The organism is Verrucosispora sioxanthis, from assembly GCF_010560025.1.
GTDB classification, from domain to species: Bacteria; Actinomycetota; Actinomycetes; order Mycobacteriales; family Micromonosporaceae; genus Micromonospora; species Micromonospora palythoicola.
On record NZ_SAIY01000002.1, the window covers coordinates 230,686 to 287,344 of the forward strand.

Sequence of the window (56,659 nt, forward strand, 5' to 3'; positions counted from 1 at the left end):
GCGCTGGTCCTCACCGACCGGTACGGCGTTGGCCTGGTAGAGCAGGATGTCGGCGGCCTGCAGGATCGGGTAGGTGAACAGGCCGACGCTGGACCGCTCGTTGCCCTGCTTCTGCGACTTGTCCTTGAACTGGGTCATCCGGCTGGCCTCGCCGAACCCGGTGAGGCAGCCGAGCACCCAGGCCAGCTGGGCGTGCTCGGGCACCTGGGACTGCACGAACAGGGTGCAGCGTTCCGGGTCCAGACCGACCGCGAGCAACTGCGCGGCGGCCACCCGGGAACGCTGGTGCAGCACCTTCGGGTCGTGCCCGGCCGTGATGGCGTGCAGGTCGACCACGCAGTAGAACGCGTCGTGCGACTCCTGCAACGCCACCCAGTGCCGCACCGCGCCGAGATAGTTGCCGAGATGGAACGAGTCGGCGGTCGGCTGGATGCCGGAGAAGACGCGGGGGCGGACGGGAACGTCGGACATGCCGGCAATTCTGTCAGCTAGCCCGGCGTACGTCATGACGGGCCGGCGGGTCGCGCCGGGTCGGCGGCCGAGAGCACCTCGCGCCGCTGCTCGGGCAGGCGCCCGGCGGTGACCGCCAGCCGGGCCACCCGCCTACCTTCCAGGGTCAGCACCCGCAGCAGCCAGCCACCGCCCGGCGTCCCCGTCGATTCGGCGGGGACCGGCACCTCGTCGCCCGGCGCCGGCAGCCGCCCCAGCGCGGCCATCACGAACCCGCCCACCGTCTCGTACGGCCCCGGCGGCAGGGACACCCCGGTGCGTTCGGCGAAGTCGGCGAGATTGAGTCGACCGTCCACCATCGCCGGCAGCCCGGTGTACCCGGGCTCGGGGGTGTCCGCGTACTCGTCGTGGATCTCACCGACCAGTTCCTCGATCAGGTCCTCGCAGGTGACGATGCCGGCGGTGCCCCCGTACTCGTCGACCACCACCGCCAGGTGATGCCCCTCCCGTCGCATCTCCGTCAACGCGGCGAGCACCCGTTTGCTGGCCGGCAGCCGCTTGACCTCCCGGGCCAGCTGACCGACCGTGGTCCCCGGTTCCCGGTCCGGGCCGAGCAGCAGGTCACGCAGGTGCACGACGCCGACCACGTCGTCATGGGTGCCGTCGACCACCGGATAGCGGGTGTGCGGACCGGCCCGTACCAGCGGCTCCGCCTCGACGACCGGCAGCGTCGCGGAGAGGAACACCACCTCGGTACGGGGCATCATCACCTCACGCACCAGGCTGGCACCGGCCACCAGCACGTCGTCGATGATGCGCCGCTCCACGGGATCGAGGACCGTGTTGACGGCGACCAGATCCCGCAGTTCCGCCTCACTTATCCGCTCCCGGCCGGCGGTCGGGCCGGCACCCAGCAGGTCGGTGACGAGCCGCAGGGCACCGTCGGCGGCCCGGACCACGACCCGGGCGACCGCTCGAGCCAACGGTCCCGGCTGGCGGCGGTGCAGGTCGTGGCCACGCCGTCGGGGTATGCGCCGACGCGAGGCCCGCATGGGAGTGATGGTAACCAGCCCAGGGCCGTAGGGTGACCACCACGAGGCCGCGACCGTGCCGGCCAGGCGGGAGGACCAGACGTGAAACTGCTCGTCACCGGCGGGGCCGGTTTCATCGGCAGCGTGGTGACCCGGATGCTGCTCGACGCCGGACACGAGGTGGTCGTGCTCGACGATCTGCGCACCGGCCATCGGGGCGCCCTGGCTCCCGACGCCACCCACATCGAGGCCGGCATCCACGACGCGGGCACGGTACTCACCCCGCGGGCCGGCTTCGACGGCGTACTGCACTTCGCCGCGTTGATCGCCGCCGGCGAGTCGATGGTCGCCCCCGAGCGGTACTGGCACAACAACACCGTCGGCACGCTGGCGCTCATCGACGCGGTGCGGGCCGCCGGCGTACCACGGCTGGTGTTCTCCTCGACCGCCGCCGTCTACGGCAACCCCACCGAGCTGCCGATCCCGGAGACCGCCGTCAAGGCACCCACCAACACGTACGGGGCGACGAAGCTCGCCGCCGACATGATGCTCACCGCCGAGGCGATCGGGCACGGCCTGGCCGCCGTGTCGCTGCGCTACTTCAACGTCGCCGGTGCCCACCTCGACGGTGACGTCGTCCTCGGCGAACGGCACGACCCCGAGACCCACCTCATCCCGATCGCCCTGGAGGTGGCCGCCGGCCGGCGGGACAAGCTGCAACTCTTCGGCGACGACTACCCCACCGTCGACGGCACCTGCGTCCGCGACTACATCCACGTATCCGACCTGGCCCGGGCCCACCTGCTCGCCCTGGACGCGGCCACCAGCGGCCAGCACCGCATCTACAACCTCGGCAACGGCAACGGCTTCACCAACCGGCAGGTGGTCGAGGTCGTCCGCGAGGTCACCGGGCACCCGGTGCCGGTCGAGGTGGCACCGCGCCGCGAGGGCGACCCGGCCGAGCTGGTCGCCTCCTCCGCCCTGGCTCGCGCCGAGCTGGGCTGGGAGCCGCGCAAGCCCACCCTGCGCGACATCGTGACCGACGCCTGGGCCTTCTACCAGGCACAGGTCCTGGACCGCCGGTGAACAGTCGCTCCGACACGGTGGCCGACCGCGCCACCGACTGCTTCCAGCACGCGTACGGCCAGGCGCCCGCCGGCCGCTGGGCGGCTCCCGGCCGGGTCAACCTGATCGGTGAGCACACCGACTACAACGACGGGTTCGTGCTGCCGTTCGCGCTGCCGCTGCGTACCGTCGTCGCGGCCACGCCGCAGCCGACCGGCAGCTGGACGGTCTGCTCCGAGCTGACCGGCGACGCGGTCAGCTTCGGCACCGACGAGGTGACCCACCCCGGTCGGGTGACCAGTTGGGCGGCGTACGTGGCCGGGGTGGTGTGGGCGCTGCGGGAGGCTGGCCACGCCGTGCCCGGTGCCCGGCTGGCCGTCGCCTCGACGTGCCGCTCGGCGCGGGACTCTCCTCCTCCGCCGCGCTGGAGGCCGCCGTGCTCGCCGCGCTCGTCGACCTGGGCGGGCTGGACCTGCCGGCCGCGCAGCAGCCCCGGCTGGCCCAGCGCGCCGAGAACCAGTACGTCGGCGCGCCCACCGGCATCATGGACCAGTCGGCGGTGATCCGCTGCCGCGCCGGACACGCCCTCTTCCTCGACTGCCGCACGGAACGGGTCGAACACATCCCGTTCGACCTCGACGGCGCGGGCCTCGCGGTCCTGGTGATCGACAGCCGCGCCCCGCACCGGCACGCCGACGGCGAGTACGCGGCCCGCCGCGCCAGCTGCGAGAAGGCGGCCGGCCTGCTCGGCGTACCCGCCCTGCGTGACGTGCCGTCCGCCGGTCTCGACGAGACGCTGGCCCGGCTGCCCGACGAGGAGACCCGCCGCCGGGTCCGCCACGTGGTCACCGAGGACCAGCGCGTGCTCGACACCGTCGCGCTGCTGCGCGCCGGGCAGGTCCGGCGGATCGGGCCGCTGCTCACCGCCTCGCACGCCTCCATGCGGGACGACTTCGCCATCACCGTCCCCGAGGTGGACCTCGCGGTCGAGGCCGCGCTGGCCGCCGGGGCGCTCGGTGCCCGGATGACCGGTGGTGGCTTCGGCGGCTGCGTGCTGGCCCTGGTCGAGGCGGACCAGTCCGATCGCGTCGGCGCCGCCGTCACCGCCGCCTACGCCGACCATGCCTTCACCGCACCGACCCTCACCACCGCCACCCCCGCCCCAGGCGCCACCCGCCTGGACTGACCCCACCGTCGACCAGGACGTTCTGGTCGGGACCGCGTTGGATCCCGACCAGAACTTCTTGGTCAACCAGGGAGTGCCGGGTGGGTCAGGGGGTTTCGACGATCATGCCGGCGCCGACCGTGCGGTTGGTGGCCTCGTCGATGATGATGAACCCGCCGGTGGTGCGGTTGCGGCGGTACTCGTCGGCCAGCAGCGGGATGGTGGTCCGCAGCCGGACCCGCCCGATCTCGTTGAGCCCCAGCTCGGTCGCCGACTCGTCGCGATGCAGGGAGTTGATGTCGAGGCGGTAGTGCAGGCCCCGGACGATGGCCCGCGCCGCACGGGTCGTGTGCTTGATCGAGTACTTGCCGCCGACCTGCAACGGACGGGTCTCATCCATCCAGCAGACCATCGCCTCGATGTCCTGGGCCACCGCCGGCGCGTTGTTCGGTCGGCAGATCATGTCACCACGCGAGATGTCGATCTCGTTCTCCAGGCGTACCGTCACCGACATCGGCGGGAACGCCTCCGCGACCGGCCCGTCGGCGGTCTCCACCGCGGCGATCCGGCTGGTGAAGCCCGAGGGCAGCACCATCACCTCGTCACCCGGCTTGAGCACCCCCGAGGCCACCTGACCGGCGTAGCCCCGGTAGTCGGTCACCGTGGTCGACTGAGGGCGGATCACGTACTGCACCGGGAAGCGGACGTCGACCAGGTTACGGTCGCTGGCGATGTGCACCCGCTCCAGGTGATGCAGCAATGCCGGGCCCTCGTACCAGGGCATGTTCTCCGAACGGCTGACGATGTTGTCGCCCCGCAACGCGGAGATCGGCACCACCGTCAGATCCGGCACGTCCAGCTTCGCGGCGAACGCGGTGAACTCGTCGGCGATCCGCTCGAAGACCTCCTGCGAGAAGTCGACCAGATCCATCTTGTTGACGCAGAGCACCAGGTGCGGCACCCGCAACAGCGAGCAGAGGAAGGCATGCCGGCGGGACTGCTCGACCAGACCCTTGCGGGCATCCACCAGGATCAACGCCAGGTCGGCGGTGGAGGCCCCGGTGACCATGTTCCGGGTGTACTGGATGTGCCCGGGGGTGTCAGCGATGATGAACTTGCGCCGGGGCGTGGCGAAGTAGCGGTACGCCACGTCGATCGTGATGCCCTGCTCTCGTTCCGCCCGCAACCCGTCGGTGAGCAGCGCCAGGTTGGTGTACTCGTCACCGCGGGCCGCGCTGACCGCCTCCACCGCCGCCAACTGGTCGGTGAACAGCGACTTCGTGTCGTAGAGCAGTCGACCGATCAGGGTCGACTTACCGTCGTCGACACTGCCCGCCGTGGCGAAACGCAGCAGGTCCATCGGCCGGCCCTCGGCGACCGCAGCGGTGGCCAGAGTCTCGGTGCTCATCAGAAGTAGCCCTCCCGCTTGCGGTCCTCCATCGCGGCCTCGCTGACCCGGTCGTCACCCCGGGTCGCGCCCCGCTCGGTGATCCGGGTCGCGGCGACCTCGTCGATGACCTTCTCGACCGTGTCCGCGTCGGAACGCACCGCCGCCGTGCAGGAGGCGTCGCCGACCGTGCGGTACCGCACCCGGGCCTTGAACCGATCCTCACCGGCCCGCGCCGGCAGGAACTCGTTCACCGCGTAGAGCATCCCGTCCCGCTCGACCACCTCGCGGTCGTGCGCGTAGTAGATCGACGGCAACTCGATCCGCTCCCGGGCGATGTAGTGCCACACGTCCAACTCGGTCCAGTTGGACAGCGGAAACACCCGGATCGACTCGCCCGGATGATGCCGACCGTTGTAGAGCGCCCACAGCTCCGGCCGCTGGTTCTTCGGATCCCACTGGCCGAACTCGTCCCGGAAGCTGAACATCCGTTCCTTCGCCCGAGCCTTCTCCTCGTCCCGCCGTGCCCCACCGAACAGGGCATTGAAACGGTGCTTCTCCACCGCCTCCAGCAGCACCGGCGTCTGGATCCGGTTACGCGTGCCGTCCGCCGGCTCCCGGACCAGACCGCTGGCCAGCGCCTCCGGCACACTGGCCACCACCAGCTGCAGGCCCAGCTCGGCGACCCGCCGGTCGCGGTAGTCGAGCACCTCCGGGAAGTTGTGACCCGTGTCGACGTGCATCACCGGGAACGGAATGTGACCCGGTGCGAACGCCTTCTGCGCCAGCCGGAGCATGACGATCGAGTCCTTGCCACCGGAGAAGAGCAGCACCGGCCGCTCCAACTCGGCGACCACCTCGCGCATCACGAAGATGCTCTCCGCCTCCAGCGCGTCGAGATGGGTGACCTGGTAGGCAGCACTGGTCATGACACCGGCTCGATTCGCTCGGTCATCCGCTTTCCAGACCTTTCCGGTCGGGGATGTCAGGAAGTAGCGACAGGCTACCCGCAATGCCGCTGCAACGCCGCAAGTAACCGGCTGGCGAGATCCTTGCGGCACACCAGCAGGTCCGGCAGGCGCGGATCCGCCTCGTTGTATTTCAGCGCAGAACCATCGATCCGGGAAGCGTGCAGTCCGGTGGCCGTCGCCACAGCCACCGGCGCCGCCGAATCCCACTCGTACTGCCCGCCGGCATGGATGTACGCGTCCACCTCACCGGTGACCACCGCGGCGATCTTCGCCCCGGCCGAACCCATCGGCACCAGCTGCGCCCCAACCTCCTCGGCGAGATCGGTCAGGAACACCGGCGGCCGGCTGCGACTCGCCGCCAACCGCAACCGGCCCGCGCCACCCGCCGTCGCCGCCTCCGGCGTCATCGGCGGATAGGCCGGCGGCAGATCCGTACCCAGCACCCGGTGCTGCGCCGGCAGCCCTACCGCACCGGCGACCAGACCGTGCGAGGTGGCCGCGTTGCGCGCCCAGAGCGCGACATGCACCGCCCAGTCCGCGCGCCCCTCCTCGCTGAACTCCCGGGTGCCGTCCAACGGGTCGATGATCCAGACCCGGTCGGCGGTCAACCGCGACACCGCACCGGCGTTCACCTCGGCCGCCCACGCCAGCCGGGAACCCTCGTCCTCCTCGGAGAGCACCGCGTCACCCGGGCGCCACCTCGCCAGCTCGGTACGGATCAGGTCGTGCGAGACCTTGTCCCCCGCCGACTTCAACGCACCGGCATCGGCGAACCCCATCTCCGCCCGCAGGCCCAGCAACGCCTGCCCGGCCCGATCCGCCAGCCACCGCGCGAACGCCCCGTCGATCATCGGTGGACCGCTCATGCTTCCGCTCCCGTCGCCACGATCCGCGTACGCCGAGCGGCCGGCCCCGCCCCGACCGCCGAACCCGCACACTACCGGGCCACCGGCGAACCCGACCGCCACAGTCCGCCCCCCGACGCGTGTGTCGAGGTCACCGGTCGAGCCGAGACGAAGGTCAAACGGGGCAGTTCGGAACCCGCACTAGACGCCGTGGTAGAGGTTCTGGGTCGGCTCCACACCCCGACTGACCACGGACTCCACCACGTCCGCGGCCCGATCCACCAGGAAGTCCAACTCCTTGCGCTCCATCGTGCCGAAATCCGACAGCACATAGTCCGCCGGATCCTGCCGTCCCGGCGGTCGACCGATCCCGAACCGCACCCGCACGTAGTCCTTCGTGCCCAACGACTTCGACATCGACCGCAGGCCGTTGTGCCCGCCCTCGCCGCCGCCGCACTTGACCCGCACCTGGCCGTAGCCGATGTCCAGTTCGTCGTGCACCGCGATCACCCGGCCCGGCGACACCTTGTAGAACTGCGCCAGGCCCACCACCGGCCCACCGGACAGATTCATGTAGGTCAGCGGCTTGGCCAGCACCAGCTTCGGCCCGCCCAACCCCAGCCGGCCCTCGGCGACCTCCGCCACCGCCCGCCGGTGCCGGCCGAACTTCGCACCCAACCGACCGGCCAGCAGGTCGGCGACCATGAACCCGACGTTGTGCCGGTTGCCCGCGTACTCCCGGCCCGGGTTACCCAGGCCCACCACGAGCCACGGCCCGGTCTCGTCCGTCACCGCCCGCCCCTCCCGCTCGTACCGGCGGTCAACCACCACCCGCGCCGCCGATCATCCGATACGGCGACAGGCGCCCCCGCAGAACCGGGGACGCCTGTCACAAAACTCTGCGCCTGTCAGGCCTCGGTACGACCCTCGGTGCCCGCCTCGCCCTCGGCGGCCGGCGCCTCGGCAGCACCCTCGGTGACCTCGCCGACCTCGGCCTCGGCCTCCTCGGTGGCCTCCTCGACCTCGGGCAGCGTCGACTCCAGCTGCTCGGCGGTCGGCGCGGCGGTGATCGAGGCGACCAGCATCTCGGGGTCGCCGGCCAGCTCCACACCCGCCGGCAACGACACGTCAGCGGCGGTGACCTGGGAACCCGCCTCGGCGCCCTCGATCGAAGCCTCCAGGTGATCCGGCACCTTCGTCGCGTCGGCGGTCACCGAGAGGGTGTCATGGTCGTGCACGATCAGCGTGTCGCGCGCGGCCTCACCCGTGAGCTGGACCGGCACGTCCACGGTGACCTTCTCACCGCGACGCACCAGCAACAGGTCGACGTGCTCGAAGGTGTCCTTGATCGGGTCCCGCTGGATCGCCTTCGGCAGCGCCAGCGCCTGCGTGCCGTCGCTGATGTCGAGCGCGAGGAGCTGGTTGGCCCCACCGTTACGGATGGCCGCCGCGAACTCGCGCGCCGGCAGCGCGATGTGCTTGGGCTTCTCGCCATGGCCGTACAGCACGGCGGGCACCTTGCCGGCCCGGCGGGTACGACGGGCACCACCCTTGCCGAACTCGGTGCGGGGCTCGGCGCTGATCTTTACCTCGGACACGGGGAAACTCCTGATGCTTCGCTGCGGCAGCTTGTCGTCTGGCGGTGCTGGGCGGGGGGCTCGCAGGGGCTCATGCGTCAGAAGACTGCCCGGAGCACCGCGTCGATCACGGTGCCTCCGTGCGGCGCTTCTCAGCGGCCCGCAGGGCACCCTCGCCGTGGCAACCGGACCAGTCTACCCGAGCGATTTCCCGGGTTGACGGCAGTCCCCGTACCCGCCCAGCCGGCTCAGTCGTGAACCGCGCTCAGCTCAGCCCGCCGAAGAGAGTGGTCACCGAGCCGTCGTCGAAGACCTCGCGGATGGCCCGGGCCAGCAGCGGCGCGATCGACAGCACGGTGAGCTTGTCGAGCTGCTTCTCCGGCGGCAACGGAAGCGTGTTGGTCACCACGACCTCGCTGATCGGGCTGTTCTTCAACCGCTCCGTCGCCGGATCGGACAGCAACGCGTGGGTGGACGCCACGATCACGTCCGCCGCCCCCGACTCCTTCAGGATGTCCGCCGCCCGGCAGATCGTGCCACCCGTGTCGATCATGTCATCGACGATCAGGCAGACCCGACCCTCGACCTCACCGACCACCCGGTTCGCCACCACCTGGTTCGGCTTCATCGGATCCCGGGTCTTGTGGATGAACGCCAGCGGGCAACCACCCAGCCGGTCCGTCCACCGCTCGGCCACCCGCACCCGGCCCGAGTCCGGCGCGACCACTGTCATCGGCCGGCCCGCGTACTTGCGCTCCACGTACTCGGCCAGGATGTCCATCGCGAAGAGGTGGTCCACCGGGCCGTCGAAGAAACCCTGGATCTGCGCCGTGTGCAGATCCACGGTGAGGATCCGGTTCGCCCCGGCGGTCTTCAGCAGGTCGGCGACCAACCGCGCGGAGATCGGCTCCCGGCCGCGGTGCTTCTTGTCCTGCCGGGAGTACGGATAGAACGGCAGGACGACCGTGATCCGCTTGGCCGAACCACGCTTCAGCGCGTCGACCATGATCAGGGTCTCCATGACCCAGGTGTTCACTCCGTGCGTGACCGACTGCACCACGAAGGCGTCCGAACCACGTACCGAGTCCTTGAAGCGTACGAAGATCTCGCCGTTGGCGAACTCGTACGCGTCGGCCGGCGTCGGCGCGACGCCGAGCACCTCGCCGATCTCCTTGGCCAACTCCGGAAAACCACGTCCGGAGAAGAGCATCAGGCTCTTGCGGTTTTCGGCGACGATGCTGCCCATGGGCCCGTCTGCTCCCGTATTCGGTCGGCGGGTACCCGGCCTGCGGTGGTGGTCGGCCGGGGACTATTCGGTTGCAGTATCTCCCGGCTCCGGCGTACCGCCCACCGACTCGGCACCGCCGTGGATTGGCTCACCTTCGCTTGCCGACGACGGGACGGCCGGAACACCCTGCGTACCGCCCAGGGCACGCTCGGCCGCCTCGGCGGCGGCGGTACCGGCCCGACGCTTGAGCACCCAGCCCTCGATGTTGCGCTGCCGCGCCCGAGCCACACCCATCGCACCCGCCGGCACGTTCTCGATGATCACCGAACCGGCCGCGGTGTACGCCCCGTCACCCACCTCGACCGGCGCGACGAACATGTTGTCCGCGCCCGTCCGGGCATGGCTGCCGATCACCGTGCGGTGCTTGCGCACCCCGTCGTAGTTCACGAACACCGACGCCGCACCGATGTTGCTCTGCTCGCCGATCGTGGCGTCACCCACGTACGTCAGGTGCGGCACCTTCGAGCCCGCGCCGATCTCCGAGTTCTTCACCTCGACGAACGTGCCGACCTTCGCCCGTTCCGCCAGCCGGGCGTCCGGCCGCAGGTACGCGTACGGCCCCACGCTGGCGCCCGGCCCCACCTCGGCGCCGACCGCGTGACTGCGCACCACCGTCGCGCCGGGCCCCACCACCGTGTCGATCAACGTCACGTCCGGCCCGATCACCGCGCCGGCGCCCACCACCGAGCCGCCCCGCAACTGGGTGTTCTGATCCACGACCGCGTCCCGGTCCAGGGCCACGGTCACGTCGATCCAGGTGGTCTCGGGGTCGAGCAGGCTGACGCCGGCCCGCATCCACCGCTCGTTGACCCGGTCACGCAGCAGCCGGCGCAACGCCGCCAGCTCCACCCGGTCGTTGCAGCCGAGCGTCTCGATGTGATCGACCGCCAGGTGCACCCCCACCGGCTCACCGGCGGAGACCAGCATCTTGAAGACGTCGGTGAGGTACTCCTCGCCCTGGTCGTTGTCGGTCGACAGCTTGCCGAGCACGTCCCGCAGTCGAGCCGCGTCGAACGCGTAGATGCCGGCGTTGATCTCCCGAAGCGCCAGCTGGGCAGCGGTCGCGTCACGCTGCTCGACGATCTGTTCCAGCCGGCCCGCAGCATCCCGCACGATGCGTCCGAGCCCGGTCGGATCCGGCACCTCCGCCGCGAGCACGGTCGCTGCGGCGCCCTCGCCCTCGTGCGCCGCCACCAGCTCACCGACCGTCTCCGGCCGCAGCAACGGCACGTCGCCGTTGAGCACCACCACCGTGCCGGTGACCTCCGGGGCGGCCTCCAGCGCGATCCGCACCGCGTGCCCGGTGCCGAGCTGTTCGGCCTGGTGAACCGCGGTGGCCTCGGGGGCGATCCCGGCGAGGCGGGCGCGAACCTGGTCGGCGCCGTGCCCCACCACCACCAGGGTGCGCGCCGCACCCAGCGGGTCGGCCGCGTTGAGGACGTGGCCCACAAGCGTCCGGCCGAGCAGCGGGTGCAGGACCTTGGGCAACGAGGACTTCATCCGCTTGCCCTCACCGGCGGCGAGCACGACGACGGTACGGGTTTGGGGCTCGGGCACGACGTGGCTCCCGTCGGAACGCGGACAGTCTCGCGGCCATGCTAACCAGACAATCCGACCTGTTCGGCACGGGTACGAGGATCGGCAGTTGAGGGCGATTGCTGGGGTGCCTGGATTCGAACCAGGAGCTCAAGGCTCCAAAGGCCTGCGGGTTGCCGTTACCCCACACCCCATTGACATGTCAAGCTGACAGGTCACATCAACCCACGCACGCGCGTTCAGCCGCGGACCGGAACAGCTCGGCGATCATACCCTCTATTCGCCAATAGAGTTCACGGCTACGCGGCACGTTGATCACTAGACAGCCTCGGTACTCGTCGCCAGTGTTCCGACGGACAGTGGCGGGTTTGTGCTTTTTCAGCGTCGCCCGGCGGAAGCGCTCGCGTGGTACGCCGAGCTTGACCGCCCACCACTCGGCCGCCGCGTCCGGATCGGCGGTCTCGTGAATGCTCACCCGGTAGGTCGGCACAGCGGGGTCGACTCCGCAGACTTCGAGGAAGCGTAGGAAGAGAGCGAGCAGGCCAGGATCGCTGTTGACGAACTGCACGTGGTCATCGCGGCGCCACGGCTTGGACTTGGTGCCCTCGCACCAGTAGACCGCCGCACCGACGATGAGCAGATCACGCTCATCGAGCTGACCGACCATCTTGGCGGCGACCGCGTGCGCCTCAGCCCGAGCCTCGTCCCGCGCCCGGCGGTGGTCCGCCCACCGCGCGTCGGCCATCGTCTTCGAGTGGGCGCGCCGGCGCTCGCGTTCCTCCTCGGGGTCTCGCTTCAGTGGAATGTGCCGCACCCAGAGGTACGCCGTCGACCGGCTCACGCCGAGCCGTCGCGCGATCTCCGGCACCGCATGTCCCGTCGAGCGCAGCGCCACCGCCTCGGTGCGCAGGTCGTCCTTTGCTCGGGGGCGCCTGGTCCGTTCCGGCGCGGGGACGCCCCGTAGCAGCTCGTGGATCCGGTTCCGGCCGAGGCCCGTACGAGCGCGGATCTCGCGCACCGAGAGCTGCTCCTCGGTACGCAGCCGGCGCACCTCGGTGGCGTCGAAAGCGGTCATGCGGTGCAGGTTAGGACACGCGTACGACAAGGCCGGCATCCATTCGCATCGCTGTCTGATGTGATCTACCGGGCCCTTAAGTTACGGTGACGTAGGCGTAGATTCGCGAACCGACCGTCCCCTGCGAGGTGCCATGTCCGCCACCGTGCTCGACCCGCAACCGGCCACTCCCAAGCCACTCACCCAGGGCACCCAGTCACGCGGCATCCTGATCGCGCTCTGGTCCTTCGTGGTGATCCCGTTCGCAGCGCTGATCGCCGCCGTGCCGGTGGCCTGGGGTGGCTGGCTCAGCTGGGTCGACGTGGGCATCGCGGCCTTCTGGTACGTACTGTCGGGCCTGGGCATCACGGTCGGCTACCACCGTTACTTCACCCACGGCTCGTTCAAGGCCAAGCGGTGGTTGCGCATCGCGATGGCCGCCTCGGGCTCACTCGCCGTGCAGGGCGAGATCATCCAGTGGGTGGCCGACCACCGGCGGCACCATGCCTTCTCCGACCTGGAGGGGGATCCGCACTCGCCTTGGCGGTTCGGCACCACGGTGCGAGGTCTGATCAAGGGACTGTTCCACGCGCACATGGGCTGGCTTTTCGGCCGCGAGCTGTCCAACCGGGAGCGCTTCGCGCCGGATCTGGTGGCCGACCGGGACATCCGGCGGATGGACCGGTTCTTCCCGGTGCTGGTGGTCGTCTCGGTGCTCGGACCGGCGGCGATGGGCTGGCTGTTGACGTGGTCCTGGCAGGGGGCGTTGACCGCGCTGTTCTGGGCGGGACTGGTCCGCATCTCGCTGTTGCACCACGTCACCTGGTCGATCAACTCGGTGTGCCACGTGTACGGGGAGCGGCCGTTCATGATGCGTCACGGCGACCGGGCGGCGAACTTCTGGCCCCTGGCGCTGCTGTCCTTCGGCGAGAGCTGGCACAACCTGCACCACGCCGATCCGACGAGTGCCCGGCACGGGGTGCTGCGGGGGCAGATCGACATCTCGGCCCGGGTGATCTGGCTGTTCGAAAAGGTCGGCGCGGCGTGGGACGTGCGCTGGCCGAAGCCGGAACGGATCGCGGCGAAGCTGGCCAAGCCGGCAGCTCCGCGGTAACCGGGCGGCCAACCCGCAAGTTACCTGGCAGTATGTTCGGGTGACCGGGCGGAAGACAGGCAGCATCCCACGACAGGGCGTCACCGAGCGCCAGCGAGGTGACGAGATGGCCGAGACTCCCCACGAGGAGGGCGGCAAGCGACGTCGCGTGGTGCCGGCGCCGGGCAAGCCACCGGCCCGGGTACGCATGTCCGCCGCCCAGCGTCGCGAGCAGTTGATCTCGATCGGCCGACAGATCTTCGCCGAGCGCGGTTTCGACGCCACCTCGATCGAGGAGGTCGCGTCGCGGGCGAAGGTTTCCAAGCCGGTGGTATACGAGCACTTCGGCGGCAAGGAGGGGCTCTACGCGGTGGTGGTGGACCGGGAGGTCCGGTCCCTGCTGGATCGGATCACCACGGCGCTGACCGCAGGCCATCCACGGGAGTTGCTGGAACAGGCCGCCCTGGCGCTGCTCGGCTACATCGAGGAGGAGACCAGTGGGTTCCGGGTGCTGGTGCGGGAGTCGCCGGTGCTCTCGGCGACCGGCAACTTCAGCAGCGTGATGAACGACGTGGCCCACCAGGTGGAGCACATTCTCGGCGCGGAGTTCTCCAGTCGAGGTTATGACCCGAAGTTGGCCGAGTTGTACGCGCAGGCGCTGGTGGGCATGGTCGCGTTGACCGGCCGCTGGTGGTTGGAGGTGCGTAAGCCGCGTAAGGAGACGGTCGCCGCGCACCTGGTGAATCTTTCCTGGAACGGGTTGTCGCATCTGGAGGCCAAGCCGGGGCTGATCACGGCGGGCGGTCGCTGACCGGCCGGTGTACCGGGTCAGCGCCGGTGGATCTCGGCGACGGGGTGGTTTCGACGGCTCCGCTCGGCCTCGGCGTCCTCGTGCGGACCGACTTTGTCGTAGAGGCCGGTGCCGAGCAGGATCAGCCCGAAGAGCATCGAGACGATCACCGTGGACATGGAGAAGTTCAGGAAGTTGGCCCCGGTCTGCAGCACCGACATCATCAGGATGCTGGTGACCAGGAAGACCGCTCCGGCGGTGAGGTTCATGTAGTGGCCGAGGTTGGTTCGCCGGGACGCGCCGATGATGAGCACGATCCCGAAGGCGATGGAGGCCAGCGAGAAGGCCAGGTTGGTGCGGAGGCCTAGAGCCCAGTTGCCGTTCCGACCGAACAGCGGGTCACCCCAGGTGAGGGCGGTTCCCCAGACGCCGAAGATCAGGATGTAGAGCCCGACCAGACCGGACAGCGCCCGGTAGAACGGCCGCGCCGGATGGTTGACCGGAAAGTGCGGCATCGCTTCCTCCACGCAAAACGGGACAACAAGAACATTGTCCCCCAGTCGCGCAGCCCACGTCCCCCGAACGCCAACAGCAGCAACAACCCGGCGAAGGCACGCCAGGAATCGGCCGCGAGGCTGCCCGAGGCGCAACCAGGCACCTTAAGATCCCCGCCCTCCGGCCGGGCGCTCCGGACGGATGCGCAACCCCGACAGGTCTTCGCCGGAGCCCGACCCGCGCAGGGATCAAGCCTGACCGCCCGGAGCGGGTCGGGCTCCGGCGAAGACCCACAACCGAAACCGAGACGGGTCGGGCTCCGGCGAAAACCCACAACCGAAACGAGAAGCAAAACCTCAGAGCACGAGCCGAGCCTTCTGCCACGCCTCGTGCTCGTCGTCGCTGCCGACCTTGCCGTACATGCCGGCCATCAGCAGCACCAGGCTGAGCACCATCTGGACGATCACCGTGGCGACGCTGAGGTTGAAGATGTTGGCCTCGGTCCGGATGAAGGCGAGGCCCGCCAGGCTGACCACCATGATCAGATAGGCCGACCACTGGTTGATCAACACGTCGAGGTTGCGCCCGATGGCGGTGCCGGCCAGCACGATCGCACCGACCACGATGTTGAACAGGGAGAAGCCGAGGTTCGTCCCCTGCCCCAGGGCCTGGGTGTCGCCCTGGCTGAAGAAGGGCTCACCGGTGCTGGTCAGGAAGCCGATCACACCGAAGACCACCAGGTACAGACCGACGAGCCCGCCGATCGCCCGGTAGATCGGCCGCGCGGGGTGGTTGACGGGGGTGTGGGCCATGTCTGTTTCTCCAACGCCGTTGGGTGAGGGTCGACGGCGATTCTCCCGCATCCGGCGCTGTGACGCCGCACACGGGGTCCCGGGAACGGCACGTCAGGGCAGAGACCGGCCGGGTGGGCCGGGTCAGCTGGCGGGAATCTCGTCGGCCAGGATCAGCCAGGCCTGCTCGGCCTCCTCGCGCTCGCCGCGTACCTGGGTGAGCTGGGCGTCCAGCTCGGCCACCTTGCTGTAGTCGGTGGCGTTCGCGGCGAGTTGGTCCAGCAGGGTGGCCTCCTTCTGTTCCAGCTTGCCGACCTGCCGTTCGAGGCGGGCCAGTTCCTTGCGGGCCTGCCGGGCCTCGGCGGCGCTCATTCCGCCAGCGGCCGGCGCGGTGGCCGGTGCGACGGGTGCCGGGGTACGCCCGGACCTCGGGCGGTCGCTGGCGCGAGCGAGGTACTCGTCGACACCGCCGGGCAGGTGCACCAGCCGGCCGTCGCCGAACATGCCGTACGCGGTGTCGGTCACCCGCTCGATCAGGTAGCGGTCGTGGCTGGCCACCACGATCGTGCCGGGCCAGGAGTCGAGCAGATCCTCCAACGCGGCGAGGGTGTCGGTGTCGAGGTCGTTCGTGGGTTCGTCGAGCAGCAGCACGTTCGGTTCGCCGGCCAGCAGTCGCAGCATCTGGAGTCGCCGCCGCTCGCCGCCGGAGAGGTCGCCCACCGGGGTCCAGAGGCGCCGGTCGTCGAAACCGAACACCTCGGCGAGCTGGGCGGCGGAGATCTCCCGATCGCCGAGGCGGACCCGCCGGGCGACCTCCTCGACAGCTTCGAGGACACGCAGGTCGCTTGGCAGTTCGGCGAGTTCCTGGGAGAGGAAGGCGGGACGTACGGTGCTGCCGGTGATCAGCCGCCCGCCGTCGGGCCGGGTGACGCCGGCCAGCATCCGCAGCAGGGTGGTCTTACCCGCGCCGTTGGCGCCGAGGATGGCGACCCGGTCGCCGGGACCGACCTGCCAGCTGACCTCGTCGAGGATGGTCTTGGGGCCGGCGTGCAGCCGGACGTCTTCCAGGTCGTACACCTGCTTGCCGAGCCGGGCGGTGGCCAGCCGTTGCAGCGACGTGGTGTCGCGCGGTGGCGGCACGTCGGCGATGAGCGCGTTGGCGGCGTCGATGCGGAACTTCGGCTTCGAGGTGCGGGCCGGTGGTCCGCGGCGCAGCCAGGCGATCTCCTTGCGGAGCAGATTCTGCCGGCGGGCCTCGGTGGCGGCGGCGATCCGTTCCCGCTCGGCGCGGGCGAGGATCCAGGCCGCGTAGCCGCCCTCGTAGGCCCGCACGGTCTGGTCGGCGACCTCCCAGGTGGTGGTGCAGACGGCGTCGAGGAACCAGCGGTCGTGGGTGACCACGACCAGGGCACCCTTGCGGCTGAGCAGGTGCCGGGCCAGCCAGTCGACGCCGCTGACGTCGAGGTGGTTCGTGGGTTCGTCGAGGATCAGCAGGTCGGCCTCGCGGACCAGCAGTGCGGCCAGGGCCACCCGGCGGCGTTCGCCACCGGACATCGGCCCGACCGGGGCGTCGAGACCCAGGTGGGGCATGCCGAGACCGTCGAGGATGGCGCGTACGCCGGCGTCGCCGGCCCATTCGTGCTCCGCGCCCATGCTCTCGGCGAGCCACTCGGTGCCGAGGACGACGTCGCGGACGGTGGCCTCGGGGCTGAGGGTGAGGTTCTGGGGCAGCCAGGCGACGCGCAGGTCACGCCGGTGGGTGACCCGACCGTCGTCGGGCTGCTCGGTACGGGTCAGCAGCCGCAGCAGGGTGGACTTGCCGGCGCCGTTGAGCCCGACGACGCCGATCCGGTCGGCGTCGTCCAGGCCGAGCGAGACCTCGGTGAGCAGTGGCCCGGCCGCGCCGTAGCCCTTGGACACCCGGTCCAGGTTGACGATGTTGGCCACGTACCCACCTTCCATGATCAAGGCGTCCCGGTGCCGGCGGGCACCTGGGGACGCCTGTCGTTCCAGGGTACGCGGAGCACCCCCGTATCCCGGCGGCCGCCCGATCGGGCCGATCCCAGCGCGACGCGTCGTCGCCGTCAGCTCGACACGCGACGTGCCGGCCAGAGCGGTGTCTCTTCCGGCGCGATCCGTTCGCCGGCGGCCGGGGGGCCGCACCCGACCGCCCTCGGCCCAGTAGGGTCAGCCCGGCCGGGCGGTCCGTCGACCGTCAGCTGACGCGGGCGCCGTGCACCGGGCCGTGGGCGACGCGGCCTGCCGGCAAACCCCGGCGGCCTCCAGTTCGGCGGCGACGCGTTCGGCGTCGGCGGCGTCGGCGGTGAGGAACACGCAGGTGGGCCCCGACCCGGAGACGATGCCGGCCAGCGCTCCGGCGGCCTCGCCGGCCTTCAGGGTGTTCGCCAGCGACGGTCGCATGGCCAGGGCGGCGTCCTGAAGGTCGTTGCCGAGGGTCGGTGCGAGCACCCGGGGTCGCGTTGTCGCAGCGCGGCCAGCAGCCCGTCGGTGCTGCCCAGCGGCGGCCCGGCGGCACCGGTCTCGCGGAGCCGGTCGAGTTCCCGGTACGCCTGCGGGGTGGACAGGCCGCCGTCGGCGATGGCGACCACCCAGTGCCAGGAGGTGGGCCGGGCCAGCACCGGACTGACCGCCTCGCCCCGCCCGGTGCCCAACGCGGTGCCGCCGTGGATCAGGAAGGGCACGTCTGAGCCGAGGTCGGCGGCGATGCTCGCCAGCTCGTCGCGGGACAGGCCGGTGCCCCACAGCGCGTCGCAGGCGACCAGGGCGGCCGCCGCGTCGGCGCTGCCGCCGGCGAGCCCACCGGCCAGCGGGATCTGCTTGCGCAGGTGCAGCCGGGCGTGCGGCATCACCCCGGCGTACCCGGCGAGGGCGTGCGCCGCGCGGATGATCAGGTTGGAGTCGTCCAGGGCGAGTTCCCCGGTGCCCTCGCCCTCCATGGTGAGGGTCAGCGTGTCGCCGCGCCGCGCGGTCAGCTCGTCGTAGATCGAGATCGCGTGGTAGACGGTGTTCAGCTCGTGGTAGCCGTCCCGACGCAGCGGTCCGACCCCCAGGTGCAGGTTGACCTTGGCGGGCACCCGTACCCGGACCGGACCGCTCGCCCCACGCGGCTCGTCGTCCTCCGGACGCCAGGCCTCGGTCACGGGGTGATGTCCCGGACGGACAACCGCACGTCGAACGGCTTGGTCACGATCAACTCCTCGGCAGGCACGGGCTCAGCCTACTGGGCTGCCGGCGTACGGCTCGGGGCCGACGCGGCCACGGCGGCGAACTGCTCGACGGTGAGTGACTCGCCGCGTGCGCCGGGGTCGACGCCGGCGGCGGTCAGCGCGACGGCGGCCCGGTCGGCACCGCCGGCCCAGCCGGCCAGGGCGGCGCGCAGGGTCTTGCGCCGCTGCGCGAAGGCGGCGTCCACCACCGAGAAGACCTGTGCCCGGGGTACGTCGGCACGGGGCGGCTCGCGGCGGGTGAAGGCGACCAGACTGGAGTCGACGTTCGGCACCGGCCAGAACACGTTCGGCGGCACCTTCCCGGCGGCGCGGGCGTGCGCGTACCAGGCGAGCTTGACCGACGGTATGCCGTACACCTTGGAGCCGGGACCGGCGACGAGCCGGTCGGCGACCTCCTTCTGCACCATCACCAGCCCGTGTCGGAGGCTGGGCAACTCGGCGAGCAGGTGCAGCACCACGGGCACGGCGACGTTGTAGGGCAGGTTCGCCACCAGTGCGGTGGGCGCCGGGTCGCCCAGGTCGGCGGCGCCGATCCGCAGGGCGTCGGCGTGGTGCACGCTGAGCCGGTCGGCGGCCGGGCCGGCGTGCCGGGCGGCGGTGCCGGGGAGCGCGCCGGCCAGCGTGGCGTCGATCTCGACGGCGTGCACGTGGGCGGCGGCGGGCAGCAGGGCGAGGGTGAGCGAGCCCAGCCCGGGGCCGACCTCCAACGCCACGTCGTCGGGAGTGAGCCCGGCGGTGGCGACGATCCGGCGGACCGTGTTGGGGTCGTGCACGAAGTTCTGGCCGAGTTTCTTGGTGGGCGCGACGCCGAGCCGGGCGGCGAGGTCCCGGATCTCCGCCGGGCCGAGCAGGTCTGCGGCCATAACCCGACAGCGTACGGGTCAGCCGCCGACGCCAGCCGGGTGCCAGGGGCCGAAGGCACGTTCGCCGGTGGTCGAGATGGCGGCGCAGAGTGCGTCGAGGTCGGCGCCGGTGGCGGCGGCCAGCGCCCGGACGGTCAGCGGGATGAGGTAGGAGGCGTTGGGTCGGCCACGGTGCGGCACGGGGGTGAGGTACGGCGCGTCGGTCTCCACCAGGATCTGGTCCAGCGGGGTCAGCGCGGCGGCCTCACGCAGCGCGCCGGCGCTGGCGAAGGTGACCGTGCCGGCGAAGCTGAGCAGGTAGCCGCGGCGGACGCACTCGGCGGCGAACTGGGCGTCGCCGGAGAAGCAGTGCATCACCACCGTGTCCGGTGCGCCTTCGTCGTCGAGGATGCGCAGCACGTCGGCGTGCGCGTCCCGGTCGTGGATCACCAGCGTCCGGCCGTACCGTTTGGCGATGGCGATGTGCGCCCGGAAGCTCTCCTCCTGCGCGGCGCGGCCCTCGTCACCGGTGCGGTAGCGGTCCATCCCCGTCTCACCGACGCCGCGGACCCGCTCCTGCCCGGCCAGTGCCTCGATCTCGCGCAGGGCCGCGTCGAGGTCGGCGAGCCGGGGCGCCTCGTTGGGATGCAGTGCGACCGTGGCCAGCACCGCCGGGTATCTGCCGGCCACCTCGACACCCCAGCGGGAGGAGGCGACGTCCACCCCGACCTGCACCAGCCGGTCCACTCCGACGGCGGCGGCGACGTCGATGGCGGCGGCGACCGGGTCGGCGGGATCGCCGCCACCGGGTACGCCGGCCTCGCTGACGGTGATGTCGAGGTGGGTGTGGCTGTCCAGCACCGGGCGGGGCAGCGGCTCGGGTGCGGGTGGGAACTCTCCGGCGCGGCGGGCCGCGCGCTGGCTACGGGACTCGGTGGGCTCGCTCATCTCCTCGACAGGATCACACACCGCACGAGTCCACCCGGAGGCCACCCGGAGTTCACCTCGGCTACGCCCCGCGCACCTACCGTCGCGGGGTGGACGCGCGAAGCGAGCTTTTTCGGCCCGGCGGGACGGTGCCGGAGCGGACCGGTCTGCGGGTGGCGTTCGGCGGCGCGGTGTACCCGGCCGAGGAGATCGCCCGGGGTGCGGCGTACGAGTTGTTCAGCGCCGACGAGGTGGCCGGTTTCGAGTGGGCGCCCCGGGTGAACTCGGCGCTCCCGTGGCGGCGGTTCGTGCACGTCACCGAGGTCGGCGCCGTGCACGGGGGGACCGAGCAGGCCGAGGACCCGGAGCCGCCGCTGCTGGTGCCGCTGCACCGGGAGCGGGGTTGGTCGGAGGTGCACCGGCTCTCCCAGCAGCCGGCCGCCGCGGACGACCCGTTGGTCACCGCGGTACGCGCCTCGGCGGGGGTACGGCGTGGTACCCGGATGATGAAGATCCTCTCGGCCCGGCAGCTCGCCGGATACGTCCGGGGTTGGCTGCCGCACGGGTTCTGCTACCGGGAACACGACGTGGCGCACCTGCGCACCCCGGCGACGACGAGTGTGCTGCGCACCGACGGCGAGGACAGCCGCGACGGTGCGGACGTGACGTACGCGTTGCGCTGGCGGGCCGCCGACCCGGGCGACTACGACGTGCCGGCGGGTGCGGCGTACCGGGGACTGACGGCGCTGGGTGCCCGGGACCGGTTGGGTCCGGCGGTGCTGGGTACCGGCTTCACGCCCAGCAGTCACCACCTGATCCCCGAGTTCGTCACCCGGGACTTCGCCGACCTGCCGATGCCCGCGAACGCCACCCTGCTGGCCTATCCGGCGGAGGGCCTGGAGGTGGTGCTCTACGCCTACCAGGCCGAGCAGCGGGGCTGGCTGCGGATGGTCGGGCCGCAGTGGCGACACCTGCTCGCCGCCGTGCCGGGTCTGTCGCCGGATCAGGAGTACGTGCCGACCGGGGAAGCGCCGCGGTCGACCCGACTGGTGGGCACGTACGCGGGCGGGGAGTACGAGGCGGTCGCCGACCTGCCCGGTGATTTCCGGGTGCTGGCGTTGACCCGGGCCGCCCGGTACCCGGTCGACGGGGTGAGCCGACGGGTGCGCCTGGCCGCCTGGCGGGGGGTGCCGTGTCTGGTGTTGCGTGAGGAGGCGGGCTGGCTGCGGTTGCGGTTGCGACGCCCGGATCCGGACGCGGTCGCCGCGACCGCCGCACAGTGTCACGAACGGGGCGTCTACGAGACGTGGGCCCCGGGCGGTGAGGTGACCGACGACCAGGTGGTGGACCACCCGTACCTTCTCTGACCTGGCCCGTCAGGTCGGGCGGCGCAGGAATATCGGATGCCCGCCGGGGAAGCCTCGGTTTCCCACCCTGACAGGAGGACGAGATGCCCTTCATCACCGTCGGCACGGAGAACTCCGCGCCCATCGACCTGTACTACGAGGATCACGGGTCGGGACAGCCGATCGTGCTGATCCACGGCTTCCCGTTCAACGGGGCGACCTGGGAGAAGGTCTCCGGACCGCTGCTCGACGCCGGATACCGGGTGATCACGTACGACCGGCGCGGCTTCGGTAACTCGGCGCAGCCGGCGTTCGGGTACGACTACGACACCTTCGCCGCCGACCTCGACGTGCTGATGACCGAGCTGGATCTGCGCAACGCGATCCTGGTCGGCCACTCGATGGGTACCGGCGAGGTGACCCGCTACCTGGGTGCGTACGGCTCGGACCGGGTGGACCGGGCGGTGCTGCTGGCACCGCTGGCGCCGTACCTGCGGCAGGCACCGGACAACCCCGAGGGTGTCGAGCCGAGTCTCTTCGAGGGGTTCAAGCAGGCGATCACGCAGGACCGGTTCGCCTACCTCACCCAGTTCTGCAACAACTTCTTCAACTACGACGAGAACAAGGGCAAGCTGGTCAGCGAGGAGGCGTACCGGGCGCACTGGAACATCGGGGCGATGGCCTCCGCCACGGCCACGCACGACAGCGTGGACGCCTGGGGCACCGACTTCCGGGCCGACGTGTCCCGGATCAACGTGCCGGTGCTGATCGTGCAGGGCGACAAGGACAACGTGCTGCCGTACCCGAAGACCGGTCAACGGTTGCAGCCGATGCTCGCCGACAGCCGGCTGGTCACCCTCAAGGGCGCGCCGCACGGCACGCCGTGGACCAACGCCGACGAGGTGAACAAGGCGATCATGGAGTTCATCGGTTCGCCGGCCATGGCCCGCGCCTGATCCGGTCCGGGCCGCCGTCTGGCGCGCATCGCACCGCGCCCGGCCACGCGGACGACACGATGGGCGCGACCCGGTGCGGGACGCGCCCATCACTGCGCTGTCAGCCCTCGAGCCGGGCCAGTTCCTCGTCCACGATCGAGGGATCGAGCTTGCGGAAGACCGGCTTGGGTGCCGCGAGCGGCCGGCCCACCACGAGCGGTACGGACTCCCACCGCGCGCCCTGGGTGTAGTCACCGGTCAGCACCGGGTAGGCGGGCCCGACGTCGAGGTCGGCGACCTCCTCGATCACCGGCATCGGTGCGTGCACCCCGGTGCCGCCGAGCAGCTCGTGGATCTTCTGTGCGGAGTGCGGCAGGAACGGGGTCAGCAGCGTGTTGGCGTCGCTGACCACCTGGAGGGCGACGTGCAGGATGGTGCCCATCCGGGGCTTGGCGGCCGGGTCCTTGAGTTTCCACGGCGCCTGCTCGGAGAGGTACCTGTTGGCCTCGGCGACGACCTTCATCGCCTCGCCGATGGCCTGCTTCTGCCGGTGCCGGGCGATCAGGTCGCCGACCGTGTCGAAGCCGGCGCGTGCCACGGCCAGCAGCGCCTCGTCGGCCTCGGTGAGCCCGTCCGGACCGATCGGTGGGACCTCGCCGAAGTTCTTCGCCGCCATCGAGACCGACCGGTTGACCAGGTTGCCCCAGCCGGCGACCAGCTCGTCGTTGTTGCGGCGCAGGAACTCGGCCCAGGTGAAGTCGGTGTCGTTGTTCTCCGGCCCGGCCACCGCGATGAAGTAGCGCAACGCGTCGGCGTCGTAGCGCTGGAGGAAGTCCCGGACGTAGATGACCACCCGGCGCGAGGAGGAGAACTTGCGTCCCTCCATGGTCAGGAACTCGCTGGAGACCACCTCGGTGGGCAGGTTGAGCCGTCCCAGCCGGCCCGGCTCGCCGTCGCGACCGCCCTCACCGGAGTAGCCGGCCAGCAGCGCGGGCCAGATCACCGAGTGGAAGACGATGTTGTCCTTGCCCATGAAGTAGTACGCCTGCGAGTCCTTCCCCTCCCCGTCGGTGGACCACCACTTCCGCCAGGCCTCGGGGTCACCGGTGCGCCGGGCCCATTCGATGGACGCGGACAGGTAGCCGATGACGGCGTCGAACCACACGTAGATCCGCTTGTCGGTGCGGTCACGCCAGCCGTCGAGCGGGATCGGCACCCCCCACTCCAGGTCCCGGGTGATGGCCCGGGGGTGCAGGTCGTCCAGCAGGTTCCTGGAGAAGCGCAGGACGTTCGGACGCCAGCCCTCCCGGGTGTCCAGCCACTGCCGCAGCACGCCGGCCAGGGCGGGCAGGTCGAGGAAGAAGTGCTCGGTCTCGACGAACTCCGGCGTCTCCCCGTTGATCTTCGACCGTGGGTTGATCAGGTCGATCGGGTCGAGCTGGTTGCCGCAGTTGTCGCACTGGTCGCCCCGGGCGCTGTCGTAGCCGCAGATCGGGCAGGTGCCCTCGATGTACCGGTCGGGCAGGGTCCGACCGGTGGACGGCGAGATGGCGCCCATGGTGGTCTTCGGCACGATGTACCCGTTGCGGTACATCCCCTCGAACAACTCCTGCACCACGGCGTAGTGGTTGCCGGTGGTGGTGCGGGTGAACAGGTCGTAGGAGAGGCCGAGCCCGTGCAGGTCCTCGACGATCACCCGGTTGTACCGGTCGGCCAGTTCCCGTGGCTTCAGCCCTTCGGCGTCGGCCTGCACCTGGATCGGGGTGCCGTGTTCGTCGGTGCCGGAGACCATGAGCACGTCGTGGCCGGCCATCCGCATGTACCGGGCGAAGACGTCGGAGGGAACGCCGAAACCGGAGACGTGGCCGATGTGGCGCGGGCCATTGGCGTACGGCCAGGCCACTGCCGCGAGAACGTGACTCATGGACAGAAAGCCTAGTGACCCCCGCGAGGTGACCGCGAACCAATAGGGGTCCCTGGCCGACAGGATGACCCGACCACCCCCGGCAGATAGTCCGAATTGTCGTCGACACGCTGCTTGAGCTGCCCGATCAACCACCATCAGCGGTGTCAAATGAACGCGTGACTGGCAGCCGAGCCGCCCGAGACCACTCCGACGGCCCTTCCCCCGACGCCGGGCCGGACTCCACCGCGTCGCTCACCCAGGTGGTGGCGCCCCAGCCCCGCGCGGTGCCCTCGGCGGCGCCGGACGGTGCGGCCGGGCCGGACCGGACCGACCCCGCGACGGTCGAGTCACGTACCGGAGTCGAGGTGGAGCCGACGACCGGTGCACCGGTGGACACGCTGCCCCGGCGGGTTCCGGTGCGGCCGGTCGGGCGTCGCGGCCGTCGGCACCGCTCGCGCGACGACGGTACGCCGGACGAGGACACCTTCTGGGCACCGATCGAGCAGGTCCACTGGGACGGCACGCCGGTGCGGCAGGACACGCCCGGCCGCACCGATCCGTGGTGGCAGCGGTTTCGGCCGGCGCGTCGACGCCGGGAGCGGAGCAGCCATCCACCGGATCCCCTGGCGGGGTTGTCCGCGTTGATCGGGTTGAGCCTCGCGGCGGCCTTCTTCGCCTGGGTCAGCGCCGGCCCGTTCTGGCTCGCGGTCGGGCACGCCACCTCCGGCACCGTGGTCGTCACCAGGTGCTCCGGCGACGGACTGACCCAGCGGTGCCGGGGCATCTTCACGGCGACGCAGGAAGAGTTCCGGATCCACGGCGTACGGGTCAGCGGGGTGCCCCGGGAAAGTGCGGTGCCCGGTTCGGTGCTGCCCGCCCGGGTGACCGGCCCGGACGGTCACGTCGCGTACACCGACCGTGGGGTGGGCGCCCAACTGCGCTGGCTGCTCGGGATGCTCGCGGTGCTCGGCTGCGCGCTGGGCATCGCCCGTTGGACCGGCGCGACCCGGCTGCCCGATCCGACCGAGCGACGCTGGGCGATCGTTGCCTCGCTGGCCGGCCCGCCGCTGACCGCCCTCGGCTTCCTGATCGCCGCCTGGTGACATCCGGCTTCACCGATGCACGAGCGTGTAGACGTCGCGCCGGCGCAACCCGTACTCGGCCGCGACGTCGGTGATCGCGTCCCGGCGACTACGACCCGCCGCCTCCCGCTCGGCCACCTCCGCCCGCAGCGCGTCGTCGTCGGGACGAATGGCGGGTGCGGCGGGGGCGCCCGCCACCACGAGGGTGATCTCGCCGCGCGGGTCGTCGTCGGCCGCCCATCGGGCCAACTCACCGAGGGGGCCACGCCGCACCTCCTCGTACGTCTTGGTCAGCTCGCGGCACAGGGCGGCGGGCCGGTCGGCACCGAACGCGTCGGCCAGGTCGGCGAGTGCGGCGACGATGCGGTGCGGGGCCTCGAAGAGGACGAGCGTCCGTTCCTCGGCGGCCAGGGCCCGCAGGCGGGCCCGCCGGGCGCCCGGGGCACGCGGTAGGAAACCCTCGAAGCAGAACCGGTCGCAGGGCAGCCCGGACAGAGCGAGGGCGGTGGTGACGGCGCTGGGACCGGGCGCGGCGGTGACCGGCACCCCGGCCTCCAGCGCGGCACGGACCAACCGGTAGCCGGGATCGGAGACGCTCGGCATGCCGCCGTCGGTGACCAGCGCGACCACGTATCCCTCGGTGAGCACGTCGACAAGTTCCGGGGTACGCCGCTCCTCGTTGCCCTCGAAGTACGAGACGATCCGGCCGGCGATGGTCACGTCGAGGTCGCGGGCGAGCCGGTTCAGTCGGCGGGTGTCCTCGGCGGCGACCACGTCGGCGGCGGCGAGCGTGTCCCGCAGTCGGCTGGAGGCGTCGGCCGGGTTGCCGAGCGGCGCGCCGAGCAGAATCAGGCGACCGGTTTCGGACATTCCACCCACAGCAGCGCACTCCTTCATCGACGGGCGTACCGGATATGGGGACGACGGGCGCCAGCGGCCCCCTTGGCAGCCTACGATCGCCGGGTGACGAGTGCGTCGACAGCACAGAGCGCGAGCCCCGACCAGCCCTCGGAGCCGGCGGCGAGCCCAGCCACCGCCCCCGGACCAGCGGAAAGTGGCGTACCGGCGACGATCCGCCGCCGGCTGGCCACCGTCGAGGCCGGGCTGGACGACCGTTCATGGCTGGCCACGGCGGTGGTCGTGGTCATCGCGGCGGTTCTCCGGTTCGCGAATCTCAGCCATCCGCCGGGCAAGATCTTCGACGAGGTCTACTACGCCCGGGACAGCTGGGGGCTGATCGACAGGGCCGTGGAGTGGAACTACACGAACAACACGCCGTCGTACGTGGTCCACCCGCCGCTGGGCAAGTGGTTGATCGGGTTCGGCGAGTGGGCCTTCGGCTACAGCGACGCCGAGCACGGCATCTCGGTGCCGGGTCACCTGTTCACCACCGCCCCGGAGTTCGGCTGGCGCTTCTCGGCGGCGCTGCTGGGCACCCTGTCGGTGCTGCTCATGGTCCGCATCGGTCGCCGGATGTTCCGTTCCACGGTGCTCGGTTGCGCCGCCGGCCTGCTGCTCGCGGTCGACGGATTCCACCTGGTGCTGTCCCGCACCGCGCTGCTCGACATCTTCCTGCTCTTCTTCGTCCTGGCCGCCTTCGGCGCGCTGGTGCTCGACCGGGACGCGACGCGACGCCGGTGGGCCCGGGCCCTGGAGTCCGGGCTGGATCCGACCGCCCGGGGGCGGGCCGGCCGGCCCCCCGGCGGCTGGCGGAACTGGCCCTGGTGGCGGCTGGCCACCGGGGTGCTGCTCGGCTGCGCCTTCGCAGTGAAGTGGAGCGCGCTGTTCTTCGTACCCGTCTTCGCGCTGCTGATGGTCCTCTGGGACGTCGGCGCCCGGCGCTCGGCCGGCGTACCCCGGCCGTGGCGGGACACCCTGCTCGACGGCGTGCCCTGGATGGTGCTCGCCGGTCTGCTGATGGCGGTCACCTACGTCACGACGTGGTCCGGTTGGCTGTTCAGCCAGGAGGGCTACTACCGGCTCGCCGAGCGGTACCCGGACGCCGGGCTCAGCGACGCACCGATCGTCGGCCCGCTGTGGAACCTGATCCAGTACCACCAGGCCGCGCTCGGCTTCCACGGCCAGCTCGACGAACCGCACAAGTACCAGTCGTGGCCGTGGCAGTGGCTGCTGCTGGGTCGGCCGGTGGCGTTCCACTGGACCGGCGAGGGCCCATGCGGTGCGCCGACCTGCGCCGAGGAGGTGCTGCTGCTGGGCACCCCGCTGCTGTGGTGGTCGTTCCTGCCGGCGCTGGTGGCGCTGGTCTGGCTCGGCCTGGCCCGGCGGGACTGGCGGGCCGGAGCGCTCCTGCTCGCCGTGGCGGCCGGGCTGCTGCCCTGGTTCTGGTTCGCCCTCGACGGCCGGACGATGTTCTCCTTCTACGCCGCGCCCGCGCTGCCGTTCCTGGTGCTCGCCGTGGTCTACGTGCTGGGTGCCATCGCCTCACCGGCGGGACCGAGCGGCAGCCTGGCCGTGACCGGCGCGGACGCGGAGGCGAGCCGCGACCGCCGGCTGGTCGGCGGGGTGATCGCGGGAGCGTACGTGGCGCTTGTCGTCCTCTGCTTCGCGTACTTCTATCCGATCTTCGTGGGCTGGACGCTGCCGTACGACGACTGGTCGGCGCGCATGTGGTTGGGCGGCCGCTGGATCTGACACCAGAAGGGCCCGTACGCCTCGGCGTACGGGCCCTTCGTGGGTAAACAGGACGCGCCCCGATCGCCTGCCACGGGGGAAGCGGGCGATTGGGGCGCGCACCTGCAGCTTAACCACCCACGACCGGGGGCACAACGGGGCGGCGTGGGTCAGATTTCCGACGATCGCTGAATGCGACAAGAATTCGGGGTCGCCGCTGCCGCTGCGTGACGTCTCGCGGACGCTGCGCCTAGCAGGCACCGCCCAGGGCCCTGCTGAACCGATGCGTCATGCCGGTCGGCTTTCCGCGGCATCGCCCGGCGTCGAATTGTCGTCCGGGCGGGACGACCCGCCCGACAGGTAGTCGTGTCGTCGCGGGCGGCGCGGCAACCAGCCGAAGAACCGGTCCTGCAACGACGTCGCTCCGGCGACGTGCAGGTCCTCGGCGGCGGCGGCGAGACAGGCGCCCAGGTAGACGCTGAGCATCGCCCGATCCACGCCGTACTCGGTGAGCAACTGTTCGCGTCTGGGCGCACAGGGCCAGTCGGCGGCGCAGGTGCCACACGTCCAATCGGGGGTCACCGGAGCGTGCGCGCCCGCCCACCCCGGGGCGGCGTCTCCGTTCGCCGCCGCCGTCGTGACACCCGAGCGATCCGTAACACCCGTCATCGCGCTCCTTTCCGCCTCCACCGGTGGCGGCGGGCATGCCCACCCACCGCCGGGTCGAACATGCCCGTGCGCACCTACAGCGTCCGGGAACGCTGCGCCGTTACGTCGTTGCGGTACGTTGACCAACCATGGCCGCCGCGACCTGCCCCAGGCATCGCCTCAACCTGCTGCGTCCATCGTCGCCGGTCGCTGGTGCCGTCACCACTGACCGAAAGCACGATCCCGGAGCCGCAGGTGCGTGACCTGCTCCCGCCCGCCGTCGCGGTGGCCGTGGCGGGTCCGGACGACTGGTCCGGGCAGTTGCACCCGGCCGAGGCGACCTGCCTCGGGGACCGCGCGGTGGACAGCCGCCGCCGCGACTTCACCGCCGGGCGGGTGTGTGCTCGCCGGGCGATGGCCGCGCTCGGTCTGCCGCAGGTGGCCGTACCGGCCGCCGCCGACCGCTCACCCGTCTGGCCGGCGGGCCTGGTCGGCACCATCACCCACACCCGCGGCTACTGCGCCGCGGCCGTCGCGCGCAGCGACGAGATCCGCGCGGTCGGCATGGACGCCGAGCAGAACCGCGAACTCGGTCCGGGAGTACGCCGACTGATCTGCCTGCCCGAGGAGGACGAGCAGGTCGAGCGGCTACCGCCGGGCACCTGCTGGCCCGCGGTGTTCTTCAGCGCGAAGGAGACCGTCTACAAGGTGTGGCATCCGGTCGTCGGCAGCTGGCTGGACTTCCACGACGCACTCGTGCACCTCGATCCCGATGCCGGGACCTTCACCGCGCGGATCTCACCCACCCGGGTCGCCGACGCGGCGACAGCCCGGCCACCCGCGCTGATCAACGGACGCTTCGCGGTCGACGCCGCGCTCGTCCGCACCGCCGCCGTACTCACCCCGCCGTAGCGAGCGGGTGCCACCGACGGACGCCGGCACCGCCCTGGACGCCGAGCCGACGGCCGCACCTCGTGCTGAGGTGCCCACACGGTCTGCCCGGCGGTCACCCGGTGGATCTGATCTGGCGGGTGATCGACGCGTCGGTGATCTCGGTGTCCCTGGCCAGCAGGATCGCCTTGCTGAGGATGACCGCGAGCAGGCCGTCGCCCTCGAACGGCAGGAACTGCTGCTCCCCCGCCCGGCCCGCGCCCCGGTCCGGCACGATGCAGAGGTACTCGTCGTTCGGGCTCATCAGGATGTTGCCCGAACCCAGGTGGATCCGGTACGTGCGCAGGTCACCGTCGACCACCAGGAAGCGGCCGTCGATGCGGGCCCGCCGGCCCACCGCCAGCCGGGGCAGCAGCTTGGCCAGCAACTCCCGTCGGGTCTCGGCGGTAGCGGACAACTCCCCGAAGCTGTACGACGACCAGTAGTCCCGGAACCGGCCCTGCGGGCCGCCGTCCGACCAGGTCGGATCGTTGCCGACGCTGGCCACCCCGACGAAGAGGTCGACGTCCCGCATGACCTCGCTGAACACCAGCGGCGGGATCCGGTCCAGCGGCAACGGATCCCCCGGCCGGGCGGCCGTCCACCGTGCTGCCGAGTAGCCGCCACCGGAGGCGTGCGACCAGTTCTGCGCGGCGGCGATCGGGTAGAAACGCACCTGGTCGGTGACCAGCCGCAGATAGGACCCGCTGTCCGTGGTGTCGGTCGTCCAGTCGTCGCCGATCCCCTCCACCCAGTACTCGGCGCGCAGCCCCCACCCGGGTAGCTCCCGGAAGGTCGGCGGGTAGGAGTCGTCGACCATCAACCGCAACCGGTCCGTCCAGCCTCGCGCCGCGGCCAGGGCGTGGAACTGGTGCTGACGCAGGATGTGCCCGGCGAACCGGTTCGAGTACGTGCCGGTGGTCTCCTCGGCCGGCGTGAGCAGGTAGACCTCCCGATGTGCCTGCTTGAACGGCTGGACGATCCGGTGCCGCGCCAACCACTCCCGCCAACCGACCACCTCCGGCACCGGCCGGCCGATCGGGTGCCAGATCCGCACCTCGGCGTCGTCGCCGGCGACCACCGCGGTGTCGTCCACGGTGCGCAGCGCGCCGTCGGCCCAACCGCAGGACACCCCGTCGACCAGCCACAGCAACCGGCGAGCCAGCGTGCCGACCAACGGGTGATTCAGGTAACGCTGCCGCCACTCGGCCATGGTCCAGTTGCGCTGAGCCAGGAAGAGCCGGTCCAGCCGGGCAACCTGGGCGGTGAGCATGCCGCCGATCTCCTTGGCCAGGCCCTTCAGTTCGGCCAACTCCGCCGCGTGCTCCCGGCGTACCGACGCCGGTGGGCTCTTCACCTGCCGGCCGGCCTCGGTGTACCAGGTCAGCGTGACACCTGTGGACACGATCGACAGCTCGGCCCGGCAACCGCCGAGCGGTACCTCGTGCCGCCCCACCCCGGTCAGGCCGTAGTCCGGGACGGCCAGTTCCTCGATCTCGTCCCGGCTGATGCCGAGGGCGGCGGCACGAGCGTCGAGCGCCTTGTCGATCTCCTTGCGGGTGCCCTTGAAGGTGACCCGGGCCGACAGCCGCGCGAGTTGCGCCAGCGCCGGCTCGCCGTCGAGCCGCCCGAGCACCCCGACCGCCGCGTTGGCCACCTTCGGGCAGGCCGGTCCGACGCCGGGTAGTCGACGCAGCATCGCCTCGACGAGTCCGCCGATCCGGCGTACCTGCTCCGGTGCCGGTCCGGTTCGCTCGACCAACCAGAGCAGGCCGCGCAGAAGGTCGGCGTTCACCGAGCTCGGCGGTGCATGCGGGACGCGGGAGGCGCTGGCCAACCACCTGTCGACGAGCTGCCCAGCCTCGTGCGGGTCCACCTCGGCGAGCAGCCGGGCCGCCTCGGTCGACCAGCCGGCGCTCGGGCGGGGCATGGTGGCGGTGCTGGCGTGGCCGACCAACTGCCGCCACGCCGGGTCCAGGGTGGGCAGCTCGGTGAGGATCTGCCGGGCCCAGGGGTCGTCCGGGTCGAGCCGTGGCCCGGCCACCTCGGCGATGAACTGCCGCAACCGCTGGCTCTCGTCGGACCGGTCGACGAGCGCCTCCATCAGGTCGGCCGGAATCGGGCCGGTGGCGGCCAGGCCACGGGCCACCGTCTCCAGCGCGGTCGGTGACAACGCGTACGGCTCGTCTACAGCGAACGCGGCGAGCTGCTGGAGCTGCTCCGGTGCCAGCTCGGTGGGCAGCCGGCGGGACAGCTGGCCGATCAGGTCGCGCGGCGGCCAGGCGTGGACCCGGTCCTGCCGCACGAGGGCGGACATGGCCAGCACGAGACGCGTCACGTCCGGACGGGACAGTGCGCGCAGTGCGGCGCGTACCTCGGGGTTGTCGCGGCAGAGCCGGGCATGCGTGTGCAGGTGCCCCGCCAGCTTGTCCAGGTCGTTCGCGGCAACCAGCTCGCGGGCGCGGTCGGCGTACCAAACGGGTTCGGTGGTGGTGGTCATCAGCCGCCGACCAGCGGGACGAGCTTGAGGAAGGTGACCTCGGTGTCGCGACGCAGATCGACCTCGTCGTCCAGCTCCTCGACCTGGCGGTCGCCGACCAGCACCACGAAACCGTTGCTGCGGAACGCCTGCTCGGCGAGGGCGATCTGCCGCTGCGGGTCGACCCGACGCCGGGGCCGTTCGCCCGGGTCACCGTTGAGTGCCCGCTCGGTCGAGGTCGGCTGCACCAGCGCCCGGCGCGGCTGCGGGCTGGCCGCGTTGTGCTCGGCAACCTCCTGGTGGATCCGCCGGCGGATCAGCTCACGAAGCGTCAACCGCTCCTCGAAGATCTGCAAGGCCCACGCGGGGGCCCGGGCCCCCGCGGTGCTCTCGTCCACAAAGGTCACCGTCGCCATGTCGCGTGAGTCTAGGTAGGTCCTCCGACAGTCCGGCCCGACGCGGTTCGGACGGTCTACTCCAGGGCGAAGGTGGCCGACGCGCGCGCGGGCGTGTCCGGCACCGCCTCCAGGTAGAGCAGGCCGTCGCGGTGACGGACGTACTGGCCGGGGAAGTTCACCGACTCCAGGGACACCTTCGTCGCGTCGGCGAGCCCGGCCCTCCGGGTGAAGGTGGCGTCCTGCCGGAAGAGATTCGAGCCGTCGTTGCGTTCCACCCAGATCTGGTGGTTGCGGTGCCGTAGGAAGTAGCCGGGATAGTTGGTCGACTCCAGCGAGATCGCCGCGGAGTTCGACAGGCCGGCGACGATCCGGAACTGCGAGCCGGCCAGGTTCGTCACGTTCGGCTCCAGCCGGACCCGGAACTCCCAGTGCCGCAGGTAGCGATCGGGCAGGTCGTGGGCGCGCAGCCGGACCGGGGTCAGCCCGTCCGGCACCGGCACCCCGAAGTTCGGCGTGCCGTCGGCGTTCCAGTAGACCCGCTGGATCCGGGTCCGCCGGTTCGGGTCGTTGAGCGGGTCGTAGCCGTTGCCGAGGTACCGCTCGTAGTTGCGGGAGTGGTAGACGATCACGTCGCTGCCGTCCTCGGCGACGGTGAACGAGTTGTGCCCCGGACCGTACTGACCGGTCCGGCTGTCGCTGGCCAGCACCGGTGTGCTGCGCTTGGTCCAGGACGCCGGGTTCAGCAGGTCGCTGTTGGCCGAGGCGGTGAGCAGCCCGACGGCGTAGCTGGCGTCGGTGGCGCTCGCCGAGTAGGTCATGAAGACCCGGCCGTTGCGGATCAGCACCGCCGGTCCCTCGTTCACCCGGTAACCCCGGGTCTCCCAGGCGTACGTCGGGGTGGCGATCAGAGTCGGGGTGCCCGCGTACGTCCAGGGGTTGACGGCCCGGGCGAGGTAGATGTTCGAGTTGTTGCCGGCGTACTCCGCCCAGGCCAGGTAGCGCTGGCCGTGGTGCACGAAGGTGGTGGCGTCGAGGGAGAAGCTGTTGCGCGCCGGCTGGAGTTGGCCACGCTCCGTCCACGGGCCGTCGAGGGGGTTCGCGGCGCCGCTCTCCAGCACATACGGCCGGATGGCCCAGATGTCGTCGGTGCGGCCGGCGGCGAAGTAGACGTACCACCGGCCGTCGATGAAGTGGATCTCCGGGGCCCAGATGTGCGCGCCCATCTCGCCGCTGCCGTGCCGGCGCCAGATCACCCGCTCGGCCGCGGTGGCGAGCCCCTGGAGCGTGGTGGCGCGGCGCAGCACGATCCGGTCGTACTCGGGCACCGTGGCGGTGAAGTAGTAGTAGCCGTCGGTGTGCCGGTAGATGTGCGGGTCGGCGCGCTGCTCGGCCAACGGGTTGGTGAACGTGACGGCGGCGGCCCGCGCCGGAGCGGCCGGCCCCACCAGGGAGCTGCTCGCCGCCATCACCAGGGCGGTCACCGCTGCCCAGCTGCGGTACGTAAGCTTCCGACGCGCCATCGCCTTCGCCCTCCCACCCACTCACCGCGAGCCGGTCATCCGTGACGGGCACGGTCCCCGTCCGACCGTGCCCGCCGTGCCCGCTACCTCATTGATAGCGTTAACATTCATAGACGTCAAGGAAATGACATCTATCCGAATCTCGGCCGTAACGCGCAGGCCGCAGCAACACGGCCGTCCCGCAGCCAGGCCTTGCTGATCGCCCACGCAGGACGGACGTGAGGTGGGATGCTGTTCAGAAGGGGTGAAACTGCTCGAAGGGTGGCTCAGCCATCGACTCGGGCAGCCGGATGGCCCGGCAACGGGGCACCAGTTCCGCCGCCGGGTCGTCGCCGATGTTGCGGAGCGTGCCGCCCGTGAAGGCGTCGGGAATAGCCGCCCAGCCCAGGCTCCTCTCGTAGTACCGCACCACGGTACGCACCGACGGCGTCCAGTCGTCGTCCATCACGATCAACCCGCCGGGCCGGACGATCTTGTGCAGAAAGTACAGGTCCACGGAGACCTCGTGAAAGCGATAAAACTCAAGGGCAGGTGCCCGATCTTCAGGACTCCGCCCTTGAGCTACTGCTTTCGCAGGCATCGCGGACGGCCGACGAACGAGTGACTCACCCCAGGGTGAGCCGCCATGATCACTTGCGCCCCGACATGGTCCGCCTGATTGCTCCTCGAGCGACGAAACGTCCTCTAGGGACTGTCGTTTCTTACTGGAAGCGCACAGGCATAATCAGCCGGTGAGTCGACGTCTCCTCGCCGCCGCGATCGCAGCCCTGACCGTGATCGCTGCTGCCATCCTCGCGGTGGTCACCAATGTTGTGACTGGCAAGAGCCTGCCCTCCTGGGCGGATTGGCTGACCGCAGGAAACCACGCCTGGTGGAGCCTTGGCGGCTTGATAGTCCTGATCGCTGTCCTGAGCGTGGTCGCGTCGCTGCTCGGGCAGGAGCCCGATCGGCGCCGAAACTCGGCTGCCGCGCCTGCGGCGGCGTGGATCGATCCACAGGCACCGCTGCCACACGAGATCCGGATGGATCCACCACAGGATGACGACTTCTACCGAGTGGATGATGTGCGGCAGATTTCCTATCTATGCCGCTTCAACTCTGCGGTTCTGCTAGTCACCGGCCGCGCCGAGGGCGGCGCAGGCGAGCAAAACGCCGCGCGCCATTTCCGTCGGGGCGACTATCAGAAGGTGGAACCGCTCAAGAACGCGTACGGCACGGTCATCGCCTGGTTCAATGTGGGCAGCTACGACAGCTTTTTCTTCGGACGGCGCGACGAATCGCCGCATCACCTGGGTCGATTTCTCGCCGAACGCGGCGCCCGGCATGCAGGTCTGCACCTGTTCATCGATGGGAAGCTGGTGGCCTCAAGGAAGTACGGCTTTTTGCAGGAGGTGCGTGCTGGTAGCGGATACGGCCCAACGATTGGACAGGTTGCCGAGTCTCTGTGTGAGCAGCATCTGACACGTCAGCAGTGACTGCCCGGGTGCCCGCCGGCCCGCTCAGGCGTGACCAGTTGGCTCTCTTGTCGCGGACCCTGCCCTCGGCGGACGCCACAGCGGCGGAGTTGACCTGACCGGAACCGGTTACGCGAGCGCCAATCGACCCGCCTCACCGGCCACCACCGCCGACGACGGCAAGACGGCCTTGACGCCAACCAAACATCTACGGCGGGCTGCGGCGCTGGGCGCAAGATCGAAAAAGGCCGTCTCCCACCACGGGAAACGGCCTTCGAACTGGGTGGAGCTGAGGGGATTTGAACCCCTGACCCCCTCGATGCGAACGAGGTGCGCTACCGGTCTGCGCCACAGCCCCTCCGCCGGCTAACCGGCGTCGGTCCCACCCGGCTGTCACCGGGCGGGCCGGCGACAAGGCTAACAGGTCGAGCGCTGCCGCCGCGAACCACCCCGCCCACCCGCGTCTCGCACGATCGCGCAGTTTCCCCGATAGTGCGGCCTTCGTCCGGCCCGAGCCAGCACTTTCCCCGAATCTGTCGCCTCGCCCGTCGAGGGCGTGAGCGCGGGGCGGGGTCAGGCGCTGTTTGAGCCGGGGCCGGCCTCGTAGGGGCGGCCACGCAGGCCGCCGGCACGGCGGTAGGAGACCGAGCCGCCGTTGGCCGCCTGCGGCAGGTCGGCCGGGCGGTCCAGGCCCATCGCACTGCGCCGGACGGACTCCGCTGGGCTGCCAGGCGGCGCTGCGCCTCCCGGCGGGCCGCCGCCCGGCGCGCCTGCTCCCGGCGTACCTCTGCCTGACGGGCGGCCAGCCACGCGGCCTCGCGGGCCAGGGCCCGGCGGCGACGGCGGTCGGCCACCGCGCGGGCGCGCAGGTGTACGACGTACACGATCAGCAGGGTGGCGGTCACCGCGAAGCTGATCCAGAAGCCGGGGCCCACGACCAGCACGCCGACCAGCTCGACGGCGTTGAGCAGCACCAGCGCGGCCAGAACCCGGCGACGGCGGTAGATGGCGGGGGTGTGGTGGTGCCGGCGGTCGGGGCGACGGCGGGGACGGTTCCCGCCCGCCGGCACGGCCGCAACCGGCTGGGCCTTGCGGAACGTCGCGGCAGCGCCCGTCCGGCGGCCCCAGCGCGCCTGCCGCATCGCCGGAGGGCAGCACCTGGCGCACCGGCGACACGCGAGCGCGGTACCCTGCCGGGTGCCTCGCCTGAGCGAGGCGGGGCGGGAACCGCGCGCCGCAGGGCCGGCGGACCGGAGACCGGAGTGGCGAGTTCCCCCGAGTCGGGATCCTCGCTGAGGGTGATGACCAGGGCGCGGGACGGGTTTACCGGCCGCCGTCCGGGGACAGTGCGGCGACGTCGGCGGCGCTGGAGCACCCGCGCCGTCGACTGCGCCCGCTCCGCCACCAGCCGCTCGGCGGCGTCGTACCGGCGGACCAGCGCCGGCGCGAGGGCGAGCAGCCCGGCGGCGGCGAGGACGGCGAGGAGCACCGAGGTCGGCACCCTCACCCCTCCCGTCACCAGATTCGGAGCAAGCGCGAGCCGGCCGCAGGATCTTCCACCGATCGGTGTCGGCGACGTGAATCGTGCGGAGCGGGCAGCGCCTGCCGCAGCTTGCAGTTACCTGAGGTTACGGGTCACCGTCGCGGGAACCGCCGCGCCGCGCCGATCCCGCACGTGGGACGGCTCACGGGGTACGGGCGCGCAGCCGGTGCCAGCGGGCCAGCAGGCCGCCCTCGGCGGCGATCTCCTCGCTGGTCATCGCGTAGCCGATGTGGTCGCGCCAGGCACCGTCGATGTGCATGTAGCGCGCGTGGTACGCCTCCTCGCGGAAGCCCAGCTTCTCCACCACCCGACGGGACGGCCGGTTCTCCGGGCGGATGTTGACCTCGATCCGGTGCAGACCGCCGGGGCCGAAGGCGTGGTCGACGGCCAGGGCCAGCGCGGTGGGGATGACGCCTCGGCCGGCCACCCGCCGGTCCACCCAGTAGCCGACGTATCCGGAGCAGAAGGCCCGGCGCACGATGTTGCCCACGTTGATGTGGCCGACCAGCCGCTCCACACCGTCGGAGTGCAGGCAGACCGCGAACGGCATCCCCTCGCCGGTGCGGGCCGAGCGTCGCTGGTCGCGGTAGACCCAGCGGAACGTCGCCGGGGAGTTCAGGTCGTCCCAGTCACCGGGTAGCGACGACTCCCAGGGGGCCAGCCACTCCCGGTTGGCGCGGCGCACCTGCGACCAGGCCGCCGCGTCCGACCGCCGGTACGGCCGCAGGAGTACCGGGCCGTCGGAGAGCACCGCCGGCCAGCCAGGCGCCCGTCGGAACACCGAACCTCCACTCCCGAGCGTCACCGGTGGGTCACCGGCGGCGGTCCAGCAGCAACACGTCGACGGTGGAGCCGGCGGCGGCGGCGGTCACCCGCTCGCCGAGAACGAGAAGTCCGTTCGCCTCTGCCAGGCCGGAGAGCGTGAACGGGCCGCCGTTGAGCGGCTGGACAGTGTAACCCCCGCCACGCCGCTCGGCGACGTGCGCGGGCCGGAACTCGCGCAGCCCGGCCGGCGAGGCGACGGTCTCCAACAGGTGCGCCCGTACGCTGGGCCGGAACACCGGCTCCGCGCCGGCCAGCAGATTGATCGCGGGCCGGGCCAGCACCTCGAAGCCGATCATCGCGGCCCCCGGGTCGCCGGGCAGACACACCACCGGCACCTCCTCGGCACCGACCGTGCCGAAGCCGAGGGCGGTGCCCGGGTAGAGCGCCACGTCCGTGAAGGTGACCGGACCCGCGCGGCTGCCCTCTCGACGGGACAGGATCCGGCGGACCATGTCGCCCGGCCCGGTGCCGGTGCCGCCGGTCGTGATGATCAGATCGGCCCGCAGGGTCTGGTCCTCCAGCAGCCCGCGCAGCCCCTCCGGATCGTCGTCGCAGATGCCCACCCGGTAGGCCAACGCCCCCACCTCCGCCGCCGCGGCGGTCAGGGCGTGCGAGTTGGCGTCCACCACCTGACCCGGCTGGCTGCCCCGCCCCACGTCGACGAGTTCGTCGCCGGTGGCCACGATCACCACCCGGGGGCTCGGACGCACCACCACATGTCCGATGCCGGTCGCGGCGAGCACCGCCACCAGCGCCGGCGAGACGTAGGTGCCGGATCGGGCGAGCAGTGCACCGCCGGTCACCTCCTCGCCCGTCCGACGGACCCCGTACCCCCGCTTCGGGACCCGGAAGATCTCCACCGCCGCCATGCCCTGGTCGGTCCACTCCACCGGCACGACCACGTCGGCACCGATCGGCAGTGGTGCGCCGGCCGCCACCGAGAAACACGACCCCGGCGTGAGTCGGACCGGCCGCCAGCTTGCCGCACCGAGATCACCGACGACGTTGAGCCGTACGGTGCGACCGCCCGGCCGACCCGACTGGACCGGGACGTATCCCACGCCCCGGCCCCCACCGGCGATGTCCTCCCAGCGCGCGGCGTACCCGTCCACAGCGGCCTGGTCGAAGGCCGGGAAGGAGTGCGGGGCGACGACGTCCTCGGCGAGGACGTTGCCGTACGCCTGGGTGAGGTCGAGGTCGAGCGGAGGCAGCGCGCGCAACCTGCGCAGCACGCTGCCCAGGTAGTCGGCGAGCGGCGTCAACCCGTTTTCGGCCGCCTCGGCGTCGGCCGTCGCGGTCATGTATTCGGACCGCCCGACGCGTCGGAGTTGACGAACTCGGCCAGCCACTTGCGGAACTCGCTACCGAGGTCCTCGCGGTCGGCCGCGATCTGGACCACTGTCTGCAGGTAGCCCAGCGGCATGCCGGTGTCGTAGCGGGTGCCGCGGTAGACGATCGCGTGCACCGGTGTGCCCTCGGTACGCAGGATCTCCATCGCGTCGGTCAGCTGGATCTCCCCGCCGCTGCCGGGCTCCGTCCGGCGGATGGCGTCGAAGATCTTGCCGGGCAGCACGTACCGGCCCAGCACGGCGAGGTTGCTCGGCGCGTCCTCCGGCTTCGGCTTCTCCACCATGCCGGTCACCTTCACGACCTCGCCGATGTCGGCCAGCTCGGACTCGGCCGGCTCGACGGAGGCGATCCCGTACCGCTTCGTCTCCGCCGGGTCGACCTCGAAGAAGGCGAGCACCACCCCGCCCGTACGCGCCTGGAGTTCCAGCATCGCGGGCAGCAGCGGCTCACTGAGATTGACGAACTCGTCGCCGAGCAGCACCGCGAAGGGCTCGTCGCCGACGTGCGACTCGGCGTACCCGACGGCGTGCCCGAGACCCAACTGCTCCGGCTGCCGACAGGTGTAGATGGATGCCAGTTCCTCGGTCCGCTTGATGGCGGCGAGCAGGTCGGGCTTTTCCGCGAGCCGTTCCTCCAGGTCAGGACGACGGTCGAAATGGTCCACCATCGACGTCTTGCCCCGGCCGGTGATCAGCAGCACGTCGCCGATGCCGGCGTGGGCGGCTTCCTCGACGATGTACTGCAATACCGGTCGGTCGACCACCGGCAACAGTTCCTTGGGAACGGCCTTGGTGGCCGGCAGGAACCGGGTGGCCAGTCCGGCGGCCGGGATGACGGCCTTGACGGCACGGGGACGGCCGGTGGCGGCGGTCGCTGAGGGGTTCGCTGAGTGCTCCGACATGTCGCGAGACTATCGGCCATGGCCCTGACTCGGCGGGTGAGGACCGGAAGACGCGCCGCCCGCCGGACCGGTTCTGCCGGTTGCCGGTGGTGCCCCGGTCAGGTCGGCGGACCGTCGGTGGCCGGCCCGCCAGGACCGGCCTCGGCCCACCCGACGGGTCGTCACCGACAGGTCCGGGCCTGGACCGACGCTGGTGCCGGCAGGTCAGGACCCGGCGGACCGACGCTGGTGGCAGGTCAGGGCCCGGCCGACGGGTCGCCGGTGGTGATCGGCGCGTCGGGTCCGGCCCTGGGCAGTCCGTCGGCGGGGCTGCGGGCGACCGGCGGCACCGGTACCTCACGGGTCGGCGACGGCTCCCGGGCCGGCGCCAGGCGCCAGGTGTCCCGGCTGGCGGTCTTCGCCGCGTACAACGCCTCGTCCGCCGCCGCCAGCACCTGCGGGCCGGTGTCGGCGTGGTCGGGAAAGACGGCGATGCCGACGGAGACGGTCACCGGGATCAACTCGCGGACACCGGCGTGCCCCACCACCGTCACCGGGGCGTCGCGAACGGCCGCACCGAGCCGCTCGGCGACGATCGTCGCGCCACGGGCGTCGGTCTCCGGTAGCAGCACCACGAACTCCTCGCCACCCCGCCGGAAGGCCAGGTCCACCTCGCGGATCTCGCCGCGTACCCGCCGGGCGAACTCGGCCAGCACGGTGTCCCCGGCGGCGTGCCCGTAGGTGTCGTTGACCCGCTTGAAACGGTCCAGGTCGAGGGCGAGGACGCTGACCATGCGGCCGAACCGGCTGGCCCGTTCCACCTCCCGGCGCAGCGACTCGCGCAGGTACCGGTAATTCCACAGCCCGGTCAGCGGATCGGTGAGCGACAGTCGTTGCGCCTCCTCGTGTACGCGCACGTTGTCCACGGCGACCGCCGCGTGCCGGGCGAAGGTGCGCAGGGTGGCCAGGTCGTCGTCGTCGAACTCGTCACCGCCGAGGCGGTCGTAGAGCGCCAGCACGCCCAACACCACCTCCGCCGGTCGCCCCGGGACGGCAGCCGCCGAGGCGTCGCCGCCGGTCGGGTCGGGCGCGGCGAACGGCACCGCGATGTACGTCCGGCAGCGCGGCTCGTCCGGGTCGATGCTCGCCGCCTCGGCCCGACCCCGACGGGCTGACCGGTCGCTGCGACCGCGCCGACCACCCCGCTGCCCAGCGGCACCCGCAGTGGCGCGGTGCCGGGCCCGCGCTCGTCGAGCCCTTCGCAGCACCGGGCGACGAGTTGCTCACCCTGCTCGGTGAGGAGTACCGCTCCCGCGCGGGCCCCGGTCGCGGCGAGCGCGCTGTGCAGGATCACCCGCAGGATCCGGGGCAGGTCGTGGGTACTGGCCAGGGTGTCACCGAGCACCGCGAGGTGTCCGCGCAACTGGTCCCGGCTGCTGGTCAGCGCCGCCAGGTAACCGCCCGTCTCGCGGGTCATCCGATTGAAGGCGACGGCCAGCTGACCGATCTCGTCGCGGCTGTGTACCGGCACTCGGGCGGTGAGATCGCCGGTGGCGACCCGGTCCGCCGCACCAGCCAGTTCCACGAGTGGCCGGGTGGTGACCCGGGCCAGCCGCCAGGCGGCTGCCACGCCCAGCAGGGCGGCCATCAGCACCACGGCGACCAGCACCGCGTGCAGCCCCGGTGGCTGGTCGCTTGGTACCGAGAGCACCAGGGGCAGCGGCTGGCCGACGGTCGGGCCGGCGCGGCGTACGTAGCGACCGTCGGTGGTGCCGGCGACGTGCTCGTCGCGCAGCGAGGCCGCGGCGGCGAGCACCGCGTCCCGACCGTTGCCGGATTCGGTGGTGTGGGCCACCTGAACCGGCGCGGCCCCGTCGAGCAGGGTCACCGCCACCCGGTCACGGCGGCGAGCCGCGCGACGAAGGCCGGGTCGACCGGCTGGGCGGCGGCCACCGTACCCAGCGCCGAGCCGGCGGCGTCGCGTAGCTGCACCCGCGCCACCAGGGCGTTGACCGCTCCGCCGGGCGCAGCCTGCGCGGTGCAGTCCCGCCAGGGCGCCGGGGCGGGTCCGGCGTGGCGTAGCCGACCCGACCGGTCACGTCGGTGACGAGCACCGCGGTGGCCAGGCCCCGGCTGACCACCTGCGCGGCCGCCGCGGCGTGGTCAGCGGTGACGGCGACCGCGTCGGCCGCGGCGCGTAGCTGCTGGCAGAGGGCGTCGACCGAGGTACGTACGGCCGTGGCGGCCACCGCCAGCCGTTCGGTGGCACGACTGCGGTCGACCGCCGCTACGGTGGACGCGACGAAGACGGCACCGAGCAGGACCGGGCCGAACGCCACCGCCAGGAAGGCTGCGGTCAACCGCCCGCGTAGCGTCAACGCTTCCCCTTCCCCCCGGAAGTTGCGCGACCGTTGCCTGCGATGCTGACACAGAGCAACGGGTAGGCAAGCGTTGCGTGAGGAGTGTTGCGTGCCGGAATTTGCGGAAGGAGCGGAAGTGGCGCATGACGCGAAGCGGGCCACCCGGATCGAGTTGCTCGCGCGGCGCCGCGCCCGCACCGAAGCTGAGCGCGCTGCCGCCGCAGCCCGCCTGCGGGCCGAACTGGCGTCCCTGGTCAACCGGCTGCGGCCGGGTCGGATAGCCGCGTACGCCCCGGTCGGTGGCGAGCCGGGCGGGTCGGAGCTGCCGACGGTGCTCGCCGAGGTGCTGCCCGCCGGGGCGGATCTGTTGCTGCCGGTGCTGCGCGACGACCTCGACCTGGACTGGGCCGCCTGGGACGGACCGCAGGCGATCATCGCCGCCGGGCGGGGCATCCGCGAGCCGACCGGCCCCCGGCTGGGGGTCACCGCCGTGGCCACCGCCGACCTGGTGGTGGTGCCCGCGCTGGCGGTGGACCGACGTGGGATCCGCCTGGGTCGCGGCGGCGGGTCGTACGACCGCGCCCTGGCGCGGGTGCCGGCGACCGTCCTCACGGTGGTGCCGCTGTACGACGGTGAGCTGCTTTCCGAGTTGCCGGCCGAACCACACGACCTGCCGGTACGGGCGGTGGTCACGCCGACCGACGGCCTGCTGACCCTCGCGGGTGTCGTGCCCCACACTTCCGCTGGACGAACCGGGGGGCGATGACGCACCATTGGCACTCGAATACGTCGAGTGCCAATCGGCCGTGCCAGATCCGGAGGGGAACGTGCCCACGTACCAGTACGCCTGCACCGCGTGCGGTCACCAGCTCGAGGCGGTGCAGTCCTTCTCTGACGAGCCGCTGACCGACTGCCCGGCGTGCGAGGGACGACTGCGCAAGCTGTTCAACTCGGTCGGCATCGTCTTCAAGGGCTCGGGCTTCTACCGCACCGACTCCCGCTCCTCCGGCTCGGACACCACGTCGAACGGTTCCGGCGGCAAGTCGGAGTCCTCGTCGTCCGGCTCCAAGTCCGCTGACTCCGCGAGCTCCTCGTCGAACGGCTCTGCCTCGTCCGGCGCCGGCTCGTCCGGCTCCGGCAGCGGGTCGTCCGGGGGTTCGTCGGGAGGATCCTCCGGCGGAGCGAGCAAGGCGACGGCCACCGCCAGTTCTTCCTGACCGATCGGCGTGCCCTGGCCGCGGGGCTGCCCGGCAGGGACATCCCCGGGCCACCCGCTGCCGGGCAGCACGCCGGCTGTCCGGCAGGCCAGGCGCGGCAGAGCGTCAGCCTGCCGGGGCGGCGACTCCCGGCCTCAGTCCCAGTGTGGCGGACGCTCGGCGAGCAGCCAGTCGTCGTTGCCGCCGGCCCGCTCGCCCCACCCGTGATCGGTGTCGTCCGCGGTCTGCTCCGGCAGCACCACGAAGTCGTCGGTCAACTCGACCGCGCGATCGTCCTCACCCCGCCAATCGCTCACGAGCGACAACACTAACGCAGCTGCGGCATCGCTCCGGTGCCCGAGCAACTTCGGGGATGGTGCTGCCTCGCGCGCGCGAGACCCGGCACTATCCCCGAAGTTGTCCGGATCAACCGCCACGGGCGCGGCCTGGCGGTGCGGCGATGAGGTGGTTGGTAGCGTCGGACGGCGTGACGATGCCCCGACCCGGTCAGGATCCAGACGACCCGTGGCGCCGGCCCGACTCCGGCGACGGGTCCTCCTCCGGCCCTCCGGCGGAGCACGTCCCGGCACCGGTCGACGCCAGTCAGCCCCCGCCGCCGGGCCCGTCCGGATCCGGCCCGCTTTCCACCGTTGCCTCGGGCGGGCCGGGCGGCTACAGCGGGCCGCCACCCACCACCGCTCCGCCGCCCGGTTGGCGCCCCGGTGCACCTGCGGGCAGCGCCGCCCCGCCAGCTGCCGGCTCAGGACATGGCCAGCCTGGACGCGCAGGAGCAGCGGGCACAGCGGGTCACCTGGGCCGTCGGCGCGGTCGCCGGAGCCGTGCTGGTGGTGCTGACCTGTCTGCTCTGCACCCGGCTGCTGTTCTGAGCAGGCACCCGGGCGTGACGGCGGGCGTACCAGCTCGGGACGGCCGTGGCGGCCTACTCGTAGGTGTTGCCCCAGACCATCTCGGCACCCGAGTGGCCGCTGAGCCAGACGTAGACGAGGGCCGCGACGCCCAGCCCCAGCACCACGACCGACAGCACCGCCGGCACCCAGCCGGGCAGCTTCGGCGCCCGAGGATGGCCGCTCGTGGCGACGAGCAGCAGGATGACCGCCAGGCCGAGTCCAAGCGTGACGAGGAACAGCACGTCGCCGTGCGCCGCGTGCTCGTTGATCTTGTCGAGGATCTCGCCGGAGAAGCCCCGCTCGATCTGCCGGGCCTGCAGCGCCTCACCGGACTCCGTGGCGACCCAAGCGGTGATCGGCGCGACCACCGCCAGGACCGCCACCGCCCAGTCCAGTCGGGCGCGGAACCGGGGCAGCACGATGTACGCGAGGGCGAGCAGCACCAGCAGCGGCACCAACACGACTACGGCGTGTACGACCAGTACGTGCAGGGGCAGGCCCAGCGCCTTCTCGAACATCGGCACCTCCGAGAGTGATCGTGAATGTCAGCGTACGGGCCCGTGCTTGATCCGCCCAACGCCCTGATGCTCCACACGCAGGCCCGACCAGACAGGTTCACGTCGGTTCGCGTGGCACCCTTGACAGGTGGAAACCGTCGACGTCGGCCTGTTCGGTCCCGCCTCGGTCACCTGGAAGCTGCACCAGGAGCCGATCCTGTTCGTCGCCGGCCTGCGCTCGCTCTACCTCCAGGCGCTGCACCCACGGGCCATGGCCGGGGTGGCTCAGAACAGCAACTACCGTCAGGACGCCTGGGGGCGTCTGATCCGCACCGCCGACTACGTGGGTACCACCGTCTACGGCACCACCAATGAGGCGGAGCAGGCCGGCCAGCGACTGCGTCGGCGGCACGCCCGGATGACCGCGGTCGACCCCGGCACCGGCGAACGGTTCCGGATCGACGAACCGGACCTGCTCCGCTGGGTCCACGTCACCGAGGTGGAGTCGTTCCTCGACACCGCACGGCGGGCCGGCGTACCGCTGGACGCCGACGAGGTGGACCGCTACTACACCGAGCAGCGGCGTACCGCCGCCCTCGTCGGGCTGGCGCCCGAGACCGTGCCCGGCACCGCCGCCGAGGTGGCCGAGTACTACCGGCGGGTCCGGCCAGAGCTGCGGATGACCCGGGAGGCCGCCGAGACCGCCCTGTTCCTGACCGCGCCACCCCTGCCCTGGAAGCTCAGTCTGCCGGCCCGGATCGGGCTGAACCTCGGCCCGCCCCGGTGGGCGTACCTCGGCATCGCCGGCACCGCGCTCGCCCTGCTGCCACCGTGGGCACGGCGGCTGTACGGCGGGCTGGGCCTGCCGACCACCGCGCTGTCGGCCGACGTGACGGTACGCGCGCTGCGGCTCGCACTCACCGCCCTGCCCCGCGACTGGCGGGAGAGCCCGATGCAGCGCGCCGCCAAGGAACGCGCGGCGCGACTCACCGCCGCCACTCCCTCCACCACCTGACGCACGGCGGGAGGTCGATCGCGGATCAGTCCTCCGTCGTCGGTGCGGCGAAGCGTTCCACGGCGGCCCACGGCTCCTTGCCCGGTAGGGCGGAACCCGTGGGGCAGATGCGCCGGTAGTCGCACCAGCCGCAGCGCGGGCCGGGGGCGGTCGGAAAGACGTCGTCCGGATCAGCACCGTCGGCGACCGACCGCTCGGCGGCCATGATGTCGCGGGCGGTCTCCTCCGCGCGAGTCACCTGCCGCGCCAACGACTCGACACTGTGCTCGTGCGCGGCGACGGTGCCGCTCGGCAGATGGTGCAGCTCGACCCGGCGGCACGGCCGGCGGAACACCCGCTCGGCCGCGTACGCGTACAGCGCCAACGCCTGCGAACCGCGCGCGTCGTCGCCGTCCAACCCGGAGCGGCCGGTCTTGTAGTCGACGATGACCAACTCGGGCCCCTGCGGGCCGGGCCGCGAGTCGATCCGGTCGGCACGGCCGTTGAAGGCCAGCACCCCGGTCTTCACCGCCACCACGCGCTCCACCCCGATCGGCTCGTCGGCCGGGTCCAGCCCGGCGACGTACGCCTCCAGCCAGCCGAGGGCCCGCCGGTAGGACTCGCGCTCCTGCTCGTCGTCGCGGTAACCCTCGCGTACCCAGGTGCTCTTGAGCAGCGTCGGCAGCACTTCGGGGCGACGTCGATCGGCGGGCAACGCGTACCAGTTCTTCAGGGCGGTGTGCACGCTGGCGCCGAGCGAGTTGTGCGCCCAGGGCGGGCCCTTCGGCGGTGCCGGGCGATCGACGTAGGAGTAGCGGTAACGCCGTGGACAGTCGGCGTAGGCACCCAGGCGGCTCGGGGTGCAGACGAACAGCCGCTCCGGCATGCCCTCGAAGCCGAGCTGCTCGGGCTGCGCGTCGCGGGGCCGGGGCGGGCGGCCACCGGCGGCGGGTCGTCCGGCTGGAGAGGCTCGTCGCACCACCTGATCCTGCCATCCACCCCCGACAGACCGGGCGAGCCGGTCAGCCGGCACCGTTGTACTGGGCCACGAACGCCGCGATCGCGTCCGCGATGAGCTGTACGGCGATCGCCGCCAGCAGCAGGCCGGCGATCCGGGTGAGCACCTCGATGCCGCCCGGACGCAGCACCTTCACGATGCCGCCGGAGAACCGCAGCACGATCCAGACGGTGAGCATCACCGCGACGATGGCGGCGGCGATCGCGGAGAAGTCGGCGGGTCCGTCACCCTGCTGCACGAAGAGCATCGTCGCCACGATCGCGCCGGGCCCGGCCAGCAGCGGCGTGCCCAGCGGCACCAGGGCGATGTTGGCGGTGGCCTGCTTGGTCGGGTCGTCGGTCTTGCCGGTCAGCAGTTCCAACGCGACCAGGATCAGCAGCAGCCCACCGGCGGCCTGCAACGCGGGCAGGTCGACGTGCAGGTAGGCCAGCAGCGTCTGTCCTGCCACCGCGAAGATCACGATCACGCCCAGCGCCAGCGCGACCGCCTGCCAGGCGGCCCGGTTGCGCTCCCGCGCGGACAGCGGTCCGGTCAACGCCAGAAAGATCGGCATCATGCCGGGCGGGTCGACGATCACCAGCAGGGTCACGAAGACCTCGCCGAAGAGCTTGAGATCCACCCGGTCACCGTAGCCGTGCCGGTCGGCGTCGAAACCCAGGTCAGCCCGAAGCGACCTCGGTCACCCCGGAGGATGCCGCCACGATCCGTTCGTACGCGTCGACACCGGTGGTGAAGGCACCCAGCCGTACCGTCTTGTGACTGCCGTGAAAGTCCGAGGAGCCGGTCACCAGTAGACCCAGCTCGGCCGCGAGACCGCGTACGTGGTCCCGCTCGCCGGGTGAATGGTCCTCGTGGTCGGCCTCCAGCCCGACCAGTCCCGCCGCGGCCAGGTCGGCGATCAGCTCGTCCGGCACGATCCGGCCACGCCGGCTGGCCCGGGGATGGGCGAACACCGGCACGCCGCCGGCCGCCCGGATCAGCCGGACGGCCCGGAACACGTCGGTGTCCTCCTTCGGCAGCCGGTACCGCTGACCAAGCCAGTCCGGCCCGAACGCCTCGGTGGTGGTGGCAACGAGCCCGGCCCGGATGAGCGCCTGAGCGATGTGCGGCCGGCCCACCGTCCCGCCACCGGCCAGCGCCAGGATCTCCGGCCAGTGCACGTCGATGCCGTCGGCACGCAGCAGGTCCACCGTGCGTTCGCCCCGGGCCAACCGCGCCGCCCGCACCCTGGTCAGCTCGGCCACCAGTTCCGGATGCGCCGGGTCGAAGAGGTACGCCAGCAGGTGCAGCGGCACCGGCGGCTGTTCACCGTCCCACCGGCAGGAAAGCTCCGCGCCACGGACCAGCCGCAGCCCGGTCGGCAGGGCACGCAGTGCCGGCTCCCAGCCGTCGGTGGTGTCGTGGTCCGTGATCGCCACCACGTCCAGTCCCGCCGTCGCGGCAGCGCGCATCAGCTCGGCCGGGCGGAGAGTGCCGTCACTGGCCGTGGAGTGTGTGTGCAGATCGATCCGGGAGGTCATCGCCCGCAGTCACCGGTCGCCCGGTCAGCCACCGCTCACCACCACCGGTAGCTCACCGGCAGGCACGCCGGGCAGGGCGGTCGGCGCGGCGGGACGGCCCGCGACGACCCGGTCGACGGCCACCCGCACCAGGCCACCGGCGGCGTCGGCGTAGTAGGCCGTGTCCTCGGTGCGCCAGACCACGGTGCCGGTCATCGGCGGTCCCGCCGGCCGTACCGCGGTGGGCTTGTCGAACGTGACCAGGTCCACCAGCAGCGCCGAGTCGACCCCCGCCGACCGCCCGTTGACCAGCAGCCAGCGCCCGTCCGGCGACACCGCACCCAGGCCGTCGCCGGCCGTCTCCGGCCCACAGTCAGGCCGGCTGGGTGCCAGATCCCGGGCCGGGTCGAGCAGGGTCAGGCAGGTGGGCAGCCCGACGCCCGGGGTGGTCCCACCAACCAGGCGTCCATCGGGCAGCGCGCCGAAGATGTGAGTGCTGGCTCGGTCACCGCCCAGGTCCAGCGAACCGGGTCGCAGGGGCCACAGCACGTGCCCGGGACGGTCGGGCGCCAACCTGACCAGCACCGCCCCGTTGACGAACCGCAGCGGCACCGCCTCGGCCGGTGCCTCGGCTCGTACGGTGTCGGCGAGTTCACCGTCGACGATCCCGGCGACGGCCAGCACCGTGCCCTGCTTCCAGGCGACCTGCCGGCCCTCCGCATCCAGAACGATCTCGTCGGCACCGGCCAGCAGCACCTGCGCCGTGCCGTCCGCGGCCACCGCCCACAGGAACCGTCCGGCCAGGGTCGGTGCCCCGACGGCCAACCAGCCACGCCCGTCGGTGAGCCGGTGCACCCGTTCCACCTCGCCGATGCCGAGCAGCGGCACCCGTCGACCCTGCGCGGTGGCGATCGAGTCGTCGATCAACAGGTCGACCTCGGCGATCGGGGCCGCGGTGTCCGGCCCGGGTGGCGCGGTGACGCGCTCGACGAGCGGCCGCTGGTCGGGGTCACCGATCACCACCGTCCCGCCCGCCGGCGGCCGGTTGTCGCGCACGTGCAGGCTGCCCACGCTGACCGTCACGACCACCAGCACGGCCAGGCCCATCCCGGCCAGGGTGCGGCGACGTTGGATCCGGTCGGCCCGGCGGATCGCCACGCCGGCCGGGTCGACGGCGACCGCGCGCGTCACGGCCGCCCGCCGGGACAGCATCTCCCGGAGGGCGCCTTCAAGCTCGTCGGACGGCACGTCCAATTGACGATCCGGGAACCGGCTCTGGTTGTCATGAGCTGCCGGTTTCCGCTTCACCGCCGCTCTCCGACCAGCGCGCCGGGCTGCGCTGCCGCCGGTCCGGGTGCCGATGCGGGGTTGTCACGCCCGTCGGCCCCGGCCGAGGCGGGCGTGCCGCGCGAGGAGATCCGGTCAGGCGAGGCCGTCGCACCGCCGACACCGGCGCCAAGGGCCGGGACAACCCCGCCGGTGGCTGTGCCAGCGGGCCGGCGCCGGGCGGCCCGCACCGGACGCCCGGCGTCCTCCGGTTGCGGACTTCCGGGCCCGGTCCGGTCGGCCGACCGCTCGGTTGACTCCGACCTGCCGGCACGCAGGCCGAAGGGTTCCTCCGCGCCGATGCGTCGACGCAACGTGGCCAGCGCCCGGGAGGTCTGACTCTTCACGGTGCCCGGCGAGATGTCGAGCATGGCGGCGGTCTGTGCCTCCGACATGTCCTCGTAGAAGCGCAGCACCAGCACCGCGCGCTGCCGGGCGGGCAGGGCCCTCAGATGCCGCCAGAGCACGTCCCGGTCCAACTGGCGTTCGAGTTCGTCCGTGGCGGCCTGCTCGGGCAGCACCTCGGTCGGACGCTCGCCGTGCCAGCGACGCCGCCACCAACTCGTCGAGGTGTTCACCATGACTCGTCGGGTGTAGGGCTCGATCGCCTCGATCCCACCCAGCCGCTTCCACGCCAGGTACGTCTTGGTCAGCGCGGTCTGGACAAGATCCTCGGCCGTGCCCCAGTCGCCGGTGAGCAGGTACGCGGTCCGCAGCAGGGCACCGGAGCGGGCCGCGACGAAGTCGCGGAACTCCTCCTCCAGCGCGTTGCTGCTGGCCACACACCACCTCCGTGCCTGATCCTGCCGCAGCCTGCCACAGCGGGACCAGCGGGTCGAGGACGGAAGGTGCCGCAATATCTCCGATGTTCGGTCGAGAAAGTTTCAGGCTCCGTCGTCGGCCTTGGCCTCGTCCTGCTCCTTGCCCAACCGGGCCTCGACCGCCTGCGGCTCGTACATCTCCTCGACGACGCGCAGATAGAGCTCGTTGGGGTTGGGCAGGTTCTTGACTTCACGCAGCGCCTGCTCCTGACCGGCGGACTCCAGCACGAAGGTGCCGTAGTTGAGCGCCCGGCCCGCCGGCGACTGTTCGTACTTCATGTCGGTCACCCGGGTCAACGGCATCATCGCCACGTGCCGGGTGATGATGCCGTTGACCACCATGACCCGCTTGTTGGTCAGGATGAAGCGGTCGTACCACCAGTCGGCGACCCGCCACGCCACCCAGCCCATCACCGCGAACCAGAGCAGCACCGCGATCGTGGTGAGCGCGCCGACGTCCTGACCGGCGAGGAAGCCGGAAAGGTAGCCGAGCACGAAGGTCGCTGCGACACCGACGATGATCGGGGTGGCGAGGTGAACCCAGTGCCGCTTCCACTCGCCCCGGTACCGCTCGGTCGGGAACAGGTACCGGGCCACCAACGAGCTGGGCTCGTCCTCCAGCGGCAGCACCCGACGTGGGGTGGCGCCGCTGGCATCGGCGCGCAGGCCGGCCAACTCCTCCTCGGAGATCTCCGGGGGGAGGTAACCGGCCTCCGGATCGCGCACCCAGGCCCGTCCGGACCGGCCTTCGCCGGCGTACCCCGGGCCGTCGCCGTAACCGACGTCGTCGGAGAAGGACGGACCGTCGGAGGGGCGAGGGCCGGCACCGTAGCCCGGCCCGTCGTCGGGATCGATTCGAGGAATCGGCTCTGTGTCGCGTTCCCGGCGGGCCCGGTCGGGATCGTCGGGATCGAAGGGTGGGCCGGAGGGGCTTCCCATCGGAGGCTAGGCGACCAGTGAGGTGAAGAAGTCGCCGAAGCCCTGGGCGATGTCCATGATGCCGCCGCCCAGCGACTTGAACACGTCCGCGGCGGAATTTGGCCGGTAGGCGACAAAGAAGATCAAGAATGCGATTCCGGCCCAGGTGAGGACCTTCTTGACCATGGCGGGCCATCCTCTCGCGCGGCGCCGGGTCCCATTACCGCAGCGGCACCCAGAGTATCAGCGTGGTGTCTTACCGTGAATATCTGCGTCCGTTCTCCGACATTCCGGGAGACTTGTCAAGCCTTCCCGTGCAGGTACGGAGATGGAGCGCCGTACACGAGCTCGGACGGCGTCCACTCGACCAGGTCGTGCAGCAGCACGTCCTCGGCGAGCAGATGCCCCGCACTCGCCGGCCAGGCTATCGCATAGAGCCACATTCCCCGAGCCTCGCCGGCGTACGCGCTTCGATCTGGTAGCGAGTTCACCAGCCACAGTGGAGTCGGGTGACCGGCCACCCTGATCCCGGCGCGTCCGACATGGCCGGGATGCCCCGGGCCGGGGTCGGTCAGCGCCTCGACCAGTTCCGGTCCGGCGTCCGGCCCGGGCACTCCGGCGTATCGCGTACCCAGCCCCACGCCGGGCTCCTCGGCTACGAAGACCAGATCCGCCGGGCCACCACCCAACGGCGCCGGCCCGGCGCAGGCGACCACCGTGGCCCGCACTCCGAGCCGATCGTCGCCGGCCCACGCCACGCCGGTCGTGGTCCAGCCCGGCGGCAGCGGCCACGGACACCACAGCGGAACCGCCGGCTGCTGCGGCTGGGCGGCGGCCCGGATGTGGTCGACCACGCTGGCCACGATCTCCGCGCCGATGTGCTCGGGCACGCGCAGGGGCGCGACCGGCCCGCAGTCGGGGCAGCGGGATTCCGGATGCATCAGATCCGGTGGCCGGACCGACCCCCCACATCTGGGACAACTCACCGCAACCGTCACCACTCCACCGTCACCCCCCAACCGCCCCCCGTCAACCCCACTCCCCCGATTCCCCCACCCCACCACCCGTCCCCACCCGCGTCCCCCACCCGAGCGATCATGAAGTTGTCATCTCGCTCCTCGGCGTGTCGCGACAACAACTTCATGGTCAACAGCAGTGGAGGGTGGGGTCAGGTCGGGGGTGGGCCGGCGTGGGCGCGGATCCAGGCGTGCATGGCGATGCCGCTCGCCACCCCGGCGTTGATCGAGCGCGTCGAGCCGTACTGGGCGATCGAGAAGACCTGGTCGCACGCGGAACGGGCGGCCTCGGAGAGCCCCGGACCCTCCTGACCGAACAACAGGACGCACCGCCGGGGCAGCGTGCTGGTCTCCAGTGGCCGGCAGCCGGGCAGGTTGTCGATGCCGACCAACGGCAGGTCGTGCTCCGCCGCCCAGGCGATCAACTGATCGATCGTCTCGTGGTGGCGTACGTGCTGGTAGCGGTCGGTGACCATCGCGCCGCGGCGGTTCCAGCGCCGCCGGCCCACGATGTGCACCTCGGCCGCGAGGAACGCGTTGGCGTTGCGGACCACCGTGCCGATGTTGAGATCGTGCTGCCAGTTCTCGATCGCCACGTGGAAGTCGTGCCGCCGCCGGTCCAGATCGGCGACGACGGCCTCGCGTCGCCAGTAGCGATAGCGGTCGACCACGTTGCGCCGATCCCCCGCGGCGAGCAGTTCCGGGTCGTAGCGGGGATCCTCCGGCGGGTCGCCGGGCCAGGGGCCAACGCCGACGTCGAGCTGCTCACCGGTCACGGTCACGCAGGTTACGCCCCGCCGCCCGGAGCACCACCCACCGCCCGGAGCACCGGGAGCCACGCGGACCGCCCGCACGCCGGCGGCCGACCGCCGTCACCGTCGAGCGCCCCGATCACCGCACCGCTCAGCGCGGGCATGGGCCCGCCGGCCGGGGCACGGCGAGGGCGGCGGTCACCGCACGGCGAGGGCGGCGGTCACCGCACGGCGAGGGCGGCGGTCACCGCAGGGCGAGGGCGGCGCCGAGCCGGTCGAGGAATCGACGGTCGGCGGGCGCCAGCACGCCGCCGGGCACCGCCGAGGACGCGGTACGACAGACGCGGGCGGCCACCGACTGCACCCACTGTCGGTAGGCGGCCGAGTCGGCGGATCGGCGTGCCGAGCCAGTACCCGCACGACGGCCCGGCAGGCGGCGAGTACGTCCACCAGCTCGGTGAGCGGTGCCGCCGGCCGGGACGGCCCGTCATGCCGGGCGTAGATCGCGGCCACCACCGCCCGGACCAGATCGCTGTCGAAGGCTCGGCCGGCCGCCACCGCGTCCAGTCCGGCCAGGCCCGCCGCCACGCTCCGGGGCGGACGCCCCGGGCCGGGTTGGGCGGCGGCCACGATCACCCGGCCAGGCAGACCGGTCAGCAGGTCCCACTCGGTGGCGGAATAGGCGGTGGCGGTGGTGATTCGCTCGCTCATGGCGGGACCTCCGGCGCCAGCATATTCGCCCGGGACGAATACCGAACCCCTACGGCGGGAACCCGCCGTGGCGTGCCACCGCCTCCCCATCGGCTGCGGTCGACCGGCCGCGACGGGTCCGGGCTCGGGACGTCACCACTAGGTCAGCGTGGTTCGGGAAAGCTGGGCCGCTCGGGGTCGACGCCGTCGGGCACGGCTGCCGCCGCGTACTCCCGTTTGGGGACCATCACCTTGCGCCGGAAGACGCAGACCAGCGTGCCGTCCTGGTTGTACCCGCGAGTCTCCACCGCCACCACGCCACGATCCGGCTTGGAGGCGGACTCCCGCTTGTCCAGCACGGTGGTCTCGCCATAGATCGTGTCGCCGTGGAAGGTGGGTGCGACGTGCCGCAGCGACTCGATCTCCAGGTTCGCGATGGCCTTGCCACTGACGTCGGGCACCGACATGCCGAGCAGGAGCGAGTAGATGTAGTTGCCGACCACGACGTTGCGCCTGAACTGACTCGCGGTCTCGGCGTAGTGCGCGTCCAGATGCAGCGGATGATGGTTCATGGTGAGCAGGCAGAACAGGTGGTCGTCGTACTCGGTGACCGTCTTGCCCGGCCAGTGCCGGTAGACCGCGCCGACCTCGAACTCCTCGTAGTAGCGGCCGAACTGCATCCTGGTCTCCCTCGACGGAGGCGGCGAAGTTCGGCACAGCATGCCTTATCGAGGGTTAAGGAGAAGCGGGGGGCGCGACGGGCGGCGGAATGTCACACCAGCCGAGACCGATCAGCACCGGAGCGGCTGGGGTCCGGCGCGGCTGGACCGAGGCCGGACGCAATGAGCGGCGGGGCCCTCCCCGGCACCCGCCGCCCACGCTCTGATGCTTCAAGATTCTGCCGTACGCCAGTCCGGTCGCACAGAGACCGAGGTCACATTTATCTTTTTGTTACATTACTCTGAGTAACAGATCATCGGTCAAAAAGCGATCTCCGCAGGTCGAATCACTGCTAGTCAGCGCCGAAGTTACCGCTTCGTACCCGGTCAGAGCGTTGATCTCAGTGGAAACGCTCCCATTACGGGCGGTCACGCAAATGCGACATGCATGTGCGATCTGCGGACGCCGCCGAAGACCGACGGCGATCGATGCGGACAAAGGCCCCATCCGTACTGCGACCAGGGTTACGGTGGCACCACGACGGGAATGCGAAGGGGTACGCCCGGGTTCCACCAGACGTAGCTGTTCCGCGTGATCGGAGAGACTCACATGGCAACCGTCGAGCTGACCACGGCTAACTTCGACCAGGTGACCGAAGGCGACGGCATCGTGCTGGTCGACTTCTGGGCCGACTGGTGCGGTCCCTGCAAGCGGTTCGCTCCGGTCTACGAGCGATCGTCGGACAAGCACGCGGACATCACCTTCGGCAAGGTGGACACGGAGGCGCAGCAGGAAATCGCCGCCAAGTTCGACATCCGGTCCATCCCGACCATCATGGCGATCCGCGACGGCGTGATCGTCTTCGCCCAGCCGGGCGCGCTTCCGGAGTCGGCTCTGGAGAACCTCATCGAGCAGGTTCAGGCGCTCGACATGGACGACGTGCGCAAGAAGCTCGCCGAGCACAAGCACTGATCTCATCTCGGCACGCTGGCCGGGCCCCCGATCGGGCCCGGCCAGCGGCGTCTGCGCACCCATCCGCTCACCGGGCCCGTCACAGCTGGGACACGGCCCGCCGATCAGGCCACTGCAACGCACGCCGGTGCCGTATCTTCGGCATCCGATGGATGCGTTGACGAGCCGCGGCCGTACGGTCCGGGTGGCGGTGACGGCACTCGGGCTCGCCGTCCTGCTCGCCGGCACGGCCTGGGGCGCCGACGACCACTTCCCGTTCGGCCCCTTCCGGATGTACTCCACCTCCGATCCGGCCGACGCGGACGCACCGGACACCCGGGTGGAAGGGGTCGACCGCAACGGCGATCTCGTCGACCTGGGCGAGGCGGCGACCGGCATCCGCCGGGCCGAGATCGAGGGCCAGCAGAGTCGGTACGTCGCCGACCCCAGCCGGTTGCGCGAGGTCGCCGAGGCGTACGGCCGACGCCACCCCGACGCACCGGAACTGGCCGAGGTCCGGATCGTGATCCGGTGGCACGACGTCACCGACCGCCGACCCACCGGCCGGTGG

At 71.5% G+C, this 56,659-nt stretch carries 51 protein-coding genes, 2 tRNA genes and 6 pseudogenes (2 of these 59 running past the window's edge); 16 read left to right on the forward strand and 43 right to left on the reverse strand.

Annotated features, from left to right (window positions below; translation table 11 throughout):
- Positions 1-471 carry the 5' portion of a tryptophan--tRNA ligase gene (gene trpS, locus ENC19_RS06175; RefSeq protein WP_164446181.1) on the reverse strand. 555 nt of this gene lie to the left of the window's left edge, so 471 of the gene's 1,026 nt are visible here — the first part of the coding sequence; it begins with the start codon at positions 469-471; the stop codon falls past the left edge of the window.
- 32 nt (positions 472-503) lie between these two features.
- Entirely contained in the window at positions 504-1,502 is a 999-nt protein-coding gene (locus tag ENC19_RS06180; RefSeq protein WP_164446182.1) for a hemolysin family protein, read from the reverse strand.
- A gap of 81 nt (positions 1,503-1,583) precedes the next feature.
- Here ENC19_RS06180 and galE point away from each other — a divergent pair, with 81 nt between their 5' ends.
- Both galE and galK read left to right on the forward strand, forming a co-directional pair.
- A complete protein-coding gene (gene galE, locus ENC19_RS06185; protein WP_164446183.1) occupies positions 1,584-2,567 on the forward strand; it encodes a UDP-glucose 4-epimerase GalE in 984 nt (327 codons plus the stop codon).
- A pseudogene (galK, locus tag ENC19_RS06190) lies at positions 2,564-3,732 on the forward strand (galactokinase). The gene galE and the pseudogene galK overlap by 4 nt, the downstream one beginning before the upstream one ends.
- 85 nt (positions 3,733-3,817) lie before the next feature.
- Here galK and cysN read toward each other — a convergent pair.
- The 9 genes from cysN to ENC19_RS06235 form a co-directional block, all read right to left on the reverse strand.
- On the reverse strand, positions 3,818-5,119 hold the full coding sequence (gene cysN / locus ENC19_RS06195) for a sulfate adenylyltransferase subunit CysN (protein WP_164446184.1): 1,302 nt from the start codon (positions 5,117-5,119) through the stop codon (positions 3,818-3,820).
- The gene (gene cysD / locus ENC19_RS06200) at positions 5,119-6,027 is read right to left on the reverse strand and encodes a sulfate adenylyltransferase subunit CysD (RefSeq protein WP_164446185.1); all 909 of its coding nucleotides are present in this window, start codon (positions 6,025-6,027) and stop codon (positions 5,119-5,121) included. The genes cysN and cysD overlap by 1 nt, the downstream gene beginning before the upstream one ends.
- 74 nt (positions 6,028-6,101) lie before the next feature.
- The gene (locus ENC19_RS06205) at positions 6,102-6,935 is read right to left on the reverse strand and encodes an inositol monophosphatase family protein (protein WP_164446186.1); all 834 of its coding nucleotides are present in this window, start codon (positions 6,933-6,935) and stop codon (positions 6,102-6,104) included.
- Positions 6,936-7,115: 180 nt separating this feature from the next.
- Positions 7,116-7,706: an aminoacyl-tRNA hydrolase gene (gene pth / locus ENC19_RS06210; protein WP_164446746.1), complete on the reverse strand. Its 591-nt coding sequence runs from the start codon at positions 7,704-7,706 to the stop codon at positions 7,116-7,118.
- 116 nt (positions 7,707-7,822) lie between these two features.
- Positions 7,823-8,512: a 50S ribosomal protein L25/general stress protein Ctc gene (locus ENC19_RS06215; RefSeq protein WP_164446187.1), complete on the reverse strand. Its 690-nt coding sequence runs from the start codon at positions 8,510-8,512 to the stop codon at positions 7,823-7,825.
- Between the two features lie 244 nt (positions 8,513-8,756).
- Complete coding sequence (locus ENC19_RS06220) at positions 8,757-9,737, reverse strand: ribose-phosphate diphosphokinase (protein WP_164446188.1); 981 nt, start codon at positions 9,735-9,737, stop codon at positions 8,757-8,759.
- Between the two features lie 63 nt (positions 9,738-9,800).
- Entirely contained in the window at positions 9,801-11,336 is a 1,536-nt protein-coding gene (gene glmU, locus ENC19_RS06225) for a bifunctional UDP-N-acetylglucosamine diphosphorylase/glucosamine-1-phosphate N-acetyltransferase GlmU (protein ID WP_164446189.1), read from the reverse strand.
- A gap of 101 nt (positions 11,337-11,437) precedes the next feature.
- Positions 11,438-11,509: transfer RNA gene (locus tag ENC19_RS06230), tRNA-Gln, on the reverse strand.
- Positions 11,510-11,535: 26 nt separating this feature from the next.
- Positions 11,536-12,390, reverse strand: coding sequence for a helix-turn-helix domain-containing protein (locus ENC19_RS06235; protein ID WP_164446190.1), 855 nt, complete (start codon positions 12,388-12,390; stop codon positions 11,536-11,538).
- A 133-nt stretch (positions 12,391-12,523) separates the two neighbouring features.
- Here ENC19_RS06235 and ENC19_RS06240 point away from each other — a divergent pair, with 133 nt between their 5' ends.
- Together ENC19_RS06240 and ENC19_RS06245 are read left to right on the forward strand one after the other, a co-directional pair.
- A complete protein-coding gene (locus tag ENC19_RS06240; protein WP_164446191.1) occupies positions 12,524-13,483 on the forward strand; it encodes an acyl-CoA desaturase in 960 nt (319 codons plus the stop codon).
- A gap of 106 nt (positions 13,484-13,589) precedes the next feature.
- Positions 13,590-14,273, forward strand: a complete 684-nt coding sequence (locus ENC19_RS06245) for a TetR/AcrR family transcriptional regulator (protein WP_166458155.1) — start codon at positions 13,590-13,592, stop codon at positions 14,271-14,273.
- Between the two features lie 17 nt (positions 14,274-14,290).
- On the opposite strand, the gene ENC19_RS06250 is transcribed toward ENC19_RS06245, so the two are convergent.
- The 6 genes and pseudogenes from ENC19_RS06250 to ENC19_RS06275 all read right to left on the reverse strand — a co-directional run bounded on the left by ENC19_RS06250 (position 14,291) and on the right by ENC19_RS06275 (position 20,576).
- Positions 14,291-14,767: a DUF4383 domain-containing protein gene (locus ENC19_RS06250; protein ID WP_164446192.1), complete on the reverse strand. Its 477-nt coding sequence runs from the start codon at positions 14,765-14,767 to the stop codon at positions 14,291-14,293.
- Between the two features lie 336 nt (positions 14,768-15,103).
- Positions 15,104-15,559 (reverse strand): DUF4383 domain-containing protein, encoded by a 456-nt coding sequence (locus tag ENC19_RS06255; RefSeq protein WP_164446193.1) that lies wholly within the window; start codon positions 15,557-15,559, stop codon positions 15,104-15,106.
- A gap of 123 nt (positions 15,560-15,682) precedes the next feature.
- Positions 15,683-17,485 carry an ABC-F family ATP-binding cassette domain-containing protein gene (locus tag ENC19_RS06260; protein ID WP_164446194.1) on the reverse strand — a complete coding sequence of 601 codons (1,803 nt, stop codon included), beginning with the start codon at positions 17,483-17,485 and terminating at the stop codon, positions 15,683-15,685.
- 268 nt (positions 17,486-17,753) lie between these two features.
- Positions 17,754-18,699 (reverse strand): annotated as a pseudogene (locus tag ENC19_RS06265) (4-(cytidine 5'-diphospho)-2-C-methyl-D-erythritol kinase).
- A gap of 77 nt (positions 18,700-18,776) precedes the next feature.
- Positions 18,777-19,649, reverse strand: coding sequence for a 16S rRNA (adenine(1518)-N(6)/adenine(1519)-N(6))-dimethyltransferase RsmA (gene rsmA / locus ENC19_RS06270; RefSeq protein ID WP_164446195.1), 873 nt, complete (start codon positions 19,647-19,649; stop codon positions 18,777-18,779).
- A gap of 18 nt (positions 19,650-19,667) precedes the next feature.
- A complete protein-coding gene (locus tag ENC19_RS06275; protein WP_164446196.1) occupies positions 19,668-20,576 on the reverse strand; it encodes a TatD family hydrolase in 909 nt (302 codons plus the stop codon).
- 89 nt (positions 20,577-20,665) lie between these two features.
- On the opposite strand from ENC19_RS06275, the gene ENC19_RS06280 reads away from it, so the two are divergent.
- Both ENC19_RS06280 and ENC19_RS06285 read left to right on the forward strand, forming a co-directional pair.
- The gene (locus ENC19_RS06280) at positions 20,666-21,922 is read left to right on the forward strand and encodes a hypothetical protein (RefSeq protein ID WP_309246206.1); all 1,257 of its coding nucleotides are present in this window, start codon (positions 20,666-20,668) and stop codon (positions 21,920-21,922) included.
- 83 nt (positions 21,923-22,005) lie between these two features.
- Positions 22,006-22,857 carry an alpha/beta fold hydrolase gene (locus ENC19_RS06285; protein WP_164446197.1) on the forward strand — a complete coding sequence of 284 codons (852 nt, stop codon included), beginning with the start codon at positions 22,006-22,008 and terminating at the stop codon, positions 22,855-22,857.
- A gap of 100 nt (positions 22,858-22,957) precedes the next feature.
- Here ENC19_RS06285 and metG read toward each other — a convergent pair whose 3' ends face one another.
- On the reverse strand, positions 22,958-24,760 hold the full coding sequence (metG, locus tag ENC19_RS06290; protein WP_164446198.1) for a methionine--tRNA ligase: 1,803 nt from the start codon (positions 24,758-24,760) through the stop codon (positions 22,958-22,960).
- 158 nt (positions 24,761-24,918) lie between these two features.
- On the opposite strand from metG, the gene ENC19_RS06295 reads away from it, so the two are divergent.
- Entirely contained in the window at positions 24,919-25,845 is a 927-nt protein-coding gene (locus ENC19_RS06295) for a hypothetical protein (RefSeq protein ID WP_328824162.1), read from the forward strand.
- Between the two features lie 9 nt (positions 25,846-25,854).
- Here the strand turns inward: ENC19_RS06295 and rsmI are convergent, their stop codons facing one another.
- Positions 25,855-26,721, reverse strand: a complete 867-nt coding sequence (gene rsmI, locus ENC19_RS06300) for a 16S rRNA (cytidine(1402)-2'-O)-methyltransferase (protein WP_166458157.1) — start codon at positions 26,719-26,721, stop codon at positions 25,855-25,857.
- Between the two features lie 66 nt (positions 26,722-26,787).
- On the opposite strand from rsmI, the gene ENC19_RS06305 reads away from it, so the two are divergent.
- On the forward strand, positions 26,788-28,476 hold the full coding sequence (locus ENC19_RS06305) for a dolichyl-phosphate-mannose--protein mannosyltransferase (protein ID WP_373688904.1): 1,689 nt from the start codon (positions 26,788-26,790) through the stop codon (positions 28,474-28,476).
- A 267-nt stretch (positions 28,477-28,743) separates the two neighbouring features.
- Here ENC19_RS06305 and ENC19_RS29500 read toward each other — a convergent pair whose 3' ends face one another.
- Positions 28,744-29,124 (reverse strand): hypothetical protein, encoded by a 381-nt coding sequence (locus ENC19_RS29500; protein WP_208020853.1) that lies wholly within the window; start codon positions 29,122-29,124, stop codon positions 28,744-28,746.
- 234 nt (positions 29,125-29,358) lie between these two features.
- On the opposite strand from ENC19_RS29500, the gene ENC19_RS06315 reads away from it, so the two are divergent.
- Complete coding sequence (locus ENC19_RS06315; RefSeq protein WP_164446201.1) at positions 29,359-30,015, forward strand: 4'-phosphopantetheinyl transferase family protein; 657 nt, start codon at positions 29,359-29,361, stop codon at positions 30,013-30,015.
- Between the two features lie 94 nt (positions 30,016-30,109).
- Here the strand turns inward: ENC19_RS06315 and ENC19_RS06320 are convergent, their stop codons facing one another.
- The 4 genes from ENC19_RS06320 to ENC19_RS06335 form a co-directional block, all read right to left on the reverse strand.
- Positions 30,110-32,533, reverse strand: a complete 2,424-nt coding sequence (locus ENC19_RS06320; RefSeq protein WP_164446202.1) for a DUF4132 domain-containing protein — start codon at positions 32,531-32,533, stop codon at positions 30,110-30,112.
- Complete coding sequence (locus ENC19_RS06325; protein WP_166458159.1) at positions 32,533-32,928, reverse strand: hypothetical protein; 396 nt, start codon at positions 32,926-32,928, stop codon at positions 32,533-32,535. The genes ENC19_RS06320 and ENC19_RS06325 overlap by 1 nt, the downstream gene beginning before the upstream one ends.
- 56 nt (positions 32,929-32,984) lie before the next feature.
- The gene (locus tag ENC19_RS06330; RefSeq protein WP_164446203.1) at positions 32,985-34,430 is read right to left on the reverse strand and encodes a family 43 glycosylhydrolase; all 1,446 of its coding nucleotides are present in this window, start codon (positions 34,428-34,430) and stop codon (positions 32,985-32,987) included.
- Positions 34,431-34,665: 235 nt separating this feature from the next.
- Positions 34,666-34,926: a hypothetical protein gene (locus ENC19_RS06335; RefSeq protein ID WP_164446204.1), complete on the reverse strand. Its 261-nt coding sequence runs from the start codon at positions 34,924-34,926 to the stop codon at positions 34,666-34,668.
- A gap of 235 nt (positions 34,927-35,161) precedes the next feature.
- Here ENC19_RS06335 and ENC19_RS06340 point away from each other — a divergent pair, with 235 nt between their 5' ends.
- Positions 35,162-35,905, forward strand: coding sequence for a hypothetical protein (locus ENC19_RS06340; protein WP_164446205.1), 744 nt, complete (start codon positions 35,162-35,164; stop codon positions 35,903-35,905).
- 263 nt (positions 35,906-36,168) lie between these two features.
- Here ENC19_RS06340 and ENC19_RS06345 read toward each other — a convergent pair.
- The 6 genes and pseudogenes from ENC19_RS06345 to ENC19_RS06375 all read right to left on the reverse strand — a co-directional run bounded on the left by ENC19_RS06345 (position 36,169) and on the right by ENC19_RS06375 (position 42,860).
- Positions 36,169-36,242: transfer RNA gene (locus tag ENC19_RS06345), tRNA-Ala, on the reverse strand.
- A gap of 215 nt (positions 36,243-36,457) precedes the next feature.
- Positions 36,458-37,391 (reverse strand): annotated as a pseudogene (locus ENC19_RS29885) (hypothetical protein).
- 178 nt (positions 37,392-37,569) lie between these two features.
- A complete protein-coding gene (locus tag ENC19_RS06360; protein ID WP_216592750.1) occupies positions 37,570-38,178 on the reverse strand; it encodes a GNAT family N-acetyltransferase in 609 nt (202 codons plus the stop codon).
- A 61-nt stretch (positions 38,179-38,239) separates the two neighbouring features.
- A complete protein-coding gene (locus ENC19_RS06365; protein WP_164446207.1) occupies positions 38,240-39,553 on the reverse strand; it encodes a molybdopterin molybdotransferase MoeA in 1,314 nt (437 codons plus the stop codon).
- Positions 39,550-40,503 carry a UTP--glucose-1-phosphate uridylyltransferase gene (locus ENC19_RS06370; RefSeq protein WP_164446208.1) on the reverse strand — a complete coding sequence of 318 codons (954 nt, stop codon included), beginning with the start codon at positions 40,501-40,503 and terminating at the stop codon, positions 39,550-39,552. Before ENC19_RS06370 ends, ENC19_RS06365 begins: the two co-directional genes overlap by 4 nt.
- A gap of 9 nt (positions 40,504-40,512) precedes the next feature.
- Positions 40,513-42,860, reverse strand: a pseudogene (locus ENC19_RS06375) (diguanylate cyclase).
- A 91-nt stretch (positions 42,861-42,951) separates the two neighbouring features.
- Between ENC19_RS06375 and ENC19_RS06380 the strand changes: the two are divergent.
- Complete coding sequence (locus ENC19_RS06380; protein ID WP_164446209.1) at positions 42,952-43,608, forward strand: 5-formyltetrahydrofolate cyclo-ligase; 657 nt, start codon at positions 42,952-42,954, stop codon at positions 43,606-43,608.
- 61 nt (positions 43,609-43,669) lie between these two features.
- Positions 43,670-44,059: an FmdB family zinc ribbon protein gene (locus tag ENC19_RS06385; protein ID WP_164446210.1), complete on the forward strand. Its 390-nt coding sequence runs from the start codon at positions 43,670-43,672 to the stop codon at positions 44,057-44,059.
- A 134-nt stretch (positions 44,060-44,193) separates the two neighbouring features.
- On the opposite strand, the gene ENC19_RS06390 is transcribed toward ENC19_RS06385, so the two are convergent.
- Complete coding sequence (locus ENC19_RS06390; protein ID WP_164446010.1) at positions 44,194-44,355, reverse strand: hypothetical protein; 162 nt, start codon at positions 44,353-44,355, stop codon at positions 44,194-44,196.
- Positions 44,356-44,525: 170 nt separating this feature from the next.
- Between ENC19_RS06390 and ENC19_RS31705 the strand changes: the two are divergent.
- Positions 44,526-44,925, forward strand: a pseudogene (locus ENC19_RS31705) (hypothetical protein).
- Between the two features lie 53 nt (positions 44,926-44,978).
- Here ENC19_RS31705 and ENC19_RS06400 read toward each other — a convergent pair.
- Entirely contained in the window at positions 44,979-45,464 is a 486-nt protein-coding gene (locus ENC19_RS06400) for a DUF2231 domain-containing protein (RefSeq protein WP_164446211.1), read from the reverse strand.
- Positions 45,465-45,591: 127 nt separating this feature from the next.
- Between ENC19_RS06400 and ENC19_RS06405 the strand changes: the two genes are divergently transcribed.
- Positions 45,592-46,458 (forward strand): oxygenase MpaB family protein, encoded by an 867-nt coding sequence (locus tag ENC19_RS06405; protein ID WP_164446212.1) that lies wholly within the window; start codon positions 45,592-45,594, stop codon positions 46,456-46,458.
- Between the two features lie 25 nt (positions 46,459-46,483).
- Here the strand turns inward: ENC19_RS06405 and ENC19_RS06410 are convergent, their stop codons facing one another.
- The 11 genes and pseudogenes from ENC19_RS06410 to ENC19_RS06455 form a co-directional block, all read right to left on the reverse strand.
- Positions 46,484-47,323: a RecB family exonuclease gene (locus tag ENC19_RS06410; RefSeq protein WP_166458251.1), complete on the reverse strand. Its 840-nt coding sequence runs from the start codon at positions 47,321-47,323 to the stop codon at positions 46,484-46,486.
- A 136-nt stretch (positions 47,324-47,459) separates the two neighbouring features.
- Positions 47,460-48,074, reverse strand: a complete 615-nt coding sequence (locus tag ENC19_RS06415; RefSeq protein ID WP_164446214.1) for a MarC family protein — start codon at positions 48,072-48,074, stop codon at positions 47,460-47,462.
- A gap of 40 nt (positions 48,075-48,114) precedes the next feature.
- Entirely contained in the window at positions 48,115-48,975 is an 861-nt protein-coding gene (locus ENC19_RS06420; protein ID WP_164446215.1) for a PHP domain-containing protein, read from the reverse strand.
- Positions 48,976-48,999: 24 nt separating this feature from the next.
- A complete protein-coding gene (locus tag ENC19_RS06425) occupies positions 49,000-50,202 on the reverse strand; it encodes a hypothetical protein (RefSeq protein WP_164446216.1) in 1,203 nt (400 codons plus the stop codon).
- A 56-nt stretch (positions 50,203-50,258) separates the two neighbouring features.
- Complete coding sequence (locus tag ENC19_RS06430; protein ID WP_328824163.1) at positions 50,259-51,062, reverse strand: SigE family RNA polymerase sigma factor; 804 nt, start codon at positions 51,060-51,062, stop codon at positions 50,259-50,261.
- A 102-nt stretch (positions 51,063-51,164) separates the two neighbouring features.
- Positions 51,165-52,040, reverse strand: a complete 876-nt coding sequence (locus tag ENC19_RS06435) for a PH domain-containing protein (protein WP_164446217.1) — start codon at positions 52,038-52,040, stop codon at positions 51,165-51,167.
- A 6-nt stretch (positions 52,041-52,046) separates the two neighbouring features.
- On the reverse strand, positions 52,047-52,205 hold the full coding sequence (locus tag ENC19_RS29235; protein WP_007455302.1) for a hypothetical protein: 159 nt from the start codon (positions 52,203-52,205) through the stop codon (positions 52,047-52,049).
- A 116-nt stretch (positions 52,206-52,321) separates the two neighbouring features.
- Positions 52,322-53,020 (reverse strand): DUF6758 family protein, encoded by a 699-nt coding sequence (locus ENC19_RS06440; RefSeq protein WP_328824164.1) that lies wholly within the window; start codon positions 53,018-53,020, stop codon positions 52,322-52,324.
- 167 nt (positions 53,021-53,187) lie between these two features.
- Complete coding sequence (locus ENC19_RS06445) at positions 53,188-53,811, reverse strand: TrmH family RNA methyltransferase (RefSeq protein WP_164446219.1); 624 nt, start codon at positions 53,809-53,811, stop codon at positions 53,188-53,190.
- 220 nt (positions 53,812-54,031) lie between these two features.
- Positions 54,032-54,498, reverse strand: a pseudogene (locus ENC19_RS06450) (hypothetical protein).
- Between the two features lie 143 nt (positions 54,499-54,641).
- Entirely contained in the window at positions 54,642-55,157 is a 516-nt protein-coding gene (locus ENC19_RS06455) for a MaoC family dehydratase (RefSeq protein ID WP_164446220.1), read from the reverse strand.
- Between the two features lie 589 nt (positions 55,158-55,746).
- Here ENC19_RS06455 and trxA point away from each other — a divergent pair.
- Positions 55,747-56,109 carry a thioredoxin gene (trxA, locus tag ENC19_RS06460; RefSeq protein ID WP_164446221.1) on the forward strand — a complete coding sequence of 121 codons (363 nt, stop codon included), beginning with the start codon at positions 55,747-55,749 and terminating at the stop codon, positions 56,107-56,109.
- 148 nt (positions 56,110-56,257) lie between these two features.
- On the forward strand, positions 56,258-56,659 hold the 5' portion of the coding sequence (locus ENC19_RS06465; protein ID WP_164446222.1) for a hypothetical protein. Its footprint extends 39 nt past the window's final position; 402 of the gene's 441 nt are visible here — the first part of the coding sequence; its start codon is at positions 56,258-56,260; its stop codon lies beyond the right edge, outside the window.

What these genes read in the sequence shown, in the direction of transcription:
- ENC19_RS06180 (WP_164446182.1), bottom strand. Translation starts at nt 1,502, where the DNA reads ATGCGGGCCTCGCGTCGGCGCATACCCCGACGGCGTGGCCACGACCTG.
- cysN (WP_164446184.1), bottom strand. Translation starts at nt 5,119, where the DNA reads ATGAGCACCGAGACTCTGGCCACCGCTGCGGTCGCCGAGGGCCGGCCG.
- cysD (WP_164446185.1), bottom strand. Translation starts at nt 6,027, where the DNA reads ATGACCAGTGCTGCCTACCAGGTCACCCATCTCGACGCGCTGGAGGCG.
- ENC19_RS06205 (WP_164446186.1), bottom strand. Translation starts at nt 6,935, where the DNA reads ATGAGCGGTCCACCGATGATCGACGGGGCGTTCGCGCGGTGGCTGGCG.
- ENC19_RS06220 (WP_164446188.1), bottom strand. Translation starts at nt 9,737, where the DNA reads ATGGGCAGCATCGTCGCCGAAAACCGCAAGAGCCTGATGCTCTTCTCC.
- ENC19_RS06235 (WP_164446190.1), bottom strand. Translation starts at nt 12,390, where the DNA reads ATGACCGCTTTCGACGCCACCGAGGTGCGCCGGCTGCGTACCGAGGAG.
- ENC19_RS06240 (WP_164446191.1), top strand. Translation starts at nt 12,524, where the DNA reads ATGTCCGCCACCGTGCTCGACCCGCAACCGGCCACTCCCAAGCCACTC.
- ENC19_RS06245 (WP_166458155.1), top strand. Translation starts at nt 13,590, where the DNA reads ATGGCCGAGACTCCCCACGAGGAGGGCGGCAAGCGACGTCGCGTGGTG.
- ENC19_RS06250 (WP_164446192.1), bottom strand. Translation starts at nt 14,767, where the DNA reads ATGCCGCACTTTCCGGTCAACCATCCGGCGCGGCCGTTCTACCGGGCG.
- ENC19_RS06255 (WP_164446193.1), bottom strand. Translation starts at nt 15,559, where the DNA reads ATGGCCCACACCCCCGTCAACCACCCCGCGCGGCCGATCTACCGGGCG.
- rsmA (WP_164446195.1), bottom strand. Translation starts at nt 19,649, where the DNA reads ATGGCCGCAGACCTGCTCGGCCCGGCGGAGATCCGGGACCTCGCCGCC.
- ENC19_RS06275 (WP_164446196.1), bottom strand. Translation starts at nt 20,576, where the DNA reads ATGAGCGAGCCCACCGAGTCCCGTAGCCAGCGCGCGGCCCGCCGCGCC.
- ENC19_RS06285 (WP_164446197.1), top strand. Translation starts at nt 22,006, where the DNA reads ATGCCCTTCATCACCGTCGGCACGGAGAACTCCGCGCCCATCGACCTG.
- metG (WP_164446198.1), bottom strand. Translation starts at nt 24,760, where the DNA reads ATGAGTCACGTTCTCGCGGCAGTGGCCTGGCCGTACGCCAATGGCCCG.
- rsmI (WP_166458157.1), bottom strand. Translation starts at nt 26,721, where the DNA reads ATGAAGGAGTGCGCTGCTGTGGGTGGAATGTCCGAAACCGGTCGCCTG.
- ENC19_RS29500 (WP_208020853.1), bottom strand. Translation starts at nt 29,124, where the DNA reads ATGACGGGTGTTACGGATCGCTCGGGTGTCACGACGGCGGCGGCGAAC.
- ENC19_RS06320 (WP_164446202.1), bottom strand. Translation starts at nt 32,533, where the DNA reads ATGACCACCACCACCGAACCCGTTTGGTACGCCGACCGCGCCCGCGAG.
- ENC19_RS06325 (WP_166458159.1), bottom strand. Translation starts at nt 32,928, where the DNA reads ATGGCGACGGTGACCTTTGTGGACGAGAGCACCGCGGGGGCCCGGGCC.
- ENC19_RS06330 (WP_164446203.1), bottom strand. Translation starts at nt 34,430, where the DNA reads ATGGCGCGTCGGAAGCTTACGTACCGCAGCTGGGCAGCGGTGACCGCC.
- ENC19_RS06365 (WP_164446207.1), bottom strand. Translation starts at nt 39,553, where the DNA reads ATGACCGCGACGGCCGACGCCGAGGCGGCCGAAAACGGGTTGACGCCG.
- ENC19_RS06370 (WP_164446208.1), bottom strand. Translation starts at nt 40,503, where the DNA reads ATGTCGGAGCACTCAGCGAACCCCTCAGCGACCGCCGCCACCGGCCGT.
- ENC19_RS06400 (WP_164446211.1), bottom strand. Translation starts at nt 45,464, where the DNA reads ATGTTCGAGAAGGCGCTGGGCCTGCCCCTGCACGTACTGGTCGTACAC.
- ENC19_RS06410 (WP_166458251.1), bottom strand. Translation starts at nt 47,323, where the DNA reads ATGCCGGAGCGGCTGTTCGTCTGCACCCCGAGCCGCCTGGGTGCCTAC.
- ENC19_RS06420 (WP_164446215.1), bottom strand. Translation starts at nt 48,975, where the DNA reads ATGACCTCCCGGATCGATCTGCACACACACTCCACGGCCAGTGACGGC.
- ENC19_RS06435 (WP_164446217.1), bottom strand. Translation starts at nt 52,040, where the DNA reads ATGGGAAGCCCCTCCGGCCCACCCTTCGATCCCGACGATCCCGACCGG.
- ENC19_RS29235 (WP_007455302.1), bottom strand. Translation starts at nt 52,205, where the DNA reads ATGGTCAAGAAGGTCCTCACCTGGGCCGGAATCGCATTCTTGATCTTC.
- ENC19_RS06455 (WP_164446220.1), bottom strand. Translation starts at nt 55,157, where the DNA reads ATGCAGTTCGGCCGCTACTACGAGGAGTTCGAGGTCGGCGCGGTCTAC.
- trxA (WP_164446221.1), top strand. Translation starts at nt 55,747, where the DNA reads ATGGCAACCGTCGAGCTGACCACGGCTAACTTCGACCAGGTGACCGAA.